Annotated in this window: 53 protein-coding genes and 2 tRNA genes (1 of these 55 running past the window's edge); 3 read left to right on the forward strand and 52 right to left on the reverse strand. The window is 54.7% G+C overall.

Annotated elements, in window-relative coordinates:
- Nucleotides 1-141: 141 nt before the first annotated feature.
- Nucleotides 142-462 carry an IS66 family insertion sequence element accessory protein TnpB gene (gene tnpB, locus PPOP_RS10850; RefSeq protein WP_006286383.1) on the forward strand — a complete coding sequence of 107 codons (321 nt, stop codon included), beginning with the start codon at nt 142-144 and terminating at the stop codon, nt 460-462.
- Nucleotides 426-506, forward strand: coding sequence for a putative holin-like toxin (locus tag PPOP_RS25940; RefSeq protein WP_422730640.1), 81 nt, complete (start codon nt 426-428; stop codon nt 504-506). Before tnpB ends, PPOP_RS25940 begins: the two co-directional genes overlap by 37 nt.
- 134 nt (nt 507-640) lie before the next feature.
- Here the strand turns inward: PPOP_RS25940 and PPOP_RS10855 are convergent, their stop codons facing one another.
- The 20 genes from PPOP_RS10855 to lspA all read right to left on the reverse strand — a co-directional run bounded on the left by PPOP_RS10855 (nt 641) and on the right by lspA (nt 21,627).
- Entirely contained in the window at nt 641-1,753 is a 1,113-nt protein-coding gene (locus PPOP_RS10855) for a DUF418 domain-containing protein (RefSeq protein ID WP_006286384.1), read from the reverse strand.
- A gap of 195 nt (nt 1,754-1,948) precedes the next feature.
- The gene (locus tag PPOP_RS25130; RefSeq protein ID WP_267879070.1) at nt 1,949-2,074 is read right to left on the reverse strand and encodes a hypothetical protein; all 126 of its coding nucleotides are present in this window, start codon (nt 2,072-2,074) and stop codon (nt 1,949-1,951) included.
- 148 nt (nt 2,075-2,222) lie between these two features.
- Nucleotides 2,223-2,675: a tyrosine-type recombinase/integrase gene (locus tag PPOP_RS20595; RefSeq protein WP_093471041.1), complete on the reverse strand. Its 453-nt coding sequence runs from the start codon at nt 2,673-2,675 to the stop codon at nt 2,223-2,225.
- Between the two features lie 375 nt (nt 2,676-3,050).
- Nucleotides 3,051-3,127: transfer RNA gene (locus PPOP_RS10865), tRNA-Ile, on the reverse strand.
- A gap of 27 nt (nt 3,128-3,154) precedes the next feature.
- Nucleotides 3,155-3,231 (reverse strand) — tRNA-Met (locus tag PPOP_RS10870).
- Between the two features lie 108 nt (nt 3,232-3,339).
- Nucleotides 3,340-3,510, reverse strand: coding sequence for a hypothetical protein (locus tag PPOP_RS22770; RefSeq protein WP_159101839.1), 171 nt, complete (start codon nt 3,508-3,510; stop codon nt 3,340-3,342).
- A gap of 144 nt (nt 3,511-3,654) precedes the next feature.
- On the reverse strand, nt 3,655-5,106 hold the full coding sequence (locus PPOP_RS10875) for an ABC transporter substrate-binding protein (protein WP_006286389.1): 1,452 nt from the start codon (nt 5,104-5,106) through the stop codon (nt 3,655-3,657).
- Nucleotides 5,107-5,109: 3 nt separating this feature from the next.
- Entirely contained in the window at nt 5,110-5,991 is an 882-nt protein-coding gene (locus PPOP_RS10880) for an ABC transporter ATP-binding protein (RefSeq protein WP_006286390.1), read from the reverse strand.
- Nucleotides 5,992-5,994: 3 nt separating this feature from the next.
- Nucleotides 5,995-8,880, reverse strand: coding sequence for an ABC transporter permease (locus PPOP_RS10885; RefSeq protein WP_006286391.1), 2,886 nt, complete (start codon nt 8,878-8,880; stop codon nt 5,995-5,997).
- 1 nt (nt 8,881) lies between these two features.
- A complete protein-coding gene (locus tag PPOP_RS10890) occupies nt 8,882-9,967 on the reverse strand; it encodes an efflux RND transporter periplasmic adaptor subunit (RefSeq protein ID WP_042228467.1) in 1,086 nt (361 codons plus the stop codon).
- Nucleotides 9,930-10,790 (reverse strand): ABC transporter ATP-binding protein, encoded by an 861-nt coding sequence (locus tag PPOP_RS10895; protein WP_006286393.1) that lies wholly within the window; start codon nt 10,788-10,790, stop codon nt 9,930-9,932. The genes PPOP_RS10890 and PPOP_RS10895 overlap by 38 nt, the downstream gene beginning before the upstream one ends.
- Before the next feature lie 216 nt (nt 10,791-11,006).
- Nucleotides 11,007-11,657 carry an orotate phosphoribosyltransferase gene (gene pyrE, locus PPOP_RS10900; protein ID WP_006286394.1) on the reverse strand — a complete coding sequence of 217 codons (651 nt, stop codon included), beginning with the start codon at nt 11,655-11,657 and terminating at the stop codon, nt 11,007-11,009.
- 2 nt (nt 11,658-11,659) lie between these two features.
- Nucleotides 11,660-12,397, reverse strand: coding sequence for an orotidine-5'-phosphate decarboxylase (gene pyrF, locus PPOP_RS10905; protein WP_006286395.1), 738 nt, complete (start codon nt 12,395-12,397; stop codon nt 11,660-11,662).
- A 114-nt stretch (nt 12,398-12,511) separates the two neighbouring features.
- Complete coding sequence (gene carB / locus PPOP_RS10910; protein WP_006286396.1) at nt 12,512-15,727, reverse strand: carbamoyl-phosphate synthase large subunit; 3,216 nt, start codon at nt 15,725-15,727, stop codon at nt 12,512-12,514.
- 1 nt (nt 15,728) lies between these two features.
- The gene (locus PPOP_RS10915; RefSeq protein WP_006286397.1) at nt 15,729-16,859 is read right to left on the reverse strand and encodes a carbamoyl phosphate synthase small subunit; all 1,131 of its coding nucleotides are present in this window, start codon (nt 16,857-16,859) and stop codon (nt 15,729-15,731) included.
- A gap of 92 nt (nt 16,860-16,951) precedes the next feature.
- Entirely contained in the window at nt 16,952-18,229 is a 1,278-nt protein-coding gene (locus PPOP_RS10920; protein ID WP_006286398.1) for a dihydroorotase, read from the reverse strand.
- 67 nt (nt 18,230-18,296) lie between these two features.
- Complete coding sequence (locus tag PPOP_RS10925; RefSeq protein ID WP_006286399.1) at nt 18,297-19,208, reverse strand: aspartate carbamoyltransferase catalytic subunit; 912 nt, start codon at nt 19,206-19,208, stop codon at nt 18,297-18,299.
- Nucleotides 19,199-19,756 carry a bifunctional pyr operon transcriptional regulator/uracil phosphoribosyltransferase PyrR gene (pyrR, locus tag PPOP_RS10930; RefSeq protein ID WP_006286400.1) on the reverse strand — a complete coding sequence of 186 codons (558 nt, stop codon included), beginning with the start codon at nt 19,754-19,756 and terminating at the stop codon, nt 19,199-19,201. The genes PPOP_RS10925 and pyrR overlap by 10 nt, the downstream gene beginning before the upstream one ends.
- 360 nt (nt 19,757-20,116) lie before the next feature.
- Nucleotides 20,117-21,091 carry an RluA family pseudouridine synthase gene (locus PPOP_RS10935; RefSeq protein WP_006286401.1) on the reverse strand — a complete coding sequence of 325 codons (975 nt, stop codon included), beginning with the start codon at nt 21,089-21,091 and terminating at the stop codon, nt 20,117-20,119.
- Nucleotides 21,088-21,627, reverse strand: a complete 540-nt coding sequence (gene lspA / locus PPOP_RS10940) for a signal peptidase II (RefSeq protein WP_006286402.1) — start codon at nt 21,625-21,627, stop codon at nt 21,088-21,090. The genes PPOP_RS10935 and lspA overlap by 4 nt, the downstream gene beginning before the upstream one ends.
- A 168-nt stretch (nt 21,628-21,795) precedes the next feature.
- Between lspA and PPOP_RS10945 the strand changes: the two genes are divergently transcribed.
- Entirely contained in the window at nt 21,796-22,563 is a 768-nt protein-coding gene (locus PPOP_RS10945) for a TraR/DksA C4-type zinc finger protein (RefSeq protein ID WP_006286403.1), read from the forward strand.
- Between the two features lie 62 nt (nt 22,564-22,625).
- Here PPOP_RS10945 and PPOP_RS10950 read toward each other — a convergent pair whose 3' ends face one another.
- From PPOP_RS10950 to PPOP_RS11105, 32 genes are all read right to left on the reverse strand, one after another.
- Nucleotides 22,626-23,021, reverse strand: coding sequence for a DUF5665 domain-containing protein (locus PPOP_RS10950; RefSeq protein ID WP_006286404.1), 396 nt, complete (start codon nt 23,019-23,021; stop codon nt 22,626-22,628).
- Nucleotides 23,022-23,189: 168 nt separating this feature from the next.
- Nucleotides 23,190-26,282 (reverse strand): isoleucine--tRNA ligase, encoded by a 3,093-nt coding sequence (ileS, locus tag PPOP_RS10955; protein ID WP_006286405.1) that lies wholly within the window; start codon nt 26,280-26,282, stop codon nt 23,190-23,192.
- 452 nt (nt 26,283-26,734) lie between these two features.
- Entirely contained in the window at nt 26,735-27,226 is a 492-nt protein-coding gene (locus PPOP_RS10960; protein WP_006286406.1) for a DivIVA domain-containing protein, read from the reverse strand.
- Between the two features lie 94 nt (nt 27,227-27,320).
- A complete protein-coding gene (locus PPOP_RS10965) occupies nt 27,321-28,109 on the reverse strand; it encodes a YlmH family RNA-binding protein (RefSeq protein WP_006286407.1) in 789 nt (262 codons plus the stop codon).
- A gap of 48 nt (nt 28,110-28,157) precedes the next feature.
- Nucleotides 28,158-28,430, reverse strand: coding sequence for a YggT family protein (locus PPOP_RS10970; RefSeq protein ID WP_006286408.1), 273 nt, complete (start codon nt 28,428-28,430; stop codon nt 28,158-28,160).
- Between the two features lie 7 nt (nt 28,431-28,437).
- The gene (locus tag PPOP_RS10975; RefSeq protein ID WP_006286410.1) at nt 28,438-28,887 is read right to left on the reverse strand and encodes a cell division protein SepF; all 450 of its coding nucleotides are present in this window, start codon (nt 28,885-28,887) and stop codon (nt 28,438-28,440) included.
- A complete protein-coding gene (locus tag PPOP_RS10980) occupies nt 28,887-29,573 on the reverse strand; it encodes a YggS family pyridoxal phosphate-dependent enzyme (RefSeq protein ID WP_006286411.1) in 687 nt (228 codons plus the stop codon). The genes PPOP_RS10975 and PPOP_RS10980 overlap by 1 nt, the downstream gene beginning before the upstream one ends.
- 4 nt (nt 29,574-29,577) lie before the next feature.
- The gene (pgeF, locus tag PPOP_RS10985) at nt 29,578-30,429 is read right to left on the reverse strand and encodes a peptidoglycan editing factor PgeF (protein WP_042228472.1); all 852 of its coding nucleotides are present in this window, start codon (nt 30,427-30,429) and stop codon (nt 29,578-29,580) included.
- Between the two features lie 46 nt (nt 30,430-30,475).
- A complete protein-coding gene (locus PPOP_RS10990; RefSeq protein WP_006286414.1) occupies nt 30,476-30,766 on the reverse strand; it encodes a YlmC/YmxH family sporulation protein in 291 nt (96 codons plus the stop codon).
- Between the two features lie 179 nt (nt 30,767-30,945).
- Nucleotides 30,946-31,728: an RNA polymerase sporulation sigma factor SigG gene (gene sigG / locus PPOP_RS10995; RefSeq protein WP_006286415.1), complete on the reverse strand. Its 783-nt coding sequence runs from the start codon at nt 31,726-31,728 to the stop codon at nt 30,946-30,948.
- A 128-nt stretch (nt 31,729-31,856) separates the two neighbouring features.
- Entirely contained in the window at nt 31,857-32,579 is a 723-nt protein-coding gene (sigE, locus tag PPOP_RS11000) for an RNA polymerase sporulation sigma factor SigE (RefSeq protein ID WP_006286416.1), read from the reverse strand.
- A 118-nt stretch (nt 32,580-32,697) separates the two neighbouring features.
- Complete coding sequence (locus tag PPOP_RS11005) at nt 32,698-33,663, reverse strand: sigma-E processing peptidase SpoIIGA (RefSeq protein WP_006286418.1); 966 nt, start codon at nt 33,661-33,663, stop codon at nt 32,698-32,700.
- Between the two features lie 189 nt (nt 33,664-33,852).
- Complete coding sequence (ftsZ, locus tag PPOP_RS11010) at nt 33,853-34,971, reverse strand: cell division protein FtsZ (RefSeq protein ID WP_006286419.1); 1,119 nt, start codon at nt 34,969-34,971, stop codon at nt 33,853-33,855.
- Nucleotides 34,972-35,024: 53 nt separating this feature from the next.
- On the reverse strand, nt 35,025-36,269 hold the full coding sequence (ftsA, locus tag PPOP_RS11015; RefSeq protein ID WP_006286420.1) for a cell division protein FtsA: 1,245 nt from the start codon (nt 36,267-36,269) through the stop codon (nt 35,025-35,027).
- 290 nt (nt 36,270-36,559) lie between these two features.
- The gene (locus tag PPOP_RS11020; RefSeq protein ID WP_042228475.1) at nt 36,560-37,357 is read right to left on the reverse strand and encodes a cell division protein FtsQ/DivIB; all 798 of its coding nucleotides are present in this window, start codon (nt 37,355-37,357) and stop codon (nt 36,560-36,562) included.
- 92 nt (nt 37,358-37,449) lie between these two features.
- Entirely contained in the window at nt 37,450-38,733 is a 1,284-nt protein-coding gene (gene murA / locus PPOP_RS11025; protein WP_006286423.1) for a UDP-N-acetylglucosamine 1-carboxyvinyltransferase, read from the reverse strand.
- Nucleotides 38,734-38,749: 16 nt separating this feature from the next.
- On the reverse strand, nt 38,750-39,658 hold the full coding sequence (murB, locus tag PPOP_RS11030; protein ID WP_006286424.1) for a UDP-N-acetylmuramate dehydrogenase: 909 nt from the start codon (nt 39,656-39,658) through the stop codon (nt 38,750-38,752).
- Nucleotides 39,659-39,950: 292 nt separating this feature from the next.
- Complete coding sequence (gene murG / locus PPOP_RS11035; protein WP_006286425.1) at nt 39,951-41,057, reverse strand: undecaprenyldiphospho-muramoylpentapeptide beta-N-acetylglucosaminyltransferase; 1,107 nt, start codon at nt 41,055-41,057, stop codon at nt 39,951-39,953.
- Between the two features lie 5 nt (nt 41,058-41,062).
- Entirely contained in the window at nt 41,063-42,160 is a 1,098-nt protein-coding gene (gene spoVE, locus PPOP_RS11040) for a stage V sporulation protein E (RefSeq protein ID WP_006286427.1), read from the reverse strand.
- Between the two features lie 48 nt (nt 42,161-42,208).
- Entirely contained in the window at nt 42,209-43,639 is a 1,431-nt protein-coding gene (gene murD, locus PPOP_RS11045) for a UDP-N-acetylmuramoyl-L-alanine--D-glutamate ligase (RefSeq protein ID WP_006286428.1), read from the reverse strand.
- Nucleotides 43,640-43,642: 3 nt separating this feature from the next.
- On the reverse strand, nt 43,643-44,605 hold the full coding sequence (mraY, locus tag PPOP_RS11050; protein ID WP_006286430.1) for a phospho-N-acetylmuramoyl-pentapeptide-transferase: 963 nt from the start codon (nt 44,603-44,605) through the stop codon (nt 43,643-43,645).
- Nucleotides 44,606-44,608: 3 nt separating this feature from the next.
- Nucleotides 44,609-46,033, reverse strand: a complete 1,425-nt coding sequence (locus tag PPOP_RS11055; protein ID WP_006286431.1) for a UDP-N-acetylmuramoyl-tripeptide--D-alanyl-D-alanine ligase — start codon at nt 46,031-46,033, stop codon at nt 44,609-44,611.
- On the reverse strand, nt 46,030-47,526 hold the full coding sequence (locus PPOP_RS11060) for a UDP-N-acetylmuramoyl-L-alanyl-D-glutamate--2,6-diaminopimelate ligase (protein WP_006286433.1): 1,497 nt from the start codon (nt 47,524-47,526) through the stop codon (nt 46,030-46,032). The genes PPOP_RS11055 and PPOP_RS11060 overlap by 4 nt, the downstream gene beginning before the upstream one ends.
- 2 nt (nt 47,527-47,528) lie before the next feature.
- Nucleotides 47,529-49,457 (reverse strand): stage V sporulation protein D, encoded by a 1,929-nt coding sequence (locus PPOP_RS11065; protein ID WP_006286434.1) that lies wholly within the window; start codon nt 49,455-49,457, stop codon nt 47,529-47,531.
- Nucleotides 49,458-49,526: 69 nt separating this feature from the next.
- Complete coding sequence (locus PPOP_RS11070) at nt 49,527-51,710, reverse strand: penicillin-binding protein (RefSeq protein WP_006286436.1); 2,184 nt, start codon at nt 51,708-51,710, stop codon at nt 49,527-49,529.
- 13 nt (nt 51,711-51,723) lie between these two features.
- Nucleotides 51,724-52,113: a cell division protein FtsL gene (gene ftsL / locus PPOP_RS11075; protein WP_006286437.1), complete on the reverse strand. Its 390-nt coding sequence runs from the start codon at nt 52,111-52,113 to the stop codon at nt 51,724-51,726.
- Between the two features lie 18 nt (nt 52,114-52,131).
- Nucleotides 52,132-53,082: a 16S rRNA (cytosine(1402)-N(4))-methyltransferase RsmH gene (gene rsmH, locus PPOP_RS11080; RefSeq protein WP_006286438.1), complete on the reverse strand. Its 951-nt coding sequence runs from the start codon at nt 53,080-53,082 to the stop codon at nt 52,132-52,134.
- Nucleotides 53,083-53,164: 82 nt separating this feature from the next.
- Complete coding sequence (gene mraZ / locus PPOP_RS11085; protein ID WP_006286439.1) at nt 53,165-53,596, reverse strand: division/cell wall cluster transcriptional repressor MraZ; 432 nt, start codon at nt 53,594-53,596, stop codon at nt 53,165-53,167.
- Nucleotides 53,597-53,795: 199 nt separating this feature from the next.
- On the reverse strand, nt 53,796-55,070 hold the full coding sequence (locus PPOP_RS11090; RefSeq protein WP_006286441.1) for an adenosylhomocysteinase: 1,275 nt from the start codon (nt 55,068-55,070) through the stop codon (nt 53,796-53,798).
- A 72-nt stretch (nt 55,071-55,142) separates the two neighbouring features.
- Nucleotides 55,143-56,771, reverse strand: coding sequence for a bacillithiol biosynthesis cysteine-adding enzyme BshC (gene bshC / locus PPOP_RS11095; protein WP_006286443.1), 1,629 nt, complete (start codon nt 56,769-56,771; stop codon nt 55,143-55,145).
- Nucleotides 56,772-56,864: 93 nt separating this feature from the next.
- The gene (locus PPOP_RS11100; protein WP_006286444.1) at nt 56,865-57,239 is read right to left on the reverse strand and encodes a DUF3397 domain-containing protein; all 375 of its coding nucleotides are present in this window, start codon (nt 57,237-57,239) and stop codon (nt 56,865-56,867) included.
- A gap of 39 nt (nt 57,240-57,278) precedes the next feature.
- Nucleotides 57,279-57,671 carry the final stretch of a ketopantoate reductase family protein gene (locus tag PPOP_RS11105; protein ID WP_006286445.1) on the reverse strand. It continues 582 nt past the right edge of the window, so the window shows 393 of its 975 coding nt (coding positions 583-975); its start codon lies beyond the right edge, outside the window; it ends in the stop codon at nt 57,279-57,281.

The following is a 57,671-nucleotide window of genomic DNA, read 5'->3' on the forward strand; positions in this document are numbered from 1 at the left end:
TACCTTCCGTCCGATCTCTGTCGCTGGCCAAATCGAAGCAACCGAGTCCCTTCAGCTCCAAGTCGGCGTTGCCCGGATCGACGTTCGTCCCGGTATTGAACCCGGACTGCTTCGTGATGTAGTTGCCGCCCTTACCCCGTTATGCTGAATTTCATCGCTTCACCTGTTTATCTGGCTTGCGGCGCAACAGACATGCGCAAATCCATTGATGGGCTGGCCGCTATGGTACAGGAACAATTTGGGCTCAATCCGTTTTCCCTGGCGCTGTTCGTGTTTTGTAATCGCAGACGGGACAAGCTCAAAATTCTGCATTGGGATCATGCTGGCTTCTGGCTCTACTACCGCAGGCTCGAACGCGGCTCGTTTCAGTGGCCCGCTGGCGGCACAGCCTTACCTATTCCCTATTATACGAAGCACTATCCGTTATGTTCCAATTTGGACTTTGGATATTCGCGTTACTGACGTTTGTCTTGACGCTGCTGATATACTTGCACACAAAGAAATAGGCCGCCCACTGGAATGGTTTGCGGCCTATTTCGTACACCTATATCCAAGCCAACCGCTCTTAAAGCGGCTATTGCTTGGGAGTCGTGTTGCTAGCACGGCTCCTTTTTCTATTTATATCTTACCACGGTGTAATTTATACGTCTACGGAGTTTTGTACACCCTTGCTTTTTTTACTTTTAAATCCATAGGTCATTTTACGCCAAATCATTTCCAACGGACCCTGTTTAAATTTCATAACATATAGATTAGCACCGATAAGCTCAATAGCAATGATAAGCAAAGACATTAAAAACAATTGAAAGAGAGTAAATCCATCTTTCAAACCAAACAAGTGAATAAAAAGGGAGCCTAAAAAGTTTTGAGCTACATATACCGATACCGCCATTTTCCCCATATTAGCAATGGGTTTTAAGAAATTCGACAAAGCTTTATTCTGTAAAAGTAAAAACAAACTGCTCAAGTAAAATAAAGTCATAGAAAAGGTACAAATACGTGAGGATATATCTACTAACATCCACGCTGATTCCGGTATAGTTTCAAAAATATACCAGATAGAGCCTATTGAAGAGATAGTACCTACGATAATACTGAAAATTGTCGTTCGATGCAGTAATTGTGCATGGTTTTGCATTTGTATTACAATGTTTCGCTTACCAGCGTATAATCCCAACAGAAACATTCCGAAAACGGTAGTTAGATCTGTAACCCCGACAGGAAACCAAAATGAAATTGCACTATGATCCGTACTTGTTAATATGCTTATACTGAAAAATGCAAGTGCCCAATTTAAAATAGTTTTAGGTTTTCTCCTGTAAAACGGCATTAAAAAAAATCCAAGAAGTGCATAAATATATAAAATGCTACCATACCAACTCAATAAATGTAATATCCCAATGAATAATAAAGCAAATAAACGGCGGGTACAGAAACGAAAAATCTTGGCACCATGGGCTTCACCGCGACTCATAAACATATAGAAACCTAAGCCAAACAAAAAAGAAAAAATACTGTAAAATTTAGTATGAATGAATACACTATAAGCCAGCTGTAAATAGGGATCAAAAGGATGGGCAGAGTATTGCATGATTGGTATGGAGTCTGATAAATAATCCAGCAACGTTATTAAATAAGTATCAAAATTTACAAATATAATTCCTATTAAGGCTATCCCACGCACAATATCTATAGAAATTATCCGTTCTTTATCTATAGTAGGATTCCAGTTTATTACTTTCCTCATCAACATTATCCATCTCCTCTAAATTGGCATTGTGCTAGCTCATATATACAAAAATCTATGGGTGATGTCCATATGTACATTTGGTGAGATAATAAAACATTTAAAAAACACCTCCATTTTATAAATATTGTTTTATTTTACTATTAAAAATATCCTCCTTAAAGTAAGTTTACCCATTAGAGATAATTTTTTCAATACCCTTTACAAGCGCATCAAAGTTTTGATTTCCTGCTTCGGTTTCTTGGCGAGAGACCCTGCCCATACACAGGCAACGACGTTCTCTTGGTGCACATCCAACCCTGCATACCGTTCCCATATCGCATCCATTCCAGCTTCACTCCCTTGCTTTGGATTGAACAGATCATGCAGCAGCATAACACTAATTTTATTACGGAAGCCGTAGTACTTTTCTATATTGCGCAACGTAAATAAAAAAAATAAGCGCCGACCAAAATAGGACGACGCTATCTATTCGTTATTCATCGTTACGTCTTTCAAGCGGCGAGTATTTGCGGTGTTGCTTCATAACGCCCGTTCCGAACATATTTACATACATCCGGACAATTTCAAGCGAGGTATGACCGAGGATTTTTTGCAACGAGAACGCATCCCCACCATTCATGACGTACTTCTTCGCAAAGGTATGTCGGAAGGTGTGCGGAGATACCCGCACTCCCGAAACTCCGGAAACCATGCCGTATTCGCGAATATAATCTTGGATTGAACAGCGTTGAAGCGGATTATTGTCGATATTGACCCACACGAGGTCGTGATCAAGTATTCCACGAATAGCAATGTACTCCTTTAGGTGACGATATAGCGTACTGCCAAAAGGGACAAATCGTTCTTTCCGTCCTTTACCGAATATCCGGATTACATTGTTTTTCCAATCGATATCGGTAGTTTTTCTTCCGCATAGTTCGGAAATTCTAACGCCGAAACGGCGATGTCAAAATCCGTTGACGCATCAGAAAACGCAGTACCATTTTGCCCCGTTGCGGAGATCATATTCTGCTGCCTAGATCGTGAATTTCCGGACATAAAAAAAACACCTACATCAAATTATTCGCGATTGAGAACGAATAACACGAAGAGAGGTGCGTCGTCATTCTAGGTGAGTGTACCGCAGGATTCGCATGGATTCCCGTAAAGGCTAATGTGTTTGGCTACGAAAAGGACACGGAAAACGGTTAAATCCGAATATTCGGATTCCGAACGTATTACGTCCTGTGCGTCTGCCAATTCCGCCACCCCGGCACATACACAGTGTGCAAACACTATGAATCTTTGAAAACAACGGTTCTGGTGGGCCCTGAGGGACTCGAACCCACGACCAATCGGTTATGAGCCGACCGCTCTGACCAACTGAGCTAAGGGCCCCTACACCATTGCTTATTGCAAAAATATTGGTTGCGGGGGTAGGATTTGAACCTACGACCTTCGGGTTATGAGCCCGACGAGCTACCGAACTGCTCCACCCCGCGACATTTTGTTATGGCCACTCTTTCGCAGTGACAAGTATTAGTATACTATATAAATCCATGAACAGTCAAGAAAAAAGTTAGAAAAATAATAATCTCTACAATGTCCCCTTAGAGAACAAAGCGGATTCCATACTTTCCTTTGCGGGAGCGGTACACCTCAATCTCGGATGGCGTATCATATCCGAATATCCAAGCATCCTGCTCCAGCCGCTCCTGCAGGCAGCGGGCCTGGAATTTTGTATTGTAGAGCTTGCCCCAATATACCCAATGCATTGCCATCCTCACTCCTTTCTTCACATGTCGCTACTATTGTGTTCGATATGTTCTCCAATCATGCAGCCTTCTTGAACGGTCAGCGGTAGCTGCGGCAACGTACAAAGACCGGCGAAGCCTTGGCAGGCTTGCCGGTCCAAATGAAGTTCTTTATTTGTTGTATTCGGGATCGACTTGTTTCTTTTTCAAAAGCTGGTTGCCCTTGCTCTCCCATTCCTTCAATGCATCGCTTACGCTCTTCTTGTTATCTAGAACCTCCTGGAACAAGGTTTGGCCGATATCGTACACTTCCCATAAATTGGTATATTTTTGGAAAATTTCATCATCATTATTTTCCGTAGGCGGAACGGGCTTCATGGTGTAGAAGGCTGCGATATTGAAGTCGGCCCCGTCTTTCGGCTTGAGATGCTTCTGGCGGGACACCAACTCATAGCTGCTGCGGGAGCGGAGCTTCGCCCATTCGTCGCTCGACACGAACTTGACGAAATCCCAAGCATCATCCGGATTCGACGCCTTCTGATTGATGGCAAAAATATTGCTCAAATTGACGAATCCGGATACGCCTGGAGCTTCCGTATGGGAGGGAAGCGTCACGACATCCCAATCGAATTTCGTGAACCCTTTGATTTTGTCGGCATTTTTCATCGCATCCGACAGATCGGAATTAATGAACGAGTAATCGCTGAGCATCATTGCCACTCGTCCGGACAGGAAGCTGTCATACTGGAACGGATTGTATTGACTGTCCTGCATCTCTGGCATTTCCATGTCATCGCCTGGAATAATCTTCTCAGCGATCAGCTTCGAAAACGTCGTCCATACATTCTCCCACTTCGGCGTATTGACGGTCATATTTTCTGCTTTATCATCGAACTTGCGGAGATTTAGCGGCTTGACATAATCATCCATGTCAAAGAACGGATCATTGCTTCTGAAATAATGATCGAAGGAGAAGCCATAGACGCGATCCTTGCCCTCGCCCTTGGATACCAGCCTCGCCTTGTCGAATACTTGCTCCCAAGTCATATTGTCCGTCGGCGGCTCGACTCCCGCTTCCTGGAATAACGTCTTATTATAGAATAAAGCCTGAGAACTGAAAGTCGGCGCTAAGCCGTACAGATTATTTTCTCCCATCGCCTTTAGGCCGTCAATGACCGTCGGCACAAATTCGCTGGTATCGATTTTATCCTGCTGAATGAGCGGATCGAGCTGCTTAAGTAGACCATCCCGAGCAAGTACCCGATATTGGCTGGCATCAAGAACGACCACATCCACCGGGTTGGCTCCGGTCATAATCTTCTTCAACGCCTCTACATAATCCGGCCGCTTATATTCTCCGTTCGATCCCCATCGATCGGACTGTTCCACAGCGGGCACGATCTCAATTTGAATGTCCCCATGCTTCGAAAATTCGAACACGTCGGTATACTGAGAACGGAAATAAGTGTCGTCATTCCCGCCGTACAGAACGCCGACGCGCAGCACGCGCTCTTGGCCTGGCTTTACTTCAGCTGACTTCGTGCAAGCTGTCAGCATCGGAATAATCATCGCTATGGCCATGGTTGCCAATAACAGCTTTCGTACCCATTTTTTTAAACCCACTGGTTACCCCTCCAACTCTTTCGGTGTGCGGATAATAATTTTATCTCCGTCTAGTTCCATCGATGCCTTATCTGTAATATGGAGAGCCTCTAAGTACTCCTTCGGCACCTGCAGGCGCCCAACGCGGTCGACGACGACATACGCTTCATGATGATCCTGAAGTCCTTGCCCTGCAAACCCTTGATCCTCACCCCCGTTCAGATTTGGATTCCGCTTGATGAACTCGGTACTCGTCAAGCCGTCGCGAATCGCAACGACCCGATCGACCTTGCCCGCCAGCGCCAAATCGTGGGTCACAATGACAACCGTTACCCCTATCTCCCGGCTCATGCGACGGAAAATGTCCATAATCATATCGGAAGTTTGCGTATCTACCGACCCCGTCGGTTCGTCCGCCAACAATAATTGGGGACGGTTGGCCAGCGAGATCGCAATGGCTACCCGCTGCTGCTCCCCACCCGAGAGCTGGTGCAGCTTGTTGTTCATCCGATGGCCCAGGCCGACCGCCTCCAGCAGCTCCTTCGCATAAGCCCGATCCATCTTCCCTGCGAGCATCATCGGCACTTCCACATTTTCCAATGCGGTCAAATAAGGAAGCAGATTTCTAGCATTGTTCTGCCAAATGAACCCGACCGTATCCCGCTTGTATTCGACCAGTTGCTCATCGGTTATTTTGAGCAGATCCCATTTGCCAACCCGTACGGTGCCGGCAGAGGGGCGGTCCAATCCGCCCAACGTATTCAGCAATGTCGATTTGCCGCTGCCGCTGTTCCCGATGATCGCCATCAGCTCTCCTTGCTTGACGGTTAAGTTCAAGCCTTGCAGGGCCACGACTTCGATCTCATCTGTCTTGTATATTTTGACAAGGCCTTCACAATGAATCATCGCTTAACGCTCCTCTCCCATCTTCACGGCTTGATGCACCCGCAGTCGGCGAATCTGCATGAACAGCAGCGTTGCGCCCGTCAGCATCATGACCCCGACAACAGCATATAACTGCATCGTATCTTTTGCATCGAAAATGATTCGGAACGGCGGCACCTGCATCTTCGCATTTTCTGCAGATTGCAGGAACGGAAGGAACAGGCGGCTTGCCAGCTTGCCGAGCAAAATGCCTATGCCGATCGACAAGCCTGCGGTAAAGATCTGTTCCAGCAGCAGCATCCCTGTCAGCTGCCGACGTGATAGACCCATTGCCCGCAAAATCCCGAACTGCACGACACGGCTCGATAAGTTGAAGAACCAGTAGAGTAAATATCCGATAAGCGAAATGATAACCGAAATCAGGAAGCCCATGCTCAGGATGCCGAAGATGCCTCCGCGAGTCGGATGCTTGCTCTGGATCGCCAGTTCGCTGCGCACGTCCTTGACGGAGACGAGCTCGATGCCTGACTTCTGAAGCTCTTCAACCGCCGGCGCAAGCGGCGCCTTTTCCTTCATCTTCAGCCATACATCGTATTTCATGAGCGGCACCTGATCATAAATATATTCCAGGTTCGTAATAAAGAACGGCGTCTGATCCGGATATTGACTCGGCCAATACGGCAGTATCGCCGCGACGACGAACTCAACCATTTGATCCTGCAGGGTGATAGAAATGACATCCCCCGGCTTCAATTCATACGTCTTCGCGATATTGCTCGGAATAATGACGGCTGCGCCCTCATAATACTTCCCTAGTGCATCCAAATAGTTGAACGGGTGCTGCGGGAACAAATCGTTCCGGAACCAGGCCACCTTCGCGAACTCGTCATTATCAATGCCAACGACCATCCCCTGGCCGATAGAACGTCCGGAGATCACGACATTGCCTTTCGCCTGCATTACTCTGGCTGCCGCCTCGACCCCAGGCAGCTTACGGAACACTTCGAACGGCGGTTCGTTCAAAACCTGCTTCCCTTTCGGAGGCTGCTGTCCTCCAGACCCGCCCGGACCTCCAGTACCGCCTCCTCCATTGTTGCCGCCGTTATTACCGCTGTTTTTGCCCCCCTGATCCTTCCGATCAGCGACGAACGTGCTTTCCCATACGGTTTCGACGACGACATCTGCGCCATATTGATACAGCGTGCGTTCCGTTGAATTCGTGTCAATGGTCCGTGCCGCCGACGCATTATATACGCCAAGCCCGAGTGTCAGAATGAGCAAAATCATCAGCGGATAGTATGATTTGGCGGATCGGGACAGCTGCGTCAGTGTCAAGTACAGCGGAACCGGCAGCAGCTTGCCGCCAATCCATTGGAACAGGCGCAGCAGCAGTGGATACAACCGCAAAAAGAACAGTCCGCAAGCGAATATCGCAAGCGCCGGAATAAAGAACAGGAACGGCTGCACTTGCAGCTGCTCCGAGGTCATTCCCGTCCGGAACGACAGCAGTTGCTGCTGATTCAGCATATAATATCCATATCCTGCTGCGGCAAGCAGCAGAACATCAAGAAACCATTTTTGCCAGACCGGACGCTTGTCTTTGCGGGCCAGCTTCTGCTTCAGATTGACGATCGATTGGCGCGCGAACAGGACGGCCGGTAAGACGCTGGCCAAAAGCGCAATCAGAACCGCGGCCGTACCGAAGATGACTGCGTCAGTCGTAAATCCGACCGGAATCGATTTGCGGTTGACGAATTCAAGGAATCCGTTAGCCGATCCGATCGATTTGGCCATGAACCAGCCGATGAGCGGCGCAATCGCGAGTGCTACCGCTCCAAGAATAAGGCCCTCCAGCAAGTAGAGCCAAATAATTTGCCCCGTGCTGGCACCGCGGCTCCGCAGCACCGCAATATCGCTCTGCTGCTTCTCCAATGCCTGATTGGCATTCATTGCGATGTAATAGAACACCATGGCGATCATGGGCGCCGCTAGCGTGAACAGCATCATCTGCAATTGAATGCTCTGGCTGCGGAATTCGTCCAGCACCTTGGCGAACGAGATCTCCACCTGCGTTCCAGGCAGCTTCTGATACAGATCGATGCCGAGACGATTCAGCGTCCGCTCCAACGGAGACAAGTGACTGGTCTTCACTTCGCGCAAATCAAAGGCATAATACCAGCTTGACTGCTGAAGAGCGACTTTATGTTCGCCCATAATCGTCTTGCTTAACGTATCCGGCGAGACGATAAGCGAGTTCATTAATCCTTCCCACCCCTGGAACCAATACGCGCTCGTCTCGTCCTGCGGCTTGAAGGTGCCGACGATCTTGATGCGGAGCGTTGTCGGATTGTCTCCATAAATCGAATATTCCAGCTCTGCACCAACATGAAGGTCGTTCCGGTACATCGCTTCCTCGAGCATAACCGCCTCAATGACACCTCCGGACTCCCCGTCTTCATACAGCTTGCCGTTCGTCCATACGACCTTGTCGTCCAGGCCGGACATGGAGCCTAGCGTCATCGAGCGCACCCGGCTCGCATCGACCTTCGTCGAATCGACCGGATATACCTCCGTCGTGCGAAGGCTGCGCCAGTTAACGAATTCCTGGACCGGGAACCCGATCTGCTCCTTCACATCTTCCCGGATATACCGGTCAACCTCTTGCAGTGCATTCGGTTCGACCTTCGCTCCGCTCGAGCCCTGATACCTCATCAGCAGGGAACCCGCCGGCGATCCTCCGCTGTTCTCCTGTAGTGTCTTCGTTACGACACGCTTTAACGCCCCGTCGGAGTACATCGGGATGCTCACCGTAAAAGATACCGCCACAATAAGCCCCAACAGCGTGCTCACCGTCAGCCAGCGGGTATTCCGCATTTTACGGAATAAAAAACGAAGTAACGGAATTTCCATATTATCGGCCCACTACTTTCTGACCCGGTTCAAGTCCGGCTTTGATTTCAATCTTGGTCGGTGTCTGCATTCCGACCTCGACATCGACTTCTCGCTTGCCGTTCTCGTCGGCAACCTGGACATAGGTCCGCGAGCCGATCGTGCGCAAGGCGGAAGGTGGGATGACGATGGCGTCCTTTATCTTGTTGGTCACGACGGTGACGCTAAGCATGGTGCCTCGGGTAACTCCCTTCGGCATCTTCTCCACCTCGATCGTCATGTACTTGTCGATCCGGTCCTGCTCCGGTTGATTGCCCTCGCCTCCCCCTTCATTATCGTTCGATGGCAGCGGAAGCGCCTTGACCTTGCCCTTGATGACACCGTCCACCGAGTTGATGCTGACCTCGGCTTCCATCCCCGGAGTGATGCGCTTCAGATCGTCCTTCGACGGCTGCGCGGCCACGGTCAGCCGGGACGTATCCGCGACGATCACCACCGGATCGTACTTCTTCGACATGGCGCCCTTCTTCGCCTTTAACGACACGATCGTGCCCGTGAACGGAGCAGTTAGCGTCGCCTTGTCAATATCCGTCTGCAGATCGGCAAGCTCCTGCTTCTTCTGTTCGAACAAGATCTGCGCTTCCTCGAACTCGACCGGATCCATCTCGTCTTTTTTGCGCAGCGTTTCCTTCATCTTCACTTCTTCGGCCCGCAGTTGCAGACGATTCTTGCGCAGCTCCTTTTGCAGGTCATCCACATCAAGTTCCGCGATGACCTGGCCTTTTTTGACCGAGTCGCCATTTTTGACATAAATATTTTTGATCGGTTTGTTGTCCAGCGTGAAGAACAAGATGTCCTCCTGATCGGACATTAATTTTCCGGTCATCGTGGCGACAGCTCTCAACTCTTCACGAACCACTTCATATTCCGGCTTCTTCGATACCGTAGGCGGTGTGATGGTCGGCAACACTTCCTCTTTCTCTTCATCCGGCAGAAGCGAGCAAGCAGACGTGAACAGCAGCATGCCGCACATCATTAGTAGAGCGGCACGGCGCCATTTGCGCGCGCTTCTAGGTGATGAATCTTCCGTCGACCATTTCATAAACATGATCAGCTACCTCCAAAATTGTGGGATCGTGGGTGGTCATACAGATGGCGATGTTTTCCGAACGAATAATTTGCCGGAATACGCCCATCACCTGAGCCCCCATTTGTGAATCCAATTCCGCTGTCGGCTCATCGGCCAGCAGCAGCAGCGGCTTATGCGCAATCGATTTGGCTATCGCTACCCGCTGTTGCTCTCCCCCCGACATTTCGAAGGGACGGTGGCTCATGCGCTTGCCTAATCCAACCATCTCAAGACAATAATGGACCCGCTCCTTCCATAAATGGCGGGGCACATTAGCCATCCGAAGCGACAATTCAACGTTCTCATAAGCGGACAATAGCGGCATAAGTGCAAAAGCCTGGAAAATAAACCCGATTTCACTGCGCCGCGTCGCGGTGCGCTTATCATCGCTCCATGTCGAAAACGGCTCCCCCCGGAACCGGATCTCCCCCTTCGTGGGCAGATCGAGCCCTCCAAGCATGTTCAGCAGTGTCGTCTTCCCTGACCCGGATCGGCCCTTCAGCATGACCAATTGACCTGGATGCACTTCCATCTCGATTCCTTTGAGCACATGCAGCTTCTGGCTGCCGACCTGGAACGTCCGCTCCACCCCGCGAACTTCAAGGAGCGGTTTATCCGGTGAGATGGGATAGGCTCGGGCAGGCCAGGCTGTAGCTTCTGTCTTGTCTTGTATGTATTCCGTCTTCTCTTGCGCCACTTCTTCCTGCTCGTTCGCCGCGAGAGCCGGGGATGCCTCGACACGGTCTGCCTTCCTCCGCTTGCGAAGCCATTTCATTGCATTCTTCGCCCCTTTCTCGGACATGTCGTCAAAAACTCATTCTAAGTATAAAGGATAGGAAAGAAAGAAAAGTTACAATCTTTGTAATGCTATGCCGACATTTGTCGCCAAATATGGAGGTTCCCAAACCTCCGAGCATTTCTACTTTATACTACTACGTTATACTATATTTTCTGTTAAATGTTTGTCAATAAAGAAAAAAAACCTAACCGATATGTCGGTTAGGCTCGATTTATGCCGCTACCAGGCAAGTTCATTGCCCCAGGCAACCGGGTTGGTGCGCCAAGATGCCAACACATCGAGATCCGCCGCTTGAATGACGCCTGTTTCCAGAGCCGTCTCCATGAGCGCGGTATAGCGGGACAGCGTATAAAGCGGGATTCCGGCTTCCCGGAATGCCTGCTCCGCTTTTTCCAGCTCATAGCTGAAGATGGCGAATACAGCAAGCGGCTCCGCCTCCGCTTCCCGGACGGCCATCGCCGCTTTGAGCGAGCTGCCGCCGGTCGAGATCAGATCCTCGATGACGACGACCTTCTGTCCCGGACGAATCAGGCCTTCAATCTGATTCTGCTTCCCGTGTCCCTTCGCCTTGTCTCGAATGTAAGCCATGGGCAGCCCCAGCTTGTCCGCGACCCAGGCCGCATGCGGAATCCCGGCGGTCGCCGTCCCGGCGATGATTTCCGCATCCAGCGCATATTCCTTGACCAAAGAAGCGAATCCCTCCGCGATGGCCCCCCGAATCTCAGGATAAGACATCGTCAAGCGGTTATCGCAGTAGATAGGGGCCTTGATTCCGGATGTCCAGGTGAACGGCTCATGCGGCCGCAGCGCCACGGCTTCTATAGATAACAAATGTCCTGCAATCTCGCGTTCCCTCTTCGTCGTTGCCATCGTTACACCAACTCCTCGATAATGGATAGTAAGGCTGCCCTTGGATCCTCCGCTTCCGTAACCGGTCGGCCAACGACGATATAATCCGTGCCATGCTGCATCGCTGCCGCCGGTGTCATCACGCGGGACTGATCCTGAAGCGGAGCGCCCCTCGGCCGGATGCCCGGAGTAACCGTGCGGAACGAATCGCCGCAGGCCGCCTTAATGCTTGTCACTTCATGCGGGGAAGCGACGACTCCGTCGAGTCCGGCTTCCTGCGTCAGCTTCGCATAGCGGACGACGGTCTCTTCGACCGTGCCGGGAATGCCAATCTCTTCATTCATGACTTCGTTATTGGTGCTCGTGAGCTGCGTAACGGCGATGATCACGGGACGCGGCAGCGAAGGGTCGGCCGCGCGCGCCGCCTCGACTCCCTCCATAGCCGACTGCATCATCTTCTTGCCTCCGGCCGCATGGACATTGAACATGTCGACGCCCAGCTTCGCGATGCTGTTCGCACCGCCCATTACCGTATTCGGAATGTCATGCATTTTCACATCCAAAAACACATTGTACCCGCGCTCCTTGAGCTCGCGGATGAAGGGAGGACCGCCCGCGTAGAACAGTTGCATGCCTACCTTCATATAGCAAGGAATGCCCTCCAGCCGCTCAATGAGGCGCTGGGCCTCCGCCGTCCCGGCATAATCCAGCGCGACCATAACCCGACTCGCTGCCTGTTCAAATGATACCGTATGACTCATCTTCTTCCACCCCCGTTCGTCGTCCATACTCTCTGTTGCATGCGGATCCCGGCAATCGGGGAGGATCACAGGCCTCCTTGATTGCTTTCGCACAGCTTTATCTGTCATCGTTAATTAACTGATGGCCGGCATCGGACGCGAGGAGAAGTTAATCTGCTCCAGCATCTCGAGCAGCGCGCGCACCGTATCCAACGAGGTCATGCAGACGACGCCGTTCTCCACCGCCTCGCGGCGGATGCGGAAGCCGTCCCGTTCTGGAGTCTTGCCCTTCGTCAACGTATTGACGACGAGGTGCGCTTCCCCGGTCCGGATCAGGTCGAGAATATTCGGAGTCTCTTCCGTCAGCTTGTTGACGCGCTGGACGTTCAGCCCCGCTTCCTCCAACGCCGCAGCGGTGCCGCCTGTTGCTATCAGTTTATAGCCAAGACCGGCGAAGCCGCTCATCAACTGCACCGCTTCTTCCTTGTCTTTATCCGCCACCGTACAAATCATCGCCCCGGTCGCCGGTATTTTCATGCCCGAGCCGATGAGACCCTTGTACAGCGCCTTGGCAAACTGCTTGTCACGGCCCATCACTTCCCCGGTTGACTTCATCTCTGGTCCGAGCGTCGGCTCGACCCGGCGCAACTTAGCGAAGGAGAAGACGGGAACCTTCACCGAGACATGGTCGTCTTCCGGCCACAGGCCTTCCTGATACCCGAGGTCGTTCAGCTTCCCGCCAAGAATCAGCTTCGTCGCGACGTTCGCCATCGGAATATGGGTTACCTTGCTCAAGAACGGCACCGTGCGGGACGAGCGCGGATTGACTTCGATAACATAGACTTGATGTTGATAAACCACGAACTGGATATTGATGAGCCCAATCGTCTTCAATTCCTTGGCGATGCGAATCGTAATGTCAACCACCTGTTGCTGCAGCTCCTGGGACAGATGCTGCGGCGGGTAGACCGCAATCGAGTCGCCTGAGTGCACCCCGGCACGCTCCACATGCTCCATAATACCCGGAATGAGCACCGTCTCGCCGTCGCAAATCGCGTCGACCTCGACTTCCTTGCCCAGCATATAGCGGTCGATAAGGACCGGCTGCTCCGGATTGATTTTGACGGCAGACTCCATATAGTTGAGCAGCTCTTTGTCCGAGTAGACGATTTCCATCGCGCGTCCGCCGAGGACGTAGGATGGGCGGATAAGCACCGGATACCCGATGCGCTGTGCCGTACCGACCGCTTCGTCAACCGATGTAACGGTGCTTCCGCTCGGCTGCGCGATGCCGAGTCGCGACAAAAGCGCTTCGAACTTTTGGCGGTCTTCCGCTTCATCGATGCTTTCGATGCTGGAGCCGAGAATCCGCACCCCTGCCTTCGCCAGTGGAGCCGCCAAGTTAATCGCGGTCTGGCCGCCGAACTGGACGATGACGCCTGCCGGCTTCTCCTGCTCGATGACATTCATCACGTCTTCGAAGAAGAGCGGCTCGAAATAGAGCCGATCCGACATGTTGAAGTCGGTCGAGACCGTCTCCGGATTGTTATTGATGATGACCGCCTCGTAGCCTGCGTCCTGGATTGCCCTTACCGCATGAACGGTCGAATAGTCGAATTCAATCCCTTGCCCGATCCGAATCGGGCCGGAGCCGAGGACGAGAATCTTCTCCTTCTTGGCGGACATGACTTCATTCTCCGTCTCGTAGGTCGAGTAATAGTAAGGAGTGGAAGCTTCGAATTCAGCCGCGCAAGTATCTACCATTTTATAGACCGGCCGGATACCTAGCTCCTTGCGCAACACGGACACCTCCGCTTCCGTCGTGTGGGCCGCCCCCGGATGGGCCGCCTGGCGAAGCTCCGCAATGGCACGGTCCGTGAAGCCCATGCGCTTCGCTTCATAGAGCGTCTGCTCGCTCAGAGCAGACGCTTCCTGAATCCGTGCTTCAAAGGCAATCATGCCTTCGATTTTATCCAGGAACCACCAATCAATCTTCGTAATATCATGCAGACGCTGCAGCGCATAGCCGCGGCGGAATGCTTCCGCAATCAGGAACAGCCGCTCATCGTCCGGCGATTGCAGGCGCGCTTCCAGCTCGTTATTATCGAGCGGCCCTGCTTCCGGCAAGTACAGGCGATGGACGCCGATTTCGAGCGAGCGCACCGCTTTGTGCATCGACTCCTCGAACGTCCGGCCAATCGCCATCACTTCCCCGGTCGCCTTCATTTGGGTGCCGAGCTTCCGGTTCGCTTTCGTGAATTTATCGAACGGCCAACGCGGAATTTTGGATACGATATAGTCCAGCGTTGGCTCGAAGCATGCATAAGTCTGTCCCGTCACCGGGTTTACAATCTCATCCAGCGTGTAGCCGATCGCGATTTTGGCCGCCATCTTCGCAATCGGGTAGCCCGTCGCCTTGGACGCAAGCGCCGACGAACGGCTTACCCGCGGATTCACTTCAATGACACCGTATTGATAGCTGTTCGGATCCAGTGCGAACTGCACATTGCAGCCGCCCTCAATGTTGAGCGCACGGATGATGTTGAGCGAGGCGGAACGGAGCATCTGGTACTCCCGATCCGACAGCGTCTGGCTTGGCGCAACCACGATGCTGTCGCCCGTGTGAACGCCCACCGGGTCGAAGTTCTCCATATTGCAGACGACAATGCAGTTGTCATTGGCGTCGCGCATGACTTCGTACTCGATTTCCTTCATGCCGGCGATGCTCTTCTCAATCAGACATTGGCCGATCGGACTGTAGCGAATGCCGGAGGCGACGATATCGCGCAGTTCCTCTTCCTTGTCGCAGATGCCTCCGCCTGTCCCGCCCAGCGTGTAGGCAGGGCGCACAATCATCGGATAGCCGGTGCTGTTCGCGAACTCGAGAGCTTCCTCGACCGACGTCACGATCGTGCTCTCCGGCACCGGCTGCTCCAGCTCGCGCATCAACTCGCGGAACATATCCCGGTCCTCGGCACGTTCAATCGCTTCGAGCTGCGTACCGAGCAGCTTGACGTTTTCCTGCTCCAGCACGCCTGCGCGCGCCAGCTCGACCGCCATATTGAGCCCGGTCTGCCCGCCGAGCGTTGGCAGCAAGCCGTCCGGACGCTCCTGGCGAATGATTTGCGTGACGAAATCAAGTGTAATCGGCTCGATATAGACTTTGTCCGCCATATTGGTGTCAGTCATAATCGTAGCCGGGTTGCTGTTGATGAGAACCACTTCAATGCCCTCTTCCTTCAACGCCTGACATGCCTGCGTTCCGGCATAATCGAACTCCGCCGCCTGGCCGATGACGATAGGCCCGGAACCGATGACAAGTATTTTTTTTAGGTCTGTGTTCTTCGGCATATTAACGCGCTCCTTTCCGCTGTGCGGCAAGTTCCGCCTGACGCGGTACCGGTGTCCGAATCCTCTGATGCTCGCGAATCATATCGAGGAATTGGTCGAACAGATAGCTGCTGTCATACGGTCCTGGCGAAGCTTCCGGATGATACTGCACCGAGAAGGCAGGAGCCGTCGCATGCTTCAATCCTTCGATCGTCTTGTCGTTATTATTGATATGGGTAACCTGCAGGTCCGTGCCCTTGACGGATTCCTCCAATACGGTATAGCCATGATTTTGCGATGTAATATAGCAGCGGTTCGTCGCCAGTTCTTTGACCGGGTGGTTGCCGCCCCGATGTCCGAACTTCAGTCGGCCGGTATCCGCTCCGCAAGCGAGCGCGAAGATTTGATGGCCAAGGCAGATGCCGAACAGCGGGAATTCGCCGAGAAGTTCACGGACGGCAGCTACCGCACGCGGTACACTTTTGGGATCCCCAGGCCCGTTCGACAATTGGATTCCGTCGGGACGAAGGCGCCGAATCTCATCTGCCGTCGTATCATGAGGCACGACCACGACATCGCAGCCGCGCTTTGTCAGCTCTCGGAGAATGCCGCTCTTCGCACCGTAGTCTACCAGTACGATGCGCGCGCCCTCTCCGGGGCTGGAGTAGATATGCTTCGTTGAAGTAAGCGCGACCTGATCCGTGTGCGAATCCGTGCCGGCAAGCCGTTCCATCAGCGCTTCGACCGGCTCGGTCCCTGTCGTCAGGATTCCCTTCATCGTGCCGACGTGGCGCAGCTTGCGCGTAAGCATCCGCGTATCGATGCCGCTGATGCCGACAACGTCGTATTCCTTCAGCAGGCGTTCCACCGAATATTCGGCGCGCCAGTTGCTGGGCGCCAGTTCATGGCGGCGCACGACGAAGCCGTGCACATGCGGGCGTATCGCTTCGAAGTCATCCCGGGTAATGCCGTAATTGCCGATAAGCGGATAAGTCATCGTCACGATTTGACCGCAGTAGGACGGGTCGGACAGCACCTCCTGGTAACCTGTCATCCCGGTGTTGAACACGACCTCCCCCGTCGTCTCTCCGTCTGCGCCGAATCCGGCCCCCGTGAACAGCGTGCCATCCTCCAATAATAATCTAGCCTGCATATCCTTCACTCCTCGCTCTCTGTCGGTCCTTGCGGGATGGTCAATCTATCATGTTGGTATCCTGCCAGCCATAATACGATTTTGCATTCGCATTATTGTTTCCTCCATACGATGCGCCCGTCTACCATCGTCAAGACCGGCCAGCCCTTTAGCTTCCACCCCATGAACGGCGTGTTCCGCCCTTTGGACAAGAAATGTTCCGGGTTCACCTCGTGCTCCGCTTCCAGGTCGATTACCGTAATATCGGCAGGCGCTCCTGGCTCCAGCCGTCCGGCCGAGAGGCCGAATACGTTGGCCGGGTCCGTCGTCATCCGCCGGATGAGGAAGGACAGCGTCCATTTCCCGGTGGCGACGAAGCGGGAATAGAGCAGCGGGAAGGCCGTCTCCAGACCGACGATGCCGAACGGTGCCAGCCCCATTCCTTTGGCCTTCTCTTCTTCACTATGCGGCGCATGGTCGGTGACGAGAATATCGATCGTTCCATCCTCCAGCGCTTCGATGCAGGCTGCAACGTCGCAAGGCGAGCGCAGCGGCGGGTTCATCTTCCAGTTCGCATCCATTCCCGGAATATCTTCGTCCGAGAGCAGCAGATGATGCGGACAGACTTCCGCAGTGACCCGGATGCCCAACTGCTTCGCCTGCCGGATAAGGCGTATCGATTGCTCCGTGCTGACATGGCATACATGATAATGAACACCGGTCGCTTCCGCCAACAGGATGTCGCGGCCGACATGAATCGCTTCCGATTCATTAGGAATTCCCTTCAGTCCGTGCTTGCGTGCAAATTCTCCTTCGGTGACCGCCCGCCCCTTGACGAGCGAATCATCCTCGCAGTGGGCGGTAACCGGCATGTCCAATTCCTTGGCCAGGCTCATGGCATCCTTCATCACCTGTGAATTCTGAACGCCAACCCCGTCATCGGTGAAGCCAATCGCGCCGGCTTCCTTCATGGCGGCGAAGTCGGTCAGCTCCCGGCCCAGTTCATTGACGGTGATGGAGCCATACGGAAGAACCTTCACGATGCCTTCCGTCTCCGCTTTGTCATAGATGGCGCGAATCGTCTCTGGAGTGCCCAGTACCGGACGGGTATTCGGCATGCAGGCAATGGTCGTAAATCCGCCTTTGGCAGCCGATCTCGTCCCGGTAGCGATCGTCTCCTTATGCTCGAAGCCGGGCTCGCGCAGATGCACATGCATATCGATGAAGCCGGCCGAGACGAATTTTCCCTGCACATCGCATACTTCAGCCGTTCCGCCCGGTTCCGAGCCAGCAGGAACGATTTTTTTGATTTGTCCATCCTCTATCCATAAGTCTACAAGCTGAAGTTCGCCTGCTTCATTTAATATATTCGCATAAGCAATCACTAGCATGATGACGCTCCCCTCTTATCCCTGTACTTATTTCCGACGCTCCAACTCTCGAGGTGTTCCCCGCGGGTCACGCCATGGCCCGCTCCATAACCGCCATTCGCACCGTCACCCCATTTGCCATCTGGTCAAAGATGCGCGCCTGTTCGCATTCCACCACAGCGTCGTCGATCTCGACGTTGCGGTTCACCGGAGCCGGATGCATGATGATGCTGTGTGGATTCATTGCTGCAATGCGTTCAAGTGTCAATCCGTACTGAGCCCGATATTCCTCCGCCGGCCCGATCTGTTCTCCTTCATGCCGCTCCAGCTGGAGGCGCAGCATCATGACGACATCGGCCTGTATGGCTTCTTCGATGGAGATGTACGGGGCATCCAGGTCGTTCGCCCGCATATGCTCTGGTGCGCAGAAGCTGACCTGCGCTCCGAACTTTCGCAAGGCCCACAGATTCGAGCGTGCAACCCGGCTATGCTGTATATCGCCCACGATAGCCACGGTCAGACCGGACAGCTCTCCGAAATGCTTCCGCATCGTGTACATGTCCAGAAGCGCCTGCGTCGGATGCTCGTTGTTGCCGTCTCCGGCATTGACAAGCGGCATTTTGACCCGCTCCGCAATGTGTTTCAGAAGACCTACCGGTTTCAGGCGGATAACGCCTGCATCCATCCCCATCGATTCAAGCGTCCGCACCGTATCATAGATGGATTCTCCTTTATCCACACTGGATGCCTGAGCCGTGAAATGAATGACTTCCGCGCCAAGCCGCTTCTCGGCCACTTCGAACGAACAGCGGGTTCGGGTGCTGCTCTCGAAAAATAGATTCGTGGCGAATTTGTCCCTGAGCACATGGCTTACTTTATTGGGCTGCCGATTCCAGTAATCGGCACGGTCCAAAATGGACTTCATCTCCTGCTGGCTCATCTCCTTCAGACCGAGCAGGCTCCGTTCTTTCAGAGAACGCTCCATGTGAACTAACGCCATGTTGATTCCCCCCTGTGATGTATGATTTTCACTTCATCTGAACCATCGACTTCCTTCAAGGCTACGACAATCTCTTCGGTTCTAGAGGTTGGAACGTTTTTGCCCACATAATCCGGTCGTATCGGCAGCTCGCGGTGGCCGCGGTCCGCTAGGACAGCCAATTGAATCATTTGCGGCCGTCCTTGATCCACCAAGGCGTCCATCGCTGCCCGAATGGTGCGACCCGTATACAGGACGTCATCACACAGAATGATTTTCTTGTCGTGAATCGGGAAGGATGCGCTACGGTCGCCGTTCCGTTCAGGCTCGAGCTTGGCGTCGTCGCGATAGCGCGTAATATCCAGTTCGCCAACCGGGATATCCGTATTTTCAATCTGCCGGATTCGTTCAGCAATCCGGTGCGCCAAATAAATGCCGCGCGTGCGGATGCCAACCAGCACACAGTTGTCTATTCCCTTGTTCCGTTCTAGAATCTCATGTGTGATACGGGTCAAGGCTCTTCGTATCGCTGTCTCATCCATAATGATGTTCCAATCCGCCGAACTCATAACATGCATAACTCCCTTCGCTCATACATTGCATCATCCACAGAGGCGTTATTCGTACATTTCAGATAGCATACCACAAAAAAACTCCTTGCCCTCAGGCAAGGAGTTCATTGCTCGATGACAGCGTAGAAGGCTGCGACATCCAGTAAGATACATGATGATGAAGAGTACTCTGCTCACAGGCAGACACACTCCCCCGTTCTCTCGCATCACGAATCTTCTCGTTACGAACGATACCTTGCCAGCCTCTCGGGACTGATTTAAAGGTTCAATATTGGGTTCTCTAGGAATTATCCCACTTTGCTCACGACTTGTCAATACGTTTTCTTGAACCAGCAGAATATCGTCTCCTGTTCCGTCTTACCGGTTGCGCAGCATGTACAGCAAATGCTCCATATCGTCCGGCAGCGGAGCCTCGAACTGCAGCAATTGGCCGCTGACAGGATGAATGAAACCCAAGGTGGCCGCATGTAGGGCTTGGCCGTTCATCGTGATGCCGCGGATACCGCGCGTATACATCGGATCGCCGACGAGCGGATGACCGATATATTTCATATGGACGCGAATCTGGTGGGTTCTGCCTGTCTCTAATTGCAGCTCCACCAATGTGACATCTCCGAATCTCTCGGCTACCTGGAAATGGGTCACCGCCCGCTTGCTGTTGCGATCGGTCACCGCGAACATCTTCCGGTCATGGGGATCGCGGCCGATTGGCGCATCAATGGTGCCTTGATCATGGGCCAGATTGCCGTGAACGAGCGCCTTATATTTCCGCAGCACCGTGTGTGCCTTCAATTGAGCTGCCAGTTCCGTATGGGCGCGGTCGTTCTTGGCTGCCATCAGCAAGCCGGACGTATCCTTGTCGATGCGATGCACGATCCCGGGACGCAGTTCGCCGTTAATGCCGGACAGATCGCTGCAGTGGTGCATAAGGGCGTTCACCACCGTTTCCGACAGATGACCCGGCGCCGGATGAACTACCATCCCCCGTGGCTTATTGATGACGATGACGTCGGCATCCTCATAATAAACATGGAGCGGAATCGCCTCCGGCACGATATCCGTCGCGGTCGGCGCCGGAATCCGCAGCTCCATCTCGTCGCCGGCTCCAATTTTATAATTCGGCTTGACGCTCCGCCCGTTCACAAGCAAATAAGCATCCCGAATCCAGAGTTGCACCTGCGAACGGGATACCGATTCCTCCAACGATTCGGTTATGTATTTATCGATGCGCTCCCCGGCTTCCGCGTCGGTTACCGTCCATAGCAGCATATCCTGTTCCAAGCCTTCTGGATTGTCTTCCTCTGACGATGATGATGTTCGTAAGTCTGTCATGGCATCGATCCTTCCTTCGATTGTCCGTCTTCTGGACGGCCATGCTCGGCTTCATGCCGCCGAATCTCGGCCTCAAGCGCCTTTTCCCGCTTCACGGACAGCATCGCGTCAAGCAGTACCAAGCTGACACCGATCGTAATGCCCATGTCGGCGACATTAAAAATCGGAAACGTATACGCTCCGAAATTAAATTCAAGAAAATCGACAACCTCTCCTGTTAGCAGCCGATCAAGGAAATTGCCGAGTGCTCCCCCAAGGATAAGACTCAGGCCGATTGGCAAAATATGTCCTTGTTGATGTCGGATTTTGTACATATACCAAATTATTCCCATTGCGACAACAATCGTCACAATGACGAAAAACCAGCGCTGATCTTCAAGGATACTGAACGCGGCTCCCGTATTGCGGTGCGACGTAATGAAGAAAAAATTGCCGATGACCGGAATTTGCTCATATAGCGTTAATCGGGTCGCGATAATCCATTTAGTGCCTTGATCAATGAGAAACACGATCAAAGCGATAAGGTAATACCACATAGACAATTGTCACCTCATTATACAGGATGTAATCAGCACTCATTTTATCACAGGTTGAAAAAGCACGTCCAATCCAACCCAATCCGTCACGGTTTTTCCACGTAGTTTTTCCGCCCGATCGTACATGCTATAAAGCAGACGACACCTTAAGGAAGGAGTACGGCGGCCATGAATTCGTTAACATCACAGCAATTAGAGTCGCTCAAGCAGACGCTGCTTGACAAAGAGGCCCAATTGAGCCGCAAGCTGGCTCACAGCAACCATTTCGGACTGTCCCGTTCGCTCCGCGAAAATACCGGGGAATTGTCCAATGTCGACAATCACCCGGGGGATGTCGCCACCGAACTGTACGAACGGGGCAAGGATATTGCCTTGAACGAGCATGATGAATTTCTGCTCGATCGCATTCATAGCGCCCTGGATCATATCGACAAGGGGACTTACGGCCTATGCGCCGTCTGCGGACGCCCGATTCCGTTCGAGCGACTGGAAGCGGTGCCGTATACGATGTACTGTATCGAGCACGAGCCACAGCGCCAAGTGTCCGACCGCCGGCCGGTCGAGGAACAATTCCTGATGCCTCCCTTCGGGCGCACCAGTCTGGATGAATTGGATACCCAGAACGGCTTCGACGGGGAGGACGCATGGCAGATTGTCGAATCGTGGGGCACATCGAATACGCCGGCGATGCAGGAAGACGGCAATATTGATGACTATGATAATATGTACATTGAAGCATCCGACGATCTCGACGGCTTCGTCGAATCGTTCGAGAGCTTCGTCGCCACGGATATGACCGGAAGCGATGTGTACATCGTTCGCAATCGGAATTATCGGCACTATATGGACAGCGGGGAAGGAGAGCCGCTGCTCGAGCCGGACGAGACAGACTATTCGCAAGACGGCTCCGACGATGCCGGCGACGCTTATCAATAAAATTCTAATCCCTAAAACCTTTCTGGGAGGATGATACTGGCGAGCCGCCGGCATCGCCCAGTTCAATACATCTTCGTATCCAACTGGCGCTGCACGATGCGAACCAGATCCGCAATGAAATCGCCGATAATCGGCAAGTTCAAGGCACCGAGAAGCTGTAAAATATAAGCAATCAGAGCAGTGAACAATGTGACTCCGATGGCGACACCGACTCCCCGTGCGATGCCGCCCATCAGATTGACCCAGATCAGCCTTCGTGGATTGAAGAGCAGTTCCGTATACTCGTCAAGACGGGATTTCTCCATTTTTTGCGCCAGACTGACCGTATAATCATGAATCGTCTTCATCATTTTTCGTTCTTCCCACTCATTTTGCGGCACAGCGGCAGGGATTTCCGCATAAATTTTCTCCGTCTCTGTCCGGTTCTCCCGTTTGTCGTTCTCCTCTTGTTTGCGCATGCGTATTACGCCTCCTCGTACAAGCCGAATGGCAAAAAAGAGCGTGACCTTCCGTTCCCCGCAAGGTCCACGCTCTTCTTCCATCCCACATTCCGGATTCAAGCGCCTGTCTTATTGTTGCCACGAGTCAGGCTGCTCATTCCGCACGATTCGATCCGCCCAAGGGCATTAGGTCATCCGCACCCGGATCGTCTTCGAACCGACTTCGATCGTCTCCATGCCTTCGATCTCCCCGAAGGCAACCGAAGCGACCAGCACATTATCGCGCAGCGTCGCAGCGAACGCTTGAATCGCCGCAGTTAGCTGCGTATCGGCGTCAATGACAAGATCGACCCGCTTCTCTATCGGGAAATCAAGCTTTTTCCGCGTATCCTGAATGCCGCGAACGACTTCTCGCACCCAGCCCTCTTGCTCCAGCTCCGGCGTAATTTCGGTGTTGAGCGCCACGGTCATTTGGTAACCCGAAGCCGAGGCAAACCCGGCCTTCGCCTGCTTTTCCACGAGCAGCTCATCACGCGTTACTATCCATTCCTCGCCATCCGCTGCAGTGAATGTCCACTGTCCCTGCTCGACGATGCGCCGCGTCTCGTCGGCCGGCATCGACTTCAAGGCGTTCTGCATCGGACCGACGTTTTTACCATACTTCTTGCCTGCCACCTTCAGATTGAGCTTCAAGACAAAATCGACAAATCCATTGTCGCTCGTCTCCACACGAATCTGCTTTACATTGATTTCGTCCTGAATGATCGCCTCGTAATCCGCCAGATGGAACGGCCGATCAAGGGAGATGATCAGCTCGGAGAGAGGTTGTCTCGTCTTAATTCCGGTCTCGTTGCGAACGTTGCGGGCCAACTCTACAATCTGGCGGGCCGTCTCCATATCCTGCTCCAGCACCGTGTCAATAAGCGACTCGTCCGCTTGTGGGTAATCGTCCAGGTGCACGCTCTCGCGCTCGCCGCCCAGATTGGTGTAGATATCGTCGGCAACCATCGGCGCATAAGGCGCCACCAGCTTCGCCAAGGTCAAGAGCACCTTGCGCAGCGTCTGGTAAGCCGACAGTTTGTCATCGGTTATGCCGCTGCCCCAGAAGCGATCGCGGGAACGGCGGATGTACCAATTGCTCAGCTCGTCCACGTAGGTTTCAATCGCTTTGGCCGGATTCAGGAAGTCATTCGCCTTTAGGCCCTTTGTCACTGTCTCGATAAGAGAGTGCAGACGGGACAGAATCCAGCGGTCCAGCTTGTTGGCCGACGCGCGCTCTTCATAAGCTTGCGCATCATACTGATCGATATGGGCATACAGCACATAGAAGGCATGGGTATTGACGAGCGTATCGATCACCTTGGACTTCGCTTCCGCGACAATCTGCTTCGAGAAGCGCTTCGAGTTCCATGGCGCGCTGTCCGACAAGAGTGCCCAACGGAAGGCATCCGTGCCGTACTCGTTAATGATTGCCCACGGATCGATGACATTGCCTTTCGATTTGGACATTTTTTGTCCGTTCTCATCCAAAATATGACCCGTTGCCATCACGGCCTTGTATGGGGCCTTGCCCTTGTACAGCGTCGATACGGCCAGTAGACTGAAGAACCAGCCGCGCGTCTGGTCGATCCCTTCGCAAATCATATCGGCCGGATATTGCTCCTTGAATGCCTGTTCATTGCCGAAGGGGTGATGGAACTGGGCAAAAGGCATAGAGCCGCTGTCGAACCATACGTCGATGACTTCCGGCGTACGCTCCATTACGCCATGCTCGCAGTGCGGGCAACGCAGCTTCACTTCGTCGATATACGGCTTGTGAAGCTCGATATCCTCCGCTACGGATCCGACCGAGCGTGCGATCAGATCTGCGCGGCTGCTAGGTGAATATTGTTTCTTACAGGAGGAGCATACCCATACGTTGAGCGGCGTTCCCCAATAACGGTTCCGGCTAATGTTCCAGTCGACGAGATCGTCGAGGAAGTTGCCGAAGCGGCCAGCACGAATGTGAGATGGATACCAGTCCACCTTGCTGTTGTTTTCAATTAATTGATCTTTAACCGCTGTCGTCTTTATGAACCAGGATTCCGTCGCATAATAGAGCAGCGGCGATTTGCACCGCCAGCAGAACGGATAGCTGTGCTCGTATTTTTCCTTGCTATAGAGCGTCTTCTGCTCTGACAATGCCTTGACGATGTCAATATCGCAATCTTTGACGAAGCGGCCTGCGAAGTCGGTTACTTCCGGCGCATAGCGCCCATGGGTGTCTACGACGCTGACGAAGCTGATGCCATTATCGCGGCAGCTCCTATAGTCGTCTTCCCCGTGCGCCGGAGCCATATGGACGATCCCGGTTCCGCTCGCATCTGTGACGAACCCGGCTGCGACGATAAGATGGCCTTTCTCTGGCTTGATGTAGGTGAAGGGGGCATCGTAGGTTTTGCCGATAAATTCAGAGCCTTTATGCTCCGACAGAATCGTATACTCGCCCTGCATGACGTTATCGACGAGATTGTGGGCTACGATATAGACGCCGTCCTCCTGTTGCACCCGCACATAATCCATGTCCGGATTCATTGCTAGCGCCGCATGGGCCGGCAGCGTCCATGGCGTCGTCGTCCAGGCCAGCACGTATTCCCCGCTGTCCTTCAGCTTGAACTTGACGGTGGCTGACAGATCCTTAACCGTCTCATATCCTTGCGCCACCTCATGCGAACTGAGGGTCGTCTGGCAGCACGGGCAGTACGGGCTGACGCGATGGCCGCGGTACAGCAGGCCTTTGTTGTGAATCGCGGACAAAATATGCCATACGCTTTCGATGTAGCGATTGTCGAGCGTAATATACGGATCGTCCAAATGGGTCCAATAGCCGATCGCTTCCGTCAGCTCCCGCCATTGCTTCTCATACTCGAAGACGCTAGCTTTGCATTTCTTGACGAATTGCTCGACCCCGTACTTCTCGATCTCCTGCTTGCCGGAAATGCCCAGCTGCTTCTCGACGCCCAGCTCGACAGGCAATCCGTGCGTATCCCAGCCGGCCTTACGGAGGACGCGGTAACCGGACATCGTCTTGTAGCGACCGATGAAGTCCTTGATGACTCGGCCCAGCACATGTCCGATATGCGGCGCTCCGTTCGCCGTCGGCGGTCCTTCATAGAACACATAGTTCGGCTTGCCTTCGCGCTGTTCGATCGATTTCTGGAACGTATTCTGTTCATTCCATCTTTGCAATACCCGCAGTTCCCGCTCGCGGGCCCGCTCTTTCACATCCACTTTTTTCACGGTTCCTCTTCCTTTCTTATTAAGTCCCTACCTGTTAGAACATAAAAAACCCCATCCCAAAAGGGACGAGGTCTCTCGCGTTACCACCCTTGTTCCATTACCGCCGCTCAACCAGACAGTATGGCACTCTGTGCGCGCAGCAGTCTACTGGCGCTCCCGGATAACGGCCGACTGCCGGACAAGCTTACCTCCATCGCGATGACGTGCACCGCCGGGCTCTCGGCTTGCCTTCTCTGGGATGATGTCCGGTCACGTTGTGTTCATCGGTTCCCACCCATCCCGATTCTCTGGTCGAACTCCAAGCGTGACGGCACGTTCCCGTCATTGAATATGCGATATACCATCCGACCGGAATTCGATACAGGCCGGATCGTCAGTTAGCAAACAACATATGGAATAATACATAGTTATATCGCGTTTTGCCCGAAATGTCAAATCATTCCGCCGGACGCTCAATAGAGCTCTTTCACCTCGGTCCGTTCCGCGTGTTCCAGTCCGTCCCAGCCGTCCTGGCTCAGCAGTTCCAGTTGCGCCTCGACCAGCGTGCGGAAGCGCGTGCGGTAGATAGACGCCTGCTTCTTCAGTTCCTCAATCTCGATCGCGACCTTCCGCGATTTGGCCAGCGAATCATTGATGATCCGATCGGCATTCTTCTCCGCTTCCTTCAGAATAAGCTGAGCTTCCTTCTTGGCGTTGTTCCTCACTTCATCGGCCGCTTCTTGAGCAACGATGATCGTCTTGCTGAGCGTCTCCTCCAGGTTGGCGAAGTGGTCCAGCTTCTCCTGCAGATGGAGGGAATGGTTCTGCAGCTCTTTGTTCTCCCGGATAAAAGCTTCGAAATCTTTGATGATCTGATCTAGAAATTCATTCACTTCATCTTCATCGTAACCGCGCAGCTTGCGGCTAAATTCCTTGTTATGTATATCGAGCGGTGTCAATGACATGCTGTGCACCTCCTAATATTTACAACCCTTGCAGCGATTAATATTCAATTCGACATCCTCTGCCAAAATTCCTGCCAAGTGTGCCGCAACATCATCAGGTGAACGTCCCGACCGTAACCCAATAGCGGCCCCTCTTCGTCAACCCTTCCACATCGATAACCTTGAACCGTCCGCAGCCCTGCAAGGAAACGACGTCACCCGCTCGGAGCAGGACGGAAGGGTTCTCTTCCACCTTCCAATTGATCTTGCAGCGGCCCGCCCTGATCGGCGCTACGATCTTCGTGCGGCTCAAGCGGAACACGTCGCTAGCCATTCCGTCCAGACGCAAGGAAGCGACACTCAGCTTGGCCGTCTTCATCTCCGCTTCCACCGCTTGCAATTCGGACAGAGGAAGGATATCCGTCAAGACGCTCACCCGGTGAACCTGGCGCAGATGCGTATTTACGAACGGCGCCATCTCCTCCGTTACCAGCACATGGCAGCGATCAGTGGAGATATGAATATCTCCAATCTTCTCCCGCTTGATGCCCAGGCCAAGCAGCGCGCCAAGAAAATCACCATGTTCCAGCTCGTCCCACTTCCGGTCAGGCGCGGTGATCTGGAGTACGGAGATTCCCACATCCTCCCCTTCGGCATATACATAATCGGGTGCTACCAGGGCTCGCTTGCGCTCTGCCTGCGCAAAGCCGCCGTCCAGGCGGAGTTGAACATCCCGGCACCGGTTAACCAACGTCGCCGTAATATACGCCTGCCTCGGATCCAAAAAGTCCGTCCGCTTCACCTCATGTCCTTCGGACGCGCGCCGCACCCACTCCCACGCGCGATCGACGAACACCCGCTCGTCAGGATGGAAGTGGACATACAGCTTCTCGTTACCCTTCATTCCTTATTCCGCCTTTTGCCGAGCTCCTGTGCCTTACGCATCGCATGTCTAGAACAGGTACTGCACAACGGCAACCAGACCCATGTACACGAAGCGGAGCGCGAACAGGGCGATGATCGGGGAAATATCTAGCATGCCGCCAATCGGCGGGATGATGCGCCGGAACAGACTCAAATACGGCTCTACGATCTTGCCTAAAATCTCGCCGACAAAGCTCTCGCGGACATTCGGGAGCCAGGACATCAACACATAAATAATGATGAGCCACGTATAGATTTCATACAGATAGCCCAAATACTGTATCATCGTATATTCCAGCAACAGCAGGTCACCTCGTTTGTTCGTATTCGAAATCCTCTGTAAACATCTCCGTTATCGAGCCTTGAATCTCGATATTGTCCGGAGTGCAGATGAAAATATTGCTTCCGAGCTTGGAAATGTTGCCGCTCAACGCATACACCGTTCCGCTCAGGAAATCAATAATGCGCAGCGCCTGATCATTGCGGACGCGCTGCAGATTAACGATGACAGACCGCCGAGAGCGCAAATGATCGGCGATCTCCTGCGCTTCCTCATAGGATCGAGGCTCAGACAGGACAACCTTCGAAGCCTTCTGCGAATGGATGCTCACGATGTTGGACCCTCTCGCGCCCTTGCGCTGATCGAAGGCAGGCGCTTCCAGCTCCTGGTCATCCGCGTGGGTGATCTGCTCTCGTTCGATGACTTCTTCCTCATCCTGCAATCCGAGAAAACTCATGAAACGGTTCATTACGCCCATCATTCTTCCCTCTCTTTCCCTACCAGAATGGAGCCAAGCCGAATCCACGTCGCCCCTTCCTCAATGGCGATCTCGAAGTCGTTCGACATGCCCATCGACAGATGGGCAAGCGGTTCGGCCCGCATCTCGTTCAATTCATCCCGCAATTGGCGCAGACCGCGAAATACCGGTCTCGTCTCTTCCGGCTCCGCTTCATACGGGGCCATCGTCATCAGCCCGATCGGCTGAATGCGCGGGTATGCCTTCAACTCTTCGAGGAAAGGCGCGACGTCCTGTGGCGAGAGCCCCTGCTTCGAAGCTTCTCCTGATATATTCACCTGAATGAAGCAGCGAACGAACTGATCCAGTTCGGCAGCATGCTTCTCTATCGCCTTGGCCAGGGAGAGGCGGTCCAACGAATGGATGTACGTGAACTTGCCGACAACATCCTTCGCCTTGTTCGACTGTAGCGATCCGATAAAATGCCAGGTCGCCTGATCGCCGTACCGCATCCACTTCGCTTCCGCATCCTGCCACCGGTTCTCCCCGACGTCCTTCAGGCCGGCCGCAATCGCCTCGCCTGTCCGATCCGGCGATACATACTTCGTCACCGCGATCGTCCGGACGTCCTCCCGGCTGCGCCCCGCTCGGGCGCATGCTTCCTGAATCCGTCGTTCTACAGCTTCGATACTCTGCTGCAGCGTCATGTCGTCATCCCTTCTTCCAACCAATAAAGCTCATCATGCGGCCGGTTGCTCCCCCCTCCTTGCGATGGGAAAAAAACATGCCGGTATCGCAGCCGGTGCACAGGTTAGTACATTCGATATTTGTTGGCAAAATTCCTGCTTGCTTCAACAATTGTCGATTCAATTCCCTCAGATCAAGCCATGCATGTCCCGGCCGGGAAGATGGAATGACAGCGCGCTCCGCTTCGCCTTCCTCTTCGTTCCATGCCTCCCGGACCTGCTCCAGCACCCGGTTGTCCACCTCATAGCAGCACGGGCCGATCGAAGGTCCGATGGCCACTCTTATATGCTCCATCGAACTGTGATAACGATTCTGCATCATATATACCGTCTCCGGGCCAATCCGGGTTGCCGTTCCCTTCCAGCCCGCATGCGCCAAGGCCACAACCCGCCTCACCGGATCGAGAAAAATAAGCGGCACGCAATCGGCATAAAAGGAGGCCAACATTACCCCTTCTGCATCGGTCACAAGCGCGTCCGTATCTTGAATCGCACTGGCCCGGTCGAACCAGCCCCGGCCCCGGTCTTCCTCCGTAACAGCGTACACGCGATTGCCGTGCACCTGCTCTTTGCATACCCAGTTCTTGAACGGAATGCCAACAGCCGCAGCAACTCGCCGCCGGTTCGCGATGACATTCTCCTCTGCATCGCGCACATGAAGGGCGCAGTTGAGCGAATCGAAGCTGCCCTGGCTCATCCCCCCCAGCCGGGTCGTGAACCCGGCCGCCAGCCTGGGCGTAGCGGTCATCCAGCCGGCCAGTTCGAGAACGTCTGGTTCATCCGGCAAATTGCCTTGACGTCGTACAAAAGGTTCCATACCGTTCACCTCAACCTCCAGTGTACCATAAACTCCAGTCGGAAGCCTACGGTCTCGTAAGTTGAACCGTTGTCTCAAATTCCTCCTGCCGAGGGGAAGTCTTGGCCTCCTCCATCTTAACGAGCACGACATCGGCGCCGATTTTAACAATGCTCCGCCATGGAATGACCAGTTCGGTACCCCCGCCGAAGAAGCCGAGGAACTTGCTGTAACTGGGTACGACGATTGCGTCGATGCGTCCTTGCTTTACATCCAGCTCGACATCACTAACTTGCCCTAATTTTTTCCCGTCCACAATATTGATAACATCTTTTGTTTGAAAATCGGATATTTTCATCGGGATCCCCACTTTCGAAGCAAGGATGCTCATAATCCGCAGGCGTATGCGGACTTTTTGAACATCCTCTCCTACTATAGATATATGGCCGAAGCCTCCAAAATGTCCTCCTCCCTGCTCTCCGGCACAAAAAAAACCGCCACTTCGTGGCGGACGGCAGCAAAATTGTCGTAACCGGATTACGTTCGCACATGCTTTTGCATTTGATTGATAGCTGATTTCTCCAACCGGGATACCTGAGCTTGAGATATGCCGATTTCATCCGCCACCTCCATCTGGGTTTTCCCTTCAAAAAAACGCATCGATAAAATCATTTTCTCTCTCTCGTTCAATTTCTGCATCGCTTCCCGGAGCACAATCTCCTCGATCCAGGACACGTCCTTATTTTTATCATCGCTTATCTGATCCATGACGTATATCGGATCGCCACCGTCATGATAAATCGGTTCAAAGAGAGAAACCGGATCCTGTATCGCGTCCAATGCGAAGACGACATCCTCCTTGGGGACATTCAACGCTTCCGAAATTTCAACAATCGTGGGCTCCCGTGAATTTTGATTGGTCAAGGAATCACGAACCTGCAAGGCCTTGTAAGCAATGTCCCGCAAGCTGCGGGATACGCGGATCGGGTTATTGTCCCGCAAATATCTCCGGATCTCGCCGATAATCATCGGTACCGCATAGGTGGAAAATTTAACGTTCTGCCCCAAATCGAAGTTATCGATGGCTTTCATCAGGCCAATGCATCCGACTTGGAACAGATCATCGACGTATTCGCCGCGATTGTTGAAGCGTTGAATGACACTAAGGACAAGACGCAAGTTGCCGTTGACGAGCTTCTCCCGTGCGGAACGTTCATTCCGCTCCTGCAGAGCCACGAACAATTCTCTCATTTCGGCGTTCGTGAGGAGGGGCAACTTCGATGTATCGACACCGCAAATTTCGACTTTGTTTCGGGTCATTCGTGACTACCTCCCAGGGTAAAACATTACTGTACATTATCTCCCCAGGGTGCTATTTTATTCCTTCCCCCTCTCCCTGCAAGCAGAGGATAACCATGAACCCGCTATGGATCAGGCTAAAATTACGGTCACACCATTTTATTGAATTCCTTGCGCAAGCGCTTTATGATTCGCTTCTCCAGTCGGGAAATATAGGACTGGGAAATGCCGAGCAAATCGGCCACATCCTTTTGCGTTTTCTCCTCACCGTCGGATAAGCCGAACCGCAGCTCCATAATGAGCCGCTCCCGCTCACTCAGTTTGTCAAGCGCCTTATGAAGCAGCTTCCGGTCGACCTGCTCCTCAATATTTTTATATATCGTATCGTTCTCCGTGCCGAGCACATCGCTCAGAAGCAGCTCGTTGCCATCCCAGTCTATGTTCAGCGGCTCATCGAAGGACACTTCCGTTCTCGTCTTGCTGTTCCGGCGCAAATACATTAATATCTCATTCTCGATGCAGCGCGATGCATACGTGGCCAGCTTGATTTTCTTCTCCGGATCGAACGTGTTGACGGCTTTGATCAACCCGATCGCCCCGATGGAGACGAGATCCTCAATGTGGATGCCTGTATTCTCGAATTTGCGTGCGATGTAGACGACCAACCGCAAATTGCGTTCGATCAGCATCGCTCTCACGGCGGCTTCCCCACTGCCCAGCTTCGAGAGCAGGTATTCCTCCTCTTCCCTTGTCAACGGGGGAGGAAGCGCTTCGCTACCGCCAATATAATAGATTTCATCACGCCTCAATCCCAATAAGTACAACAGTCGGTAATAATAAAGTTGCATGATCAATTTCCATTTCAAGCGCATGGCTACTCCTCCTATTTACGTTATTATCACAGGACGCATTCGCTGCAAAGGTTCTTTCTGCTTCTTGCCGGGAATCCGATAGCTGTGCATTGTGCCGGTATGGCCCCAAGCTCGAGCATCAAGATGCCCGATGGGCTGGCGAAATCGGCTCCTCTGGCCTCTGCTGCCCGCTCTCCAGCATATCCGGATGGACAATCGCCTGAAAGGCGCCGTCCCGTGACAGTACGCCCCCGTCGAGCCCGATAATCGCTCGGTTGCAAAGCAGTGTCTCCGTCCCGGTCGTAATCCGTATCTCATCCGGCTTAAAGCCAATCATCCATTGCATTCCTTGATTCACGCCGCGATAGGGCAGCAGCCGGAGCTTCGATACATCGATGACACCGTTAACCGTTTCCAGCATGTCGAACGATTGTGAGGTGCCGAGCTGCTGCAGCCAGTCCTTCGACAGCCATCCCTCCCATATCCTCGCTTCCGTCACCATCACCGGCGCCCCGCTCAGTGGATCATGCAGATGATTGCCCGTATCGACCAATCCGGTCACTTGGCGGTGAACATCACCGATGCGAATATCAACCGTTACCAACTGCCGCGCTACTTGCTGCTGCCGCTTGCTCCATTTCCAGACGAGGCGGAACAGCGCATACGAGGCGGTAAGCGCCGCAATGACCACCCCCATGCCGGCCTGCATTTGCTGGCCGCTGGCAGACAGCCATTCCGAAGTGCGGTGGGCGATCGACCAAAGCCTGGCATCTTGCAGCATATATTGAATACCAATGGAGCCCCCGGCGAGCACGAAGGCAGAAAAATAAAAAACAGCGACATTTTTAAAAAAATATCCGGGATTGCGAAATCCAAATGCAATGAGCAGCATAAATATGGATATCAGTATCTTTCCCGCATAGGTATACAGCAGCGGAAAAGCCGGAATAAACAAAACGAGGGCATAGAGCGTCCCAAGTCCCGCTCCGGCCGCTACCTTCCTGTGGGAATGAGAGAGTCCGCGCATCCAGGCGGTCATCGTCAGCAGCGTCCAATCGAGTGCTAGATTAAGCCCGAATACGAGATCGGCATAGATGACGGTCACTGCGCTCCCTCCTTTTGTACCGCCAATCTATCGTAAGTTAAGGATAAGTATATAGAGGCGGCTATCCGAAGTCTGTCTAAAGGTGGGTGGGGGATTGTTACTTTTTTTGTCGAGAAGCAGCGAACCATGAACGTGGACAAACACGCAAAAAGACGCCTGCCTCGGTAGGCAGACGTCTCGCGTCTATCATCAATCGTTATTATTGTTGCGCGGACGATTCCGCAGGAACGTCGGGATGTCCAGCTGATCTCCGCCGGATGGCGTATTGCCGAACGGACGAAGCGGCGCTTGAGCGCGGGATTCTCCGCCCGTCTCGCTGCTCGCAGGGCGGCGCCCTGGAATCATCGGCGCCGGCTTATGCTCGAATCCAGTTGCAATGACAGTCACCTTAATGTCATCATTCATGTCCTCGTCGATAATTGCACCGAAAATCATGTTCACTTCCGGATCCGAGGCAGCGGTCACAATCTCGGCCGCTTCATTGACCTCGTAGAGCGACAAATTCGCTCCGCCCGTAATGTTCATGATAACGCCGCGTGCGCCATCGATCGACGTCTCAAGCAGTGGGCTCATAATCGCCTTGCGCGCGGCCTCTGCCGCCCGGTTCTCCCCGTTGGCGATGCCGATTCCCATCAAGGCCGAACCCCGTTCCGTCATAATCGTCTTCACGTCTGCGAAATCAAGGTTAATCAACCCCGGCACGGCAATCAAGTCGGAAATGCCCTGGACTGCCTGCCGCAGCACGTTATCTGCCGCCCGGAACGCTTCCAGCATCGGCGTCTTCTTGTCCACAATCTCCAAGAGGCGATCATTCGGGATGACGATGAGCGTATCCACCTTCTCCTTCAAGGCTTCAATGCCCATCTCCGCCTGCGACAGACGCTTGCGACCTTCAAACGAAAATGGTCTCGTAACGACTCCTACCGTTAGCGCCCCGCATTCCTTCGCGATCTCGGCGATGACCGGAGCCGCACCGGTCCCCGTTCCTCCACCCATGCCGGCGGTGACAAATACCATGTCGGCCCCCTTAAGGGTGTTCGTAATTAGTTCGCGGGACTCTTCGGCTGCCTTCTTTCCCACTTCAGGATTCGCGCCCGCCCCTAGGCCGCGCGTCAGCTTGTCGCCGATCTGCAGCTTGTGCTCGGATTTCGCAAGGTGAAGCGCCTGCGCATCCGTATTTACCGTAATAAACTCAACGCCCATTACACCGTTGTCGATCATGCGGTTGACTGCATTGCTTCCGCCGCCGCCGACACCGATTACCTTAATCTGGGCTAATGCTTCCATCTCGAATTCAAATTCCAACATGAACCCTCCATCTCCCCTTCATTGTGCATCGATGGCATGAAGTCAAAGAAACGTTAAATAAATTCGCTAAACATATTTTTTAACCGTTCGATAAAACCAGGCTTGTTCGATGATTCTGCCGGGACCGGCTTTCGTGCGGATGCTTTCTTGGTGCCACCTGCACTGCGTGGTCGGACGGAGCGCATCACATGATGCAACACCCCAACACCACTTACGAATCCTGGATCGCGCACTCCGATGTAATCAGGCACCGCAATCCGAACCGATGTCTGCAGCTCGGCCTGTGCGGCAATCAACACACCAGCCATAGAGACGGTGCCTCCCGAAAGAATGTACCCGCCAGGAAGCTCTGTGAAACCTAGACGCTTCACTTCATTTTTTACAAGCTGAAAAATCTCTTGAACGCGAGGCTCAATGATATTCGCGAGGAATACTTGATTGAATTCCTTCTCCACGTTGCTCCCGATGCGGACGACTTTGAACACTTGATCCTCCAATGCATCGTCCACCCAGGCGCAGCCGAACTTGAGCTTGACCTTCTCCGCCTGATCGGACATCGTCCGCAATCCATAGGCGATGTCGTTCGTGACGAAGTCGCCCCCGATGGGCAAGGTCGAAGTAGCTGCTAGCGTCCCGTCGCGGAACACGGCAATCGTCGTGGCGCCCGCACCTACATCGACCAATACCGAACCCATCAGCTTCTCATCCTTGGACAGCGCTAGATGGCCCCCGGCTAGAGACATTAGGACCAGTTCCTTGACATGCAACCCCGCTCTCTCGACGCATCGGGTCAAATTATGTATCGCGGTCTTCGCTCCTGTAATAATCGTCGCATCCGCCTCGAGGCGGACCCCGATCATGCCGCGCGGGTCATGGATGTCCTCCAGACCATCGACCACATATTGCTTCGCCACGACGTCGATAATCTCGCGCTCCGGAGGGAGCGCAATGACTTCGGCCGCCTTCAGAACTCGATCGATGTCTTCTTCGCCAATCTCTCTATCCTCGTTCGATACCGCGACGACGCCATGACTGGACTGGAGTCCGATATGATTGCCCGATATGCCAACGTACACTTCCGTAATCTCTATACCGACCATGCGTTCCGCATGCTCCACAGCATTACGAATGGATTGCACAGTCTGATCAATATCTACAATCGCACCTTTGCGAATACCTTCTGAATCAGCAGATCCAACGCCGATGATTTGCAGCGTTCCGTTGTTAATTTCTCCAATGATAGCACGCACTTTGGATGTACCGATGTCCAAACTCACAATGATGTCATTGCTGCTCAACCCGTGGCACCTCCTACTTCCCATTCAATTGGTATATGTTTGTATCCCCGGACACTCAGACACTCACTATGTATTCAACAAAGGATTGGTCATTCCCTCTTTTTTCTTCACTTTTTTTAAAGACAAAATCCTTCCATATTGCAAGTGCCACTTCCGGTCCGTCTTGTCTTCTACAAGTCTGAAAAATGCAGGTTCAAAAAGAAGGGGAGTTTAGGAAATACCATAAACTTTATTCTAGCATTTATTCCGTTTATTGAGTAGAGTTTTTTCTTTATCCACATTCTGTTTTCCTATTTTAGATTATCCTCATCCATTTGTTCCTCTTTTGCCCCTATCTCGCCCAGCTCCTCCGGAAGACTGGAATACGGAATATAGGAATCGGCCTTGAGCATCGTTATGCGGCCGGGCTCCTTCATCTCGACCACACCGCTTAAATACGTGATCTTGTCGGGCAACGCCGATACGGTCGTGACAACCTCGAATCCGGAGCGCGTATACATCTTAATCCGGTCCGGGTACGAGGAAGACGGATAAAAGCTAATCTCGGAAATGTCGGCCAGCAGCCCCTTCGGAATGTTGGCCAGCTGTTGGCTCAACTGCCCTCTCACCTCGGCTTGTCCGCCCCATTTGGTCAGCACGGGCATCTCCAGCACGGTCTTCAGCTGCGCGCTCGGCTTCACGACGGTGCCGTTCTCCAGACAAGCCAGAACCTGTCCGTCCGCGCTCAATTCGTAGGCAACGGCGGCATACTCATGAACATATACTTCAACAATGCCAGGGAAATGCTTGACCATATTCACCGATTTGACAAATGGGAACTTTTCTTGAATTCGCGCGTTTATCGTTGCCTCGCTCGTCCCAAAGAACGGTTCTCCGGGCTTCAGTCCACTGACTTCGCCCAGTTCGGCCTTCGCCACGAAGTGCTCCCCGATCCAACGCACTTCCGTAACCTTGCTTATCGGTGAACGGAAGAACAGCACGAGCAGCAACACAATGCATAGAATGGACAGCAGCCAAATCATCTTCACAGCTGCGCGATTCTTCTTCGGCGGCTTCCCTGGAAGCGGGGGAATACTACGTAAATGCAACCGCTCACCCCCTCCATTCTCTCTCCTTAAAAGTTAGTTCGCCATAATACCCACAATCCCCTCCTTGTTAGAGGAGGGGACTCGCAGTAGCTTTATCCATTGGCAAGGTCAAGCTTGGGTACCGCGGCGAACCGCTCGATGTTCGCGCCAAGTCGGCTGAATATATGCTCAATCCGGTCATAGCCGCGATCAATATGATGGACATTCTCGATAACCGTTCGGCCCTGCGCGGCCAAGCCTGCGATAACAAGAGCGGCTCCCGCGCGAAGGTCGGTCGCTTCCACCGTCGTGCCGTACAGCATAGACATGCCTCGTACAAACGCTGTGCTCAGATCGACACGGATATCGGCACCCATGCGGGACAATTCATCCACATGCTTGAAGCGGCCCTCGAATATCGTCTCCTTCAGCACGCTTACCCCGTCGGCAAGCGACATCAACACCATCAACTGCGATTGCAGATCGGTTGGGAATGCCGGATAAGGAGACGTGACGATCCGATCTACCGCCTTCGCCCTACCGAAGCTGGTTACATTGATTATACCATCACTCGTAGCGATCTGAACACCGGCACGGCGAAGAATATGAATCAATGAGGTCAAATGTCCGGCATATGCATTAGTCAGCGTCACCGCTCCCCTTGTCGCGGCCGCGGCAATCATCAGCGTGCCGGCTACGATCCGGTCCGGGATAATCGAATATCGGCAGCCGTACAGACTGCTGACGCCTTCAATCACGATCGTTCCGCTGCCTGCTCCGCTTACATTGGCACCCATCTGATTCAAGAAGTTCTGCAGGTCGGTTATTTCCGGCTCCCGGGCAGCATTCGTGATGACGGTCGTTCCTTCCGCAAGCACGGCGGCCATCATTACGTTCTCCGTCGCGCCAACGCTCGGGAAATCAAGATGGACGTCCGTTCCGACGAGCCGCGCTGCACGGCACATGACGCGGTGACCGCACTGCTCCACTTCCGCTCCAAGCGCCTGCAGGCCCCGTAAATGCAAATCGATCTTGCGTTCGCCAATAGCGCAGCCGCCAGGCTGAAAAATTTGAACTTCCTTAAAACGCGCAAGCAGCGGCCCCATCAAAAAAATGGATGAGCGCATCTGTCGCATCAAATCTTCCGGCACATGGACCGAATGAGTACCGGTGGCATCCAATGTGACCGTATAACCGTCTTGAACGGCCCGACAGCCCAAGCGGCGCAAAATGTGCAGCATTACTTCAATGTCGAGTAATTGCGGAACATTATCGAGCTTGACGACACCGTCGGCCAGGATCGCGGCTGCTAAAATCGGTAAAGCGGCATTTTTGGCTCCATGGATACGAATGGTCCCCGATAGAGGCTTCCCACCCTCAATCACCAATTTGTCCAATGTATCACCTCCGTGATTACCGCTCACCCACCACCAACACTTCCGGCACCAACTCGACACCATTTCGGTCTTTTATCGTTTGTTGGATGCGATCCATCAGGGTGAGCACGTCTGACGCTGTTGCTTGCCCGGTGTTTACAATGAAATTGGCGTGTAGCGTGGATATTTCGGCTCCGCCGATCCGGAATCCCTTCAGTCCGGCTTCTTCAACGAGCCGGGCCGAGAAATCTCCTGGCGGGTTGCGGAACACACTCCCCGCGCATGCGGCTTGCAGCGGTTGCGTCCGCAGACGCCGTTCCTTATTGGCTGCGTTCAAGGCTTTAATCTCATGCCGGTCCCCGTGCTCCAGTCGGAACGTCGCCTCCAGTACGATGCCCCTGATCTCGTGCAGCACGGAGCGGCGGTACGCGAACTTCATATCTTCCGCTCTGTATCGCACCAATTCCCCTGTCTCCAGTACAATCTCAGCAGATTCAAATATTCGTGACACGTCAGACCCGTGCGCGCCGGCATTCATATAGACGGCTCCGCCGACCGTGCCGGGAATGCCGCCCGCATATTCCAGTCCCGACAGCCCCATATTGCCAGTGAGCACGGACAGCTTGATGAAAGAAAGCCCGGCTCCGGCCTGCACCAGATTGTCTTCCTGCCGGACATCATCAAGCGCATGCCCGGTATGAATGACAACGCCTCGCACCCCCTTATCGGATACGAGCATATTGGAGCCGCGCCCTAAGGCCATCCATGGCAGTTGCATGTCATGAAGCAGCCGGACAGTCTGAACGATCTGCTCTTTGCCGGCAGGCTCGACGAGCACATCCGCCGGACCTCCGATTTTCCAGGTTGTATACGGTGCAAGCGGCTCATTTATTTTGTACTTGCCCAAGTTCAAATCTGAATAACGAGATATAAATTGCTGCAGCATATGATGAACCTCCTTAACCCAACTCATCCTGTCGTCCGCGATAGAACGATGCAACGTCCGTGTCCGGCAAGCGGCACTGGCTGTCACGATGTATAGGGTATCTTATGTAGCCGTAACACGTTGTGTGACAGGTGCCCAGACGGAAAGGGCCGCACTTTGCCTATGGTCGTCCTGCTTGCACGCCGGACCCCCCGGCTCGCCGCAGCCCGGTAACGTGTTGGAAGCACCTGTACGCAGGGAGGGCTGTCGCCCTCCCTTGCAACGGGTCCGAGACACACAAATCGGGCAAGCTTCACTTGCCCGTCAATCGTTCCAGTTCAATTCCGACTCGCTCCGCGGCGTCCGGGTGGCCGAACGCTTTGGCCCGAGTTGACATCCGGCTTCGCGCCTCCTCATCGGTCATTAACCGCTTGATCGTATCGAAGAGCACGTTCGAGCTAAGCTCCCGCTCCAGCATCATCATGGCCGCCTCGGCGTCCGCCAGCGACCGCGCATTGGCCTCCTGGTGGTTATTCGTCACATTAGGAGACGGAATCAAGACCGACGGGATGCCAAGCGATGTCAGCTCAGCTAGCGAGGAGGCCCCTGCACGACTCACAGCGAGCGTCGTCGCGGCCAGAACTTCCGGCATATTGCCGATATAGGGAAGCACATGCAGATGATTGCGCACGGACTCGCTCGATTTGCGGACGGCCGCCCGTGTATGCTCGTAATAATGCTGACCAGTAACGTAGACGAAATGAACGTCCGGCAGTTGCTTCAGCAGCGGGACCATGCCAATCATCGCCTGATTTATCGCCTGTGCGCCGCGGCTGCCGCCGACGATAAGCACGACGCGGCTGTCCATCGGCAGGCCGAGCGAGGCGAAGCCCCGTTCCCGGTTCGCCTGCGCGACCGCCGTCGCCCGCGGATTGCCGGTGTAGACGACCTGCTTCGCCTTCTTGAAATAGCCGGCCGATTGCTCGAAGCTGACCGCCACCGAGCTGACATAACGGCTGAGGAACTTGTTGGTCAGTCCGGGAATGACATTCTGTTCATGGACGAGCGTCGGGATGCCCAGCTTGGCTGCCGCATATACGACCGGCCCGCATACATACCCTCCGGTTCCGATGACGACATCCGGCTTGAATTCGGCCAGCATCGCCTTCGCCTTGTTCACGCCCTTCAGGAAGCGCACGACCGTTTTGACGTTGTCAAACGAGAGCTTGCGGCGAAATCCGGTAATGTCAATGGAGGCAAAAGGGAGGCCTTCCTCAGGAACAAGCCGGCTCTCCAGGCCTTTATCGGTTCCAATAAATAAAAAAGTACAGTTGGGATAGCGTTTCTCGCATTCCCTCGCGATGGCGACAGCCGGATAAATATGTCCTCCCGTGCCGCCGCCGCTGAGCACGACGCGCATCTCGTTCACCTCGCATAACGTGATATGTTCAACAAGATGCCTAGTGAAGTCAGCATCAATGTCAAGGAAGAGCCGCCATAGCTGATGAGTGGCAGCGTTATGCCTGTCACCGGCATCAAGCCGATGACGACGCCAATATTGATAAGAACCTGCACGGCTACGATGCCGACGATGCCGATAGCCAACAGACTGCCGAACGTGTCAGGGGCCGTCATGGCCGCCCGCATACCGCGCCATACTAGAATTAAGAATAGCATTAACACGGTGACGCCGCCAATGAAACCAAGCTCTTCCGCCAAGATGGAGAAGATAAAATCGGTCTGCGGCTCAGGCACATAATTGTATTTCTGACGGCTCGCCCCCAATCCGAGGCCGACCAATCCGCCCGGGCCAATCGCATACAGCGACTGGATCGACTGATACCCTGCACCAAGCGGGTCCTGCCACGGATCGAGAAAGGCGGTGATGCGCTGCAATCGATAAGGCGCCGCCAGAATAAGGCCGACGAACCCGGCCACCCCGACGAGGGCCAGCGAGGCGATATGCTTGATCCGGGCCCCTCCCGTAAAGATAAGCAGCAGCGAGGCGCCCATCATAACGGTGCCTGTCCCAAGATCCGGCTGAAGCATAATGAGCCCGAACGCCGCTCCCATCACCCCGAGGGGCGGCAGAAGCCCGGTCATGAACCGAGCGATTCTTATCTGCTCGTCGGACAGCATTTTGGCCAAAAACATAATCATGCCGAGCTTCATGAATTCCGAAGGCTGGATGCCGAACGATCCGATGCCGAGCCAGCTGCGTGCGCCGCCCCGGACGTCTCCGATGCCCGGGATAAGAACGATGATAAGCAGCCCGAAGCAGGTAAGCAATCCGACCTTCGCATACCGGGACCATATTCGGTAATCAGCGTTCATCGTGACGAACATGGCGGCTAGTCCAAGTACGGCGAACAGCAGCTGCCGCTTGACGAAATAAAACGAGTCGCCGTAATCGTGAAAGGCGATGACGGCGCCGGCACTATACACCATGACAATTCCTATCCCCAGCAAAGAGAGGATAGAGCCGATAAGCCACAAATCGGGAGCGGTCCGTGCTTTGGCCATTGCGGTACACCTCATTGGACAATGTAGGGGCCTTGAACACCCCCCTGCTTAAAGACTATGCACCGCCGCCTTAAACATTCGTCCACGCTCTTCATAGGAAGGGAACATATCCCAGCTCGCGCAAGCCGGCGACAGCAGCACGACATCACCCGGCTTGGCATAGCCCGCCGCCAGGCGTACCGCTTCCGAGACGGCTTCCGATGCATTATTATCTACATTGTCGACGACCGCCACGTTTGTTAAACCCGCCTTCGCGGCGATAGCGGCCAGAATTTCCCTCGTCTCGCCCATCGTGACGACCGCCGCAGCCCGCTCCTCCAGTACCGGTATCAGCTCCAGGAAATCAAGCCCGCGATCCAGGCCGCCCGCGATTAGGACGACCGGCGCTTCGAACGCCTCCAGTGCCATTAGCGTCGCCTTCGTATTGGTTGCCTTGGAATTGTTATAGTACGATGCGCCGTTTACCTCGCCCACGTATTCGAGGCGGTGCTCCACGCCCCGGAATGAACGGAGCGGATCCGCCAGCACCGCAGGCTCGGCGCCCGCCGCAATCGATATGGCGACGGCGGCCAAGGCGTTGTCCACATTATAACGCCCGGGCACACCGATCTCCCGCACGCCGATGATCGGATGCAATTGCCCCGCTTCATCCGCATACACTAGCTGGCGGTCATCCTCCTCTCCTTCGCCGGACGCTTCCGGATAAGGAGGCTCTACGTATACGCCGCATTCGACTCGCTGCGTGGACGACACCCACCAGATCCGGGCGCCAATATCCGGAGCGAGCACCCGGCAGGTCGCGTCGTCCGCATTGAGCACAGCGACATCCCCGTTTGCCATATTGCGGAACAAGCGGGCCTTAGACTGGACATAATCCTCCATCGTGACATGGTAATCCAAATGGGTATTCGATATGTTCAGCAAGCTGGCGACACGCGGACGGAAGGCGGATGTCCCCTTGAGCTGGAAGCTGCTGAGCTCCGCGAGCAATACCTTGTCCGCGCCCGCTTCCCCGGCAGCCTGGCAGAGCGGCGTGCCGATATTGCCGGCGACGATCGGACGAAGCCCGGCCGCTTCGAGCATATTGCCAACCCAGGTCGTCGTTGTCGTCTTGCCGTTGCTGCCCGTGATGCCGATAATCGGCGCCGAACTGAGATGATAAGCGACCTCCACCTCGGTCACGACCTCGATGCCAAGCGCAAGCGCCTGCCGTACAGGCGGCGCCGAATACGGAATGCCCGGATTTTTGGCGACCAGTTGGACGCTGGCGTCGAGCAGATCGTCCGGGTGATGGCCGCAGACAACACAAATGCCCAAAGCTTCCAGCTCCGAAGCTTCAGGGCATTTGTGGCGTTCTTTCTTATCATTGACGGTAACGAGGGCACCGCGTTCATGAAACGTCTTAGCTACACTGACGCCGCTCTTGGCCAGGCCGAGAACGACGACGCGCTTTCCTTGGTACGTATCAGGATGTTCCATATGTTACAACCCCTTGTTGATCCATAATCCGAGTCCGGCGAGCACGATGCCCGCGAGCCAGAACGTAATAACGACGCGCCACTCCGACCAGCCGGACAACTCGAAATGATGATGAATCGGACTCATTTTGAATACGCGCTTGCCCCGTGTCTTGAAGGAGACGACTTGAATGACAACGGACAGCATCTCGATGACGAATATGCCGCCGATGACGAGGAACAGCAGCTCCGTCTTCGTCAGAATGGCAATGGCCCCGATGGCGCCCCCGATCCCGAGCGAACCGGTGTCGCCCATGAATATCTTGGCCGGATGCGCATTGAAGACGAGGAAGCCGAGCACGGCACCGATCATGGATGCCGCACACACTGCGGCCGCGATCTCGGACTGTTGCATCGCGATGAGCGCAAAGGCCGACAGCGCAATCGCGCTTGTGCCTGACAGCAGGCCGTCCAGGCCGTCCGTGAAATTGACCGCATTGCTGATCGCCAGCATCATCAACATGATGAACGGATAATAGAACCAGCCGAGGTCAAAACCCCAGGACGTACCCGGAACCGCAAGAACGGTGCTCTGATCCGACTGCCACAGCAGCACGCAGATAACGGCGGAGCACGCCAACTGCCCGATCAGCTTTTGTCTCGCAGTGAGGCCGAGTGAGCGTTTGAACACGATTTTGATGTAATCGTCAAGAAATCCAATCAGTCCGAAGCCAAGTGTCGCGATGAGCAGCACATAAAAATTAATGTCAGTGACCGAAAATTTCAGAAAAGCAAGCGTAAAAGCCAGCAAAATAATAGCGCCGCCCATCGTAGGCGTACCTGCTTTTTTCAAATGTCCTTGCGGGCCGTCATCGCGGACCTGCTGTCCGAACTTGAGCCTGCGAAGCAGCGGAATGGTTAGCGGACCGAGGATGACAGCCAAGATGAAAGATACGCCCATTGTCATTAACATCAATTTGAAATCCAATCCCTACACCTCCCGTAGCCCCACAGACGAATCCGTGTTACGGATCCAGTCATTTACAACTTCTTCAAGTTTCATTCCCCGAGACGCCTTGACGAGCACGCTATCCCCGGGTCTTGCTTCTTGCTTCAAATAAGCTTTCAAGGTCATTTTATCTTGGAATGAGCGCACGGCCTCGGCCGGCAGCGAGCGGCGGGCGCCGGCAGCGATATGCCTGCCCAGTTCACCGAATGTAAGCACCATATCGACCTTATCCGGCGTAAGCTCAGCTCCGATCTCGAAATGAAGCGTCGCTTCCTGCGGCCCCAGCTCCAGCATGTCGGCCAGCACGGCGATCCGCCGTCCGCCCTTCATGTCGGCCAGCACGGACAACGCCGCCCTCATCGAGGTCGGGCTCGCATTGTAGGCGTCATTCAGCACGACCCAGCCTTCCGGCGTGACATGCCGCTCGAAGCGCATGCCGCTGATGCGCGCCCCGACCAGTCCGGCGGCAATCTGTTCGTCCGTCAGGCCGAAGCGGCGCCCGACCGCCAGAGCGGCCATGGCGTTCATCACATTATGCCGCCCCAGCAGCGGGATATGGAAGACCGACTCGCCTTGTCCGCCGGCAGAAGGCACAGCGAATGCCATGCCGCTGCCGTCGCCGCTCATGCGCGTCGGCCGCAAATCGCATCGTTCGCCCAGACCGAAGCGCAGCAAGCGGATACGCTCTCCCGGCTCCCGTTCGGTCAGCGCCAGATCGACAAGCGGCTCGTCTCCGTGGCATACGAACAGGCCGCCGACGCGCAATCCGGCCGTAATCTCCAGCTTCGCCCGGGCGATCTCCTCCCTGCTGCCGAGCTGAAGCAGATGGGCATCCCCGATATTGGTGACGACGGCCACATCCGGTCGCGCCAGCTTCGAGAGCAACTCGATCTCTCCCCGGCCGCTCATGCCCATCTCGAGCACCGCAATCTCCGTCTCCGGCGGCATCGATAGCACCGTCAGCGGAAGCCCGATATGGTTGTTGAAGTTCCCCTCGGTCTTATGTACCCGATACCGTTGCGACAAGACGGACGCAACCAGATCCTTCGTCGTCGTCTTGCCGTTGCTTCCGGTAACGGCGACCACCTCGACCTGGCCTTCCGCGAGATAAGCGGCAGCCAGCCGCTGCAGCGCCGCGTAAGTGTCGTCCACGAGAATAAGCGGCCCAGAAGCACCGGGAAGCGTCCGATCCACCTGCCAGAGCGCTCCGGCCGCTCCGGCTCGCAGCGACGCCTCCACATAAGCATGGCCGTCGAATCGTTCGCCGGCGAGGGGAACGAACAGTCCTCCAGGCAATACGGAGCGGGAATCGGTACATACGCCGCGCACCTTCGTCTGGCCTGCAGACGAGTCGGCCAATGTTCCGCTGCACAGCTCCGCTATATGTTCCAAGGTGGTTTCTATCACTGCACTTTGCCCCTTATCGCTTCACTTGCTACCAAGCGGTCATCGAAATCAAAGGTCTCGCGGCCGATAATTTGATACGTCTCATGCCCCTTCCCCGCAATCAATACTACATCGTGCGGGCTTGCCATATCAATAGCCTTCGCAATGGCGGCTCTTCGGTCAACGATACATTCATAGCGGTGCGGGACGACCTCCATCTCCGTCAGTCCCCGTTCGATGTCTTCGAGAATCCGATCAGGCTTCTCGGTGCGTGGATTATCGGACGTTATGATAGAGTAGTCGGCATAACGGGCCGATATTTGGCCCATAATCGGCCGCTTCTTCCGATCGCGGTCCCCGCCGCAGCCGAATACACAGATAATGCGGCCTACCGCGAACTCCTTGACGCTCTGCAGCACATTCTCGAGGCCGTCCGGCGTATGGGCATAATCGACGATGACCGTATACGGCTGCCCGGCCTCCACGGCTTCGACACGGCCGGCCACGCCCGGCACCGCTTCGAGGCTGGCGCAAATATCGTCCAGCGCGATGCCTTCAATCAACCCGACCGCGATGGCAGCGAGCGCGTTACAGACATTGAACTTCCCGACCATGCGAAGCTGCACGTCGGCCGAGCCGCGGAACGTATGGACGCGGAAGCTCGTTCCCTTTCCGTTCATGCGGATATCCTCCGCCCGAATATCGGCGGACGCCGATAAGCCGTACGTCAGCGTCTCTGCGGCGGTCAGCTTGGCGAAAAGCGCCGATGCCGGATCGTCCGCGTTCAGCACGGCATAGGAACGCTCAACCTCTTGCTTGCAGTATGTGTTCCCGAGCCGAGAGAACAGCAAGCCCTTGGCGTCGCGATACGATTCCATTGTCTCATGGTAATCGAGGTGGTCCTGAGTCAGGTTCGTGAATACGGCCGTCCGGAAGCGGCAACCTTCCACGCGGCCTTGATCGAGCGCATGGGATGAGACCTCCATCGCGACTGCCTCCACGCCGCAGTCGGCCATATCCCGCAGCGAATGCTGCAGCTCAAGCGCGTTAGGTGTTGTGCCCGACATCGGCAGCTTGCGGCCATCATAGCGCATCTCGATCGTGCCGATCACACCGCTTTTGCGGCCGGCGTCCGTCAATATCCGCTCGATCAGATACGTCGTCGTTGTCTTGCCGTTCGTTCCCGTCACGCCGATCAGCTTCAATTCCCGGCTCGGCGAACGGTAGAAGGCATCCGCCAGCACCGCCAGCGCTCGACGGGCCTGACGGACGATGAGCTGGGGAACCGGAAGCGGAAGTTCCCGCTCCACGACAAGCGCGGCCGCTCCCTGTTCAACGGCCTGCTCCGCATAACGGTGGCCGTCATCCGCCGTGCCCGAGATGCAGAAGAACAGATCGCCCGGCCGGACATGGCGTGAATCCACCGCCAATCCGGTCACTACCGTTGCTTCGTCTCCTGTGCATTTCACATTCAGCATTCGTTTGCATGCTTCGGACAATCGCATTTCCTGCATCGTTATTCCTCCGTCTCTGTACCCATGTAGATGCGGATCGTAGATCCCCGCTCCACACGGGTTCCCGGTTTGGGCGCCTGGTGAATGACCGTGTTGCCCGTACCGGATTTGGCTAGTTGAAAATTCATGTTCATATCTTCGTAAATATCGGTCAACGTTTTGCCGACCAGATTAGGAACCGCCACCATCGGCGTCTCATTGTATCTATATTTTCGGGGGACTTGTTTGTGACGTGGTTCCACCCCCATATAATGGAGTGCGTCCTCCATGATGCGCTTGACGATAGGAGCGGCAATCAGCCCGCCGAACTGAATCCCTTGCGGATCGTCTACCGCCGTATAGATGACGATCTTCGGATCGTCTGCCGGCGCGAACCCGACAAAAGATACGATATGCTCATTCGGCGAATAACGTCCGTGCACAACCTTTTGCGCGGTGCCCGTTTTTCCTCCGACCCGGTAGCCGTCGATGAACGCGTTGCGCCCCGAGCCTTGGGCGACGACATGCTCCAGCGCGTCCCGCACCTTCGCCGACGTCTCCGGCGAGATGACCTGCCGGACCAGCTCCGGCTCAACTTCATCGATGATCATCCCCGTCTCGGGATGCTCGAACGACTTCGCCACATGCGGCCGGTATAGCTTGCCTCCGTTGATCGTCGCCGAGACGGCGGCAATCTGCTGGATCGGCGTAACCGATACACCCTGTCCGAACGAGGTCGTCGCCAATTCGACCGGACCGACCCGGTTCAGCTTGAACAGAATTCCCGTCGCTTCCCCGCTCAGGTCGATGCCCGATTTTTGCCCGAAGCCAAACTTCCGTATGTACGCAAACAGCGTCTCCTTGCCTAACCGCTGTCCCAGCGTAACAAAGCCGGGATTGCATGAATTGCCGACGACCTCGAGGAAGGTCTGGCTGCCGTGACCGCCTTTCTTCCAACAGCGCAGCCGGGCGCCGCCGACCTCGATGCTCCCGGGATCGAAAAAATGCTCGTTGTACAAATCGACCTTGCCATCCTCGAGCGCCGCAGCGATCGTAATGATCTTGAAGGTGGAGCCCGGCTCGTACGTCATCCAGATCGGCAGGTTGCGGTTGTACACCTCCGGGGAATACTCCTTGTACCGCCCCGGTTCATAATTCGGGCGGCTCGCCATCGCCAATATCTCGCCGTTGTTCGGATCCATCGCAATCGAGATGATATGCTTCGGCTGCAATTCGAGCATCGCCTGATCAAGTTCCCGCTCCATTATTGTCTGTATTTGCTTGTCAATCGTCAATTGCAAATTTAATCCATCTCGCGGTGGGGCATACGTCTCCGAAGAATTCGGCATCTGGCGGCCCTTTGCGTCGGACAGGTAAGAGACGCTTCCCTGCAGCCCGCTGAGCGCGTCATTGTACTTCTGCTCGATGCCCGTCAGCCCTTGGTTGTCGATGCCGGTGAAGCCGAGAATATGGGAGGCCAGTTCCCCGAATGGATAATATCTTTTATTATCCTCTGCCACGACAATGCCGGGCAAGTTCTTTTCCCGCACCTGCTGCGCCGTTTCGAGCGATATTTTGCGGCCTCCCGGCTTAATATGGACGATAGACTTGCGTACCTTAATCATCCGTTCGACATCTTCCGTTTTCATCTGCAGTACCGGCGCCAGCCGGGCAGCCGTCGCTGCGGCATCCTGAATCTGGGCGGGGACGGCCATAATCGTCGGGGAGGTAACATTATAGGCGAGACGCACCCCGTTCCGATCAAGCACTTCCCCGCGCTTGGCCGTAACCGGGATGTCTCTGCGCCATAATTCCTCCGCCTTGGCCGTAATTTCCCCGCCCTCCCACAATTGGACATAGGCTAGACGAACGACAAGCGCAAAAAAGCCGAGAGACACGAGTCCGATGCTAATGAACAGCCGCTTGCGGACCGTGACATTGGATAATTTCACGGTAACCCCTCCTTTGTCCCACTTGGGTTCATAACCAACCTATTCGGGACAACCAGGGGATAGAACAAGCTATGGCCTTCTTGGCTCCAATTTGATGTCGACCACGCGCTTACCGTTGTCTGTCGAGGCTTTCTGTTCGCTAACGTAGCCTTCTCCCTCGACCCGCACCTCAATGCCCAGCAACGAAGAGATTTCCATAACATCGCGCAGCGATTTGCCCTTCATATCAGGCATGGACAGATTTCCCGGCTCATCGGTCAGCAGGTAGACCCGCTGGCCAGAGCCCAAATATTCGCCCGGCGCCGGGAATTGGCTCTTTACTTCCTCGCCTGATCCGACCGTCTGGAAGACGATGCCCTGCTCCGCCAACTGCTTCTTCGCTTCATGCGGCTTAAGCCCCTGAATATTCGGCGCCTGGAGGAGCCGAATCGGACCTTCGGATTTACCCTCCTCGGCTGGCTTCATCTCATGGGAAGTCGGCACGCCCATATGGCGCAGCGATTTGGAGACGATATTTTTGAACATAATCGGCGAGACGAAGCCCCCGCCCTCCCAATATTTCTGTGGATCGTCGACGACGACGATAACCGCGATCCGGGGATCCTCCACCGGGGCGAAGCCGATGAAGGATACGACCGCGCGCGTGGAGTCATACTCCCCGTTAATAACCTTAAGCGCGGTTCCCGTCTTGCCCGCGACCCGGTAGCCTTCGATGTACGCGTTCTTCCCGGTGCCGATCTCCTGATCGGCAACGACCTGCTCCAAATACTCGCTGACTTGCTTGGCAATTTCCGGTTCGATCACTTGACGCACCACTTCCGGCTCCCGCTCGGTCACTTCGCCGGTCACCGGATCCTCGATCTTCTTCACGATATGCGGCTGCATCAGCTTGCCGCCGTTCGCCACCGCCGAGACGGCCATAATCTGCTGAAGCGGCGTCACTTTAATCTGGCCGTGGCCGTATGAAGCGGCCGCCACGTCCGCCGGATATTGGAACTGAACGAAGCCCTCGTATTCCCATGGAATCTCGATGCCCGTCTTTTGCCCGAAGCCGAACTTGTCGATATAGGACTTGAACCGCTCCTCCTTCAGCATCTCGAAGCCGAGCTTGACGAAGGCGACGTTACTGGAACGCTTCAAGCCTTCCAGATACGGAATCGTGCCCCACGTCGTATTGACGTCATGAATAGCGCGCCCGCCCGCATAAATTTTCCCCGATTGGAAATAGGCATCCGGATCGAACAGCCCTTCCTGAACCGCCGCCGCGAGCGTCACGATCTTGAACGTCGATCCCGGCTCGTAGCCGCCCTGCACCGCCGGATTGAAGAAAGCGCGGTCATTGTCGAAATCCCAATACGAATTCGGATTATACGTCGGCATGTTCGCCAGGCCCAAAATATCGCCGGTCTTCGGGTCCGCGGCAATCACCGTAATCGTATGCGGGGAATATTCATCGTACACTTTCCGGATCTCTTCTTCGATATATTGCTGGATCATGCGATCGATCGTCAAATACATATTGTCCCCGTCTTGGGCCGGTGTGTAAACCTCTGACGCCTTCGGGAGCTTGTTGCCCATCCGATCCTTCTCGTACTGGATCGCGCCGGCCTTGCCGGACAGTTGTTCATTATACAGCTCCTCGATGCCGCCGACCGGATTCCCATTTTTATCGGTATAACCGAGCACGTGCGCGGCCAGGTTGTTTTTGGCGTAGAATCGCTTTACTTCCGGCATCAGGTACAGCCCGATGTCCTGCAAGCTGGCCTTCTCTTTGAGCGACTCCGTGAAGTCGCGCAGCTTCTGCGCGGTCTCCTCCTCGATCTTCCAGCCCTCGTTCCGCACCTCGCGCTGAATCAAATAGGCTCCGGTCTCCGAACTTTTTTTGCGGACAATGTCATAGAGCTCGTTCTCCGGCTTGCCCAGCACCTTGTGCAGCTCCTCTACAATAAGCCGCTCCACGTCGATATCCTCCTTGACGAGCTTATCGAGTGTTTTCAGTTCCTGAATCAGATTCGGATTGACCGCGACCGTATACGCAGGGGCATCCATAGCGAGCACTTCCCCGTTCTGATCATAGATCGTCCCGCGCACCGGCTCGATGGTCTGCTTCGTCGACCACGAGTTTTTCGCCAGCTCCATCCAGAAATTTTGATTCCATACCTGATACCAAAACAGACGGGTCACGATGACAATAAAAAAGAGGGTGATTAAGCCCCCGATTGTCAACGTGCGCAACTTGATTCGTTTGACCATCTTCATCCCTCGTTCAATCATTGCCTATGGCTTGTTTGTATACTTGAATCTCTAGCGGCGTCTCGGGAAATACAAGCCCGTTCTTCCGCGCGATCTCTTCAACCTGCTTCCAATCCGACAGCTTTTCGACTTCTACTCGCAACACGGAGGTCTGATCCTGCAGCGAAATCGTCTCCCGCTTCAAATCCTGAATGTTCCGGTTCATATCGTAGATTTGGGCATATCGCCCGATAAGAACGAGCGCTACGGCCGTGCACAATAGAATGGTCAGCAGATACAACAGCTTCTCCCTCGTCGGCAATGTGTTCTTGCGGACGACGGTCTTCGTTGTCTGGCGAACCTTGGGCCTCGGCTGCTGCTGTTTCTCCGGCCGGACGGCCAAATTACCGCGAGTATAAGCCATCTTCTGCTCTCCCTTTCATTACAATTTCTCGGCGACCCGCAATCTCGCGGAGCGAGAACGCGGGTTGCACTCCAACTCTTCCACGCTCGGCACAATCGGCTTGCGCTTCGGCAAAATCAAAATATCCTGCTTGCCGCAGGCACACATCGGCAAATCCGGCGGACAAGTGCAGCGGTTCATATACTGGTTGAATGTCTGCTTGCATATCCGATCCTCCAAGGAATGGAAGGTAATTACAGCGACCCTTCCGCCCGGCTTCAAGCAATGGGTTGCCTGATGAAGCGCCTGCTCGAACGCGCCCAGCTCGTCGTTGACGGCGATACGGAGCGCCTGGAAGCTGCGCTTGGCCGGATGGCCTCCCGTTCTTCGGGTTGCCGCTGGAATCCCGGCCTTGACCAACTCGGCCAATTCGCCGGTCGTCTCGATCGGATGATCCGCCCTTGCTTCCGCGATGCGGCGGGCGATGCGGCGGGAAAATTTCTCTTCCCCATACTCGAACAGGATGCGGGCGATCTCCCCTTCCGGCCACTCATTCACAATCTCGCGGGCCGTAAGCGAATGGCTCCGATCCATGCGCATGTCCAGCGGTGCGTCATGCTGATAGCTGAAACCACGCTCCCCTTCATCAAGCTGCGGCGACGATACCCCGAGGTCGAACAGAATTCCGTCCACCTGCGGCACGCCATTGGCAAGCGGCACCTCTGCCTGATACAGAGCGTCCTCGATATGGCGGAAATTCGTCTTGATCATCGTCACCCGGTCAAGGTAGGGTGCCAGCACGTTCGCGGCATTGTCCAAAGCCCAATCGTCCTGATCGAGCGCGATAAGCCGACCGTCTGTGGACAGCAGGGATGCAATGGCGAAGCTGTGTCCTGCCCCTCCCAGGGTACAATCAACATAGATGCCGTCAGGGCGCACATTCAGTCCGTTCACAGCCTCCTCTTTTAACACCGTTATATGATGAAACACATGTTATTCCTCCTAGTTCTTCCTGTTCCTGTCTATGTTGTCTTTCACTTTGCCATGCGCATTCTGAATGACCGGTTTCCTCTCAAAAATCAAAGTCAACCAATGTCTCAGCCATTTCTTCAAAGGTGGATGCGGACTGCTGCACATAGTGTTCCCAAGCGTCCTTGCTCCAAATCTCCACCCGGCTCTGCACGCCGATAATCATGCATTCCTTGTCCAGCTTGGCATGCTGCCGTAGATGAGCGGGAATGTTGATCCGGCCCTGCTTGTCCCACTCGCATTCGGTGGCGCCGGAGAAGAAAAAGCGGGTAAAGGCCCGTGCGTCCGCCTTCATCAAGGGCAATGCCTTCAATTTCTGTTCGAGCAGACCCCACTCTTCCATCGGGTAGATGAACAGACATTGATCCAGGCCACGCGTGAGTATAAATGTGGAGCCCAAGGAGTCACGCAGCTTAGCGGGAATGATTAGGCGGGCTTTGTCATCGATGCTATGTTGATATTCACCCATAAACATCTGCCACCACTCCTCCCCCTAAATTCACCACAACGCCCCACTTTTCCCCACAACAAAAGAATAATTCGCCGTAAATATAAAAAATCCTGCTTGTCGGCAGGATTTTTATTTCATATTCCTTTACGCTTTTCGCATTCTCGGGTTGCCGCCCGCCTTCTAGCCCTCAGAGAAGCAAAGCAGCGGACAGCCGGTAACACGGCTATTCATGTTCTTGCCAACTGATCAAATACGATTGCTGTTCAGCCGACAACGTGTCGATCGAAATGCCAAGCGACTCCAGCTTGAAGCGGGCGACCTGCTCATCCAGCTCGTACGGCACATTGACGACTTTACTGCCGATGCGATCGTAGTGTTCGTTTACATATTTCAGCGACAATGCCTGTAGGGCAAACGTCATATCCATAATTTCTGCCGGGTGCCCGTCCCCCGCTGCCAAGTTGACGAGGCGGCCTTCCGCCAGCAGATAAATGCCGCGTCCGTCCTTCAACTTGTATTCTTCGATATTTTTGCGGACCGTCCGCACGTTCTGCGCGCGCGCTTCCAGCTCCGTCTTGTTCACTTCCACATCGAAATGGCCGGCGTTGGACAAAATCGCGCCATCCTTCATGACGTCGTAGTGCTCGCCGCGAATGACGTCGCGGTTCCCCGTGACCGTCACGAAAATATCGCCTACGCGAGCCGCTTCTCTCATCGGCAACACGGTGAATCCGTCCATATACGCTTCGACGGCCTTAATGGCGTCGATCTCCGTCACGACGACGTTCGCGCCGAGGCCTTTCGCCCGCATCGCCACGCCCTTGCCGCACCAGCCATAACCGACGACGACGACGGTCTTGCCAGTCACGACGAGATTCGTTGTCCGGTTGATGCCGTCCCACACCGATTGGCCTGTGCCGTACCGGTTGTCGAACAAGTATTTGCAGAAGGCGTCATTGACGGCGACCATCGGGAATTGGAGTGTGCCATCCTTCTCCATCGCCTTCAAGCGCAGAATGCCTGTCGTCGTCTCCTCGGCGCCGCCGCGCACCTGCTCGCGCAGATCCGGACGCTCGGAGTGCAGAATCGAGATCAGATCGCCGCCATCGTCGATAATCAGATCCGGCTTCGTCTCCAGCGTGCGGAGGAGCAGTTGCTTGTACTCTTCCGGTTCCGGATTGTACTTCGCATAGACCGTAATGCCGTCTTCAACCAACGCCGCGCAGACATCGTCCTGGGTCGACAGCGGGTTGCTGCCGGTAATCGTCACATCGGCGCCGCCGGCCTGCACGACCTTGGCCAGGTAGGCCGTCTTCGCTTCCAGGTGGAGCGAAATCGCCACCTTCAAGCCCTTGAACGGCTGTTCCGCTTCGAATCGCTTGCGAATCCGGTTCAGCACCGGCATATGGGCTTGCACCCAATCGATCTTCAAATGCCCTTCCGGGGCCAATGCCATATCGCGAATGATGCTGTGCTCTGCTGCTTTTGTCTGACTCATCCTCTACACCCTTCCCTTCCTGTTATAGCTATCGTATGCAGCAGATGCGCGCCCATTGACCTGGACTCATAGTTACAGCACAACCAAGCGGTTCTCGCCGTTCCATAGCACGGGAGCTTCCATGATTGGCTTGAACCAGCCGTCCCCGTAGCGGCAGGCGTACATCAGCATATTGTAGACGCGCTCCTGCGGCCGATCCTGCGGATGGAGTGTCAGCCTCATCCGCTCCCATTGGCGAAGACCCGATTCGTGCTGCTTCTGCAGCGCATCCTTCGCCCGGTGGTGCAGGAAGTCGATCTGATCCAGCACCTTCGCCCGGTTCGTATCCCCCAGGCGGCCGAGCGCGGGGAGCGCTTCGTTCAGCCGGGCAAGCAGTTCTTCGTAGCGGGCATCGACATGATGACGGAACGAAGCGAACCGTTCATCAAGCCCCAGTTCATCCTGTGCCGTCAGCCACGCTTCCTTCCTCTCCTCATAATGCCCGATGATCTCTTCGGCCGTCAATCTATATTTCCCGAGCAGCTTGTTCACGGTCCCTTCCAGGCAGGTGAAGCCCATGCGCGGCCAGACCAGCGGCATCCTCATGCCGAGCGCTCGGAAAGCCTCTTTCGTCTGCGCCCAGTACGCGATCTCGCCGGGACCGAGCACGGTGGCCAGCACCGGGAACAAATATTCCTGCATCAACGGGCGGGTCAGCACGTTGTTGCTCAACAGCTGGGGCGCCGATTCGGCTGCGGCCATCAGTTCATCCTCGCTCCGGACCAGGGTCCGGTGCCGGTCGGTAAAGCCTCCACCTTCCTTGAACAGCAGATGCCGCTCTCCCTCGTGAATCAGGAACAAATTCGCTCCGTTCTCGGTACGGTCTGCCTGAGGGGGACAGCCTTGGCAAGCCAGCTCGCGCTCGCTGTCAGCATAGGCCTGTCTCAGCCGATCGTTCTGCGCGATGAGGCTGTGAAACATCGGCCCTTCGACCTGGTGCAGCTCCGGATCGGCCGAATCGAGGAACACGAGGCCGTATGGGCCGAACATGCCGCCGAGCAGAACGGCGCAAGCATCGGTAAGCGACGCGGCGCCGACGGAAGCTTCCCTCACCCGCTCCATCAGCGCCGGCTTGAACTCCGTAGGCGGAAGCAACGCGTCTACCTCGTTCAATACCGCTTCCCACTGCACCTCATCCAGCCGAATGCAGCTTACCGGCGTGCGCGCCCCCCCCTTCTTCTCCACCCGGACCCGGGCGACAGAAGGTTCCGGTGTGAGAAAATACGCATGATTCACTTCATCGAAATCATGATCCTCCCCCGCGATCCAGAAGATCGGAATGACCGGACGGCCCAGTCTCGCCCCCGCCTCCTGAGCCATGCGGATAATCGATACCGCTTTGTAGACGACGAGCAGCGGACCGGCAAATAAGCCGCCCTGCTGTCCGCCGACGACAACGAGCGCGTCGTCCCGCTCCAGCCGATCCAGCGATGCCGTTACGGCCGGATGATCGTTCCTTGCCTTATTATATCGGCGCAGGACGGAGACGAGCCGCTTGCGATCCGCCCGCAGATGCGCTGCTTTATCCACCCAGCGGACGCGCGTCTCCCAATCGCGATCCGGATGGTATTCATATAGCGATTCGATAATCGAATCGTCCCGTTCTATGTATCGTCTTGCCAATGATTGCTGTACAGTTATGTTCAAAATTGGCCAAGTCATGTAAGCCGCCTCCTCTGTCTATCGTCTCGATTGTACACAATGCGGCTTGGATACGTCAAAGAACGTTGTCCATGCACGCGCGTCCCGTGGCGGCTACACGCTCGCAGCATATGCGATAATGCCGATGAGCAGCAGGATGATATAAAGGATGCTGAGAATGAAGAAGGCCAATCTCCAGATCGTCCTCGCCAACCGCTGAACGTGAATTTTACCGTATTTGCGGTTCTGGAGGCCGCCTAGCAAGCCGATGGCAAGAAGCATCATAAGGCAGATCCAATAAAATCCTGTAGCGGATCCTGTTATCGTATTATAGAGGCCCCCAACCGATGCGATAAGGAAGAACGTCGTCACGTCCATGGCCAGCATGAACGCTTTTTTCTTGGGCCTGGCCCAGTAGCAACCGGCAGCCCAAACAATGATGAACGGAAAAAACGGCAATGCCGATAAAATGATGAAAATGGTATACATGGCGGTATGACTCACTCCTTTGAACAGAAGAAGTAGGTGCTAGCGGTGTCTTGGCTCGCCAGCCCGGAGCAGGCGGAATATCGTCTGATGCAGCGGGGTGCCGACCCCATAGCGCGCACCGAGCCGGATAATCGCGCCCGTAATCACCTCGTATTCCGTCGGGCGGCCGGCCAATATATCTTGCAACATGGAAGAGGTGTTGCCGGCGGTTAGGCGGCACACGCCCATAATCTTCCTCCAGGCTTCCTCTTCATTCACCGGGATGCCGGCAGCATGATAGACCTTGGCCGCTTCAGCCAACAAATCCCGCATAAGCTCCATCCGTTCCGCCCCGACCAGCAGTTCGCCGTTCTTGACGCGCAGCAGCGCGGTCAATGGATTGATGATAGCGTTGACGAGCAGCTTTTGATAGACCATGTCTTCGATGTTGTT

Source organism: Paenibacillus popilliae ATCC 14706, from assembly GCF_000315235.1.
In the GTDB taxonomy this organism is placed as follows: Bacteria; Bacillota; Bacilli; order Paenibacillales; family Paenibacillaceae; genus Paenibacillus_B; species Paenibacillus_B popilliae.

Coding starts and splice junctions, on each gene's coding strand:
- tnpB (WP_006286383.1), top strand. CDS start 142: ATGCTGAATTTCATCGCTTCACCTGTTTATCTGGCTTGCGGCGCAACA.
- PPOP_RS25940 (WP_422730640.1), top strand. CDS start 426: ATGTTCCAATTTGGACTTTGGATATTCGCGTTACTGACGTTTGTCTTG.
- PPOP_RS10855 (WP_006286384.1), bottom strand. CDS start 1,753: ATGTTGATGAGGAAAGTAATAAACTGGAATCCTACTATAGATAAAGAA.
- PPOP_RS25130 (WP_267879070.1), bottom strand. CDS start 2,074: ATGGATGCGATATGGGAACGGTATGCAGGGTTGGATGTGCACCAAGAG.
- PPOP_RS22770 (WP_159101839.1), bottom strand. CDS start 3,510: ATGGCAATGCATTGGGTATATTGGGGCAAGCTCTACAATACAAAATTC.
- PPOP_RS10880 (WP_006286390.1), bottom strand. CDS start 5,991: ATGATTCATTGTGAAGGCCTTGTCAAAATATACAAGACAGATGAGATC.
- PPOP_RS10885 (WP_006286391.1), bottom strand. CDS start 8,880: ATGGAAATTCCGTTACTTCGTTTTTTATTCCGTAAAATGCGGAATACC.
- PPOP_RS10890 (WP_042228467.1), bottom strand. CDS start 9,967: ATGTTTATGAAATGGTCGACGGAAGATTCATCACCTAGAAGCGCGCGC.
- PPOP_RS10895 (WP_006286393.1), bottom strand. CDS start 10,790: ATGTCCGAGAAAGGGGCGAAGAATGCAATGAAATGGCTTCGCAAGCGG.
- pyrE (WP_006286394.1), bottom strand. CDS start 11,657: ATGGCAACGACGAAGAGGGAACGCGAGATTGCAGGACATTTGTTATCT.
- pyrF (WP_006286395.1), bottom strand. CDS start 12,397: ATGAGTCATACGGTATCATTTGAACAGGCAGCGAGTCGGGTTATGGTC.
- carB (WP_006286396.1), bottom strand. CDS start 15,727: ATGCCGAAGAACACAGACCTAAAAAAAATACTTGTCATCGGTTCCGGG.
- PPOP_RS10915 (WP_006286397.1), bottom strand. CDS start 16,859: ATGCAGGCTAGATTATTATTGGAGGATGGCACGCTGTTCACGGGGGCC.
- PPOP_RS10920 (WP_006286398.1), bottom strand. CDS start 18,229: ATGCTAGTGATTGCTTATGCGAATATATTAAATGAAGCAGGCGAACTT.
- PPOP_RS10925 (WP_006286399.1), bottom strand. CDS start 19,208: ATGGCGTTAGTTCACATGGAGCGTTCTCTGAAAGAACGGAGCCTGCTC.
- pyrR (WP_006286400.1), bottom strand. CDS start 19,756: ATGAGTTCGGCGGATTGGAACATCATTATGGATGAGACAGCGATACGA.
- PPOP_RS10935 (WP_006286401.1), bottom strand. CDS start 21,091: ATGACAGACTTACGAACATCATCATCGTCAGAGGAAGACAATCCAGAA.
- lspA (WP_006286402.1), bottom strand. CDS start 21,627: ATGTGGTATTACCTTATCGCTTTGATCGTGTTTCTCATTGATCAAGGC.
- PPOP_RS10945 (WP_006286403.1), top strand. CDS start 21,796: ATGAATTCGTTAACATCACAGCAATTAGAGTCGCTCAAGCAGACGCTG.
- PPOP_RS10950 (WP_006286404.1), bottom strand. CDS start 23,021: ATGCGCAAACAAGAGGAGAACGACAAACGGGAGAACCGGACAGAGACG.
- PPOP_RS10960 (WP_006286406.1), bottom strand. CDS start 27,226: ATGTCATTGACACCGCTCGATATACATAACAAGGAATTTAGCCGCAAG.
- PPOP_RS10965 (WP_006286407.1), bottom strand. CDS start 28,109: ATGAAGGGTAACGAGAAGCTGTATGTCCACTTCCATCCTGACGAGCGG.
- PPOP_RS10975 (WP_006286410.1), bottom strand. CDS start 28,887: ATGGGCGTAATGAACCGTTTCATGAGTTTTCTCGGATTGCAGGATGAG.
- PPOP_RS10980 (WP_006286411.1), bottom strand. CDS start 29,573: ATGACGCTGCAGCAGAGTATCGAAGCTGTAGAACGACGGATTCAGGAA.
- pgeF (WP_042228472.1), bottom strand. CDS start 30,429: ATGGAACCTTTTGTACGACGTCAAGGCAATTTGCCGGATGAACCAGAC.
- PPOP_RS10990 (WP_006286414.1), bottom strand. CDS start 30,766: ATGAAAATATCCGATTTTCAAACAAAAGATGTTATCAATATTGTGGAC.
- sigG (WP_006286415.1), bottom strand. CDS start 31,728: ATGACCCGAAACAAAGTCGAAATTTGCGGTGTCGATACATCGAAGTTG.
- sigE (WP_006286416.1), bottom strand. CDS start 32,579: ATGCGCTTGAAATGGAAATTGATCATGCAACTTTATTATTACCGACTG.
- ftsZ (WP_006286419.1), bottom strand. CDS start 34,971: ATGTTGGAATTTGAATTCGAGATGGAAGCATTAGCCCAGATTAAGGTA.
- murB (WP_006286424.1), bottom strand. CDS start 39,658: ATGCTGCAGCAATTTATATCTCGTTATTCAGATTTGAACTTGGGCAAG.
- murG (WP_006286425.1), bottom strand. CDS start 41,057: ATGCGCGTCGTGCTCAGCGGCGGCGGCACGGGAGGACATATTTATCCG.
- spoVE (WP_006286427.1), bottom strand. CDS start 42,160: ATGGCCAAAGCACGGACCGCTCCCGATTTGTGGCTTATCGGCTCTATC.
- murD (WP_006286428.1), bottom strand. CDS start 43,639: ATGGAACATCCTGATACGTACCAAGGAAAGCGCGTCGTCGTTCTCGGC.
- PPOP_RS11060 (WP_006286433.1), bottom strand. CDS start 47,526: ATGCAGGAAATGCGATTGTCCGAAGCATGCAAACGAATGCTGAATGTG.
- PPOP_RS11070 (WP_006286436.1), bottom strand. CDS start 51,710: ATGGTCAAACGAATCAAGTTGCGCACGTTGACAATCGGGGGCTTAATC.
- ftsL (WP_006286437.1), bottom strand. CDS start 52,113: ATGGCTTATACTCGCGGTAATTTGGCCGTCCGGCCGGAGAAACAGCAG.
- mraZ (WP_006286439.1), bottom strand. CDS start 53,596: ATGTTTATGGGTGAATATCAACATAGCATCGATGACAAAGCCCGCCTA.
- PPOP_RS11090 (WP_006286441.1), bottom strand. CDS start 55,070: ATGAGTCAGACAAAAGCAGCAGAGCACAGCATCATTCGCGATATGGCA.
- bshC (WP_006286443.1), bottom strand. CDS start 56,771: ATGACTTGGCCAATTTTGAACATAACTGTACAGCAATCATTGGCAAGA.
- PPOP_RS11100 (WP_006286444.1), bottom strand. CDS start 57,239: ATGTATACCATTTTCATCATTTTATCGGCATTGCCGTTTTTTCCGTTC.